Annotated in this window: 46 protein-coding genes and 2 pseudogenes; 23 read left to right on the forward strand and 25 right to left on the reverse strand. The window is 65.2% G+C overall.

Annotated features, from left to right (window positions below):
- On the forward strand, positions 1-498 hold a 498-nt coding region (locus AC1DKQ_RS19700), incomplete at its 5' end, for a MarR family winged helix-turn-helix transcriptional regulator (protein WP_476919914.1).
- Between the two features lie 116 nt (positions 499-614).
- Here the strand turns inward: AC1DKQ_RS19700 and AC1DKQ_RS19705 are convergent.
- Positions 615-1874 (reverse strand): phophatidylserine decarboxylase associated domain-containing protein, encoded by a 1260-nt coding sequence (locus AC1DKQ_RS19705; RefSeq protein WP_476919915.1) that lies wholly within the window; start codon positions 1872-1874, stop codon positions 615-617.
- 339 nt (positions 1875-2213) lie between these two features.
- Here AC1DKQ_RS19705 and AC1DKQ_RS19710 point away from each other — a divergent pair, with 339 nt between their 5' ends.
- On the forward strand, positions 2214-2381 hold the full coding sequence (locus AC1DKQ_RS19710; RefSeq protein ID WP_476919916.1) for an Lsr2 family DNA-binding protein: 168 nt from the start codon (positions 2214-2216) through the stop codon (positions 2379-2381).
- Between the two features lie 275 nt (positions 2382-2656).
- Here the strand turns inward: AC1DKQ_RS19710 and AC1DKQ_RS19715 are convergent, their stop codons facing one another.
- The 6 genes from AC1DKQ_RS19715 to AC1DKQ_RS19740 form a co-directional block, all read right to left on the reverse strand.
- On the reverse strand, positions 2657-3424 hold the full coding sequence (locus AC1DKQ_RS19715; protein WP_476919917.1) for an SCO1664 family protein: 768 nt from the start codon (positions 3422-3424) through the stop codon (positions 2657-2659).
- Positions 3424-3978, reverse strand: a complete 555-nt coding sequence (locus AC1DKQ_RS19720; protein WP_476919918.1) for a DUF3090 domain-containing protein — start codon at positions 3976-3978, stop codon at positions 3424-3426. Before AC1DKQ_RS19720 ends, AC1DKQ_RS19715 begins: the two co-directional genes overlap by 1 nt.
- Positions 3979-4002: 24 nt before the next feature.
- Positions 4003-4695: a histidine phosphatase family protein gene (locus tag AC1DKQ_RS19725; protein WP_476885557.1), complete on the reverse strand. Its 693-nt coding sequence runs from the start codon at positions 4693-4695 to the stop codon at positions 4003-4005.
- A gap of 363 nt (positions 4696-5058) precedes the next feature.
- The gene (locus AC1DKQ_RS19730) at positions 5059-6174 is read right to left on the reverse strand and encodes an ABC transporter substrate-binding protein (protein WP_476885556.1); all 1116 of its coding nucleotides are present in this window, start codon (positions 6172-6174) and stop codon (positions 5059-5061) included.
- A gap of 59 nt (positions 6175-6233) precedes the next feature.
- The gene (locus AC1DKQ_RS19735) at positions 6234-7109 is read right to left on the reverse strand and encodes an ABC transporter permease (RefSeq protein WP_476919919.1); all 876 of its coding nucleotides are present in this window, start codon (positions 7107-7109) and stop codon (positions 6234-6236) included.
- Positions 7106-7954, reverse strand: a complete 849-nt coding sequence (locus tag AC1DKQ_RS19740; protein ID WP_476885554.1) for an ABC transporter ATP-binding protein — start codon at positions 7952-7954, stop codon at positions 7106-7108. Before AC1DKQ_RS19740 ends, AC1DKQ_RS19735 begins: the two co-directional genes overlap by 4 nt.
- 257 nt (positions 7955-8211) lie before the next feature.
- Between AC1DKQ_RS19740 and AC1DKQ_RS19745 the strand changes: the two genes are divergently transcribed.
- The 4 genes from AC1DKQ_RS19745 (at position 8212) to AC1DKQ_RS19760 (ending at position 11766) form a co-directional block, all read left to right on the forward strand.
- Positions 8212-9825: an ATP-binding protein gene (locus AC1DKQ_RS19745; RefSeq protein WP_476885553.1), complete on the forward strand. Its 1614-nt coding sequence runs from the start codon at positions 8212-8214 to the stop codon at positions 9823-9825.
- Entirely contained in the window at positions 9822-10505 is a 684-nt protein-coding gene (locus AC1DKQ_RS19750) for a response regulator (protein WP_476919920.1), read from the forward strand. The genes AC1DKQ_RS19745 and AC1DKQ_RS19750 overlap by 4 nt, the downstream gene beginning before the upstream one ends.
- Positions 10506-10702: 197 nt before the next feature.
- The gene (locus AC1DKQ_RS19755) at positions 10703-10882 is read left to right on the forward strand and encodes a YciI family protein (protein WP_476919921.1); all 180 of its coding nucleotides are present in this window, start codon (positions 10703-10705) and stop codon (positions 10880-10882) included.
- Positions 10883-11223: 341 nt separating this feature from the next.
- On the forward strand, positions 11224-11766 hold the full coding sequence (locus AC1DKQ_RS19760; protein WP_476919922.1) for a DUF2127 domain-containing protein: 543 nt from the start codon (positions 11224-11226) through the stop codon (positions 11764-11766).
- Between the two features lie 448 nt (positions 11767-12214).
- Here the strand turns inward: AC1DKQ_RS19760 and AC1DKQ_RS19765 are convergent, their stop codons facing one another.
- The gene (locus tag AC1DKQ_RS19765) at positions 12215-12643 is read right to left on the reverse strand and encodes an Hsp20/alpha crystallin family protein (RefSeq protein ID WP_476919923.1); all 429 of its coding nucleotides are present in this window, start codon (positions 12641-12643) and stop codon (positions 12215-12217) included.
- Between the two features lie 180 nt (positions 12644-12823).
- Between AC1DKQ_RS19765 and AC1DKQ_RS19770 the strand changes: the two genes are divergently transcribed.
- Positions 12824-13165, forward strand: coding sequence for a MerR family transcriptional regulator (locus tag AC1DKQ_RS19770; RefSeq protein ID WP_476919924.1), 342 nt, complete (start codon positions 12824-12826; stop codon positions 13163-13165).
- A gap of 720 nt (positions 13166-13885) precedes the next feature.
- Here AC1DKQ_RS19770 and AC1DKQ_RS19775 read toward each other — a convergent pair.
- The 7 genes from AC1DKQ_RS19775 to AC1DKQ_RS19805 all read right to left on the reverse strand — a co-directional run bounded on the left by AC1DKQ_RS19775 (position 13886) and on the right by AC1DKQ_RS19805 (position 19625).
- Positions 13886-14116 (reverse strand): hypothetical protein, encoded by a 231-nt coding sequence (locus AC1DKQ_RS19775; protein WP_476919925.1) that lies wholly within the window; start codon positions 14114-14116, stop codon positions 13886-13888.
- A 293-nt stretch (positions 14117-14409) separates the two neighbouring features.
- The gene (locus AC1DKQ_RS19780; protein ID WP_476919926.1) at positions 14410-14841 is read right to left on the reverse strand and encodes a hypothetical protein; all 432 of its coding nucleotides are present in this window, start codon (positions 14839-14841) and stop codon (positions 14410-14412) included.
- A gap of 2 nt (positions 14842-14843) precedes the next feature.
- Positions 14844-15101, reverse strand: coding sequence for a hypothetical protein (locus tag AC1DKQ_RS19785; RefSeq protein WP_476919927.1), 258 nt, complete (start codon positions 15099-15101; stop codon positions 14844-14846).
- Between the two features lie 394 nt (positions 15102-15495).
- Positions 15496-16455 carry a carbohydrate kinase family protein gene (locus AC1DKQ_RS19790; protein WP_476919928.1) on the reverse strand — a complete coding sequence of 320 codons (960 nt, stop codon included), beginning with the start codon at positions 16453-16455 and terminating at the stop codon, positions 15496-15498.
- Positions 16456-16555: 100 nt separating this feature from the next.
- The gene (locus tag AC1DKQ_RS19795) at positions 16556-17350 is read right to left on the reverse strand and encodes an ATP-binding cassette domain-containing protein (RefSeq protein WP_476885543.1); all 795 of its coding nucleotides are present in this window, start codon (positions 17348-17350) and stop codon (positions 16556-16558) included.
- Positions 17347-18393 carry an ABC transporter permease gene (locus AC1DKQ_RS19800; protein ID WP_476919929.1) on the reverse strand — a complete coding sequence of 349 codons (1047 nt, stop codon included), beginning with the start codon at positions 18391-18393 and terminating at the stop codon, positions 17347-17349. Before AC1DKQ_RS19800 ends, AC1DKQ_RS19795 begins: the two co-directional genes overlap by 4 nt.
- A gap of 113 nt (positions 18394-18506) precedes the next feature.
- Positions 18507-19625 carry a substrate-binding domain-containing protein gene (locus AC1DKQ_RS19805; RefSeq protein ID WP_476885541.1) on the reverse strand — a complete coding sequence of 373 codons (1119 nt, stop codon included), beginning with the start codon at positions 19623-19625 and terminating at the stop codon, positions 18507-18509.
- Positions 19626-19790: 165 nt separating this feature from the next.
- Between AC1DKQ_RS19805 and AC1DKQ_RS19810 the strand changes: the two genes are divergently transcribed.
- From AC1DKQ_RS19810 to AC1DKQ_RS19820, 3 genes are all read left to right on the forward strand, one after another.
- The gene (locus AC1DKQ_RS19810; RefSeq protein WP_476919946.1) at positions 19791-20789 is read left to right on the forward strand and encodes a LacI family DNA-binding transcriptional regulator; all 999 of its coding nucleotides are present in this window, start codon (positions 19791-19793) and stop codon (positions 20787-20789) included.
- Between the two features lie 52 nt (positions 20790-20841).
- Positions 20842-21138: a putative quinol monooxygenase gene (locus AC1DKQ_RS19815; protein ID WP_476919930.1), complete on the forward strand. Its 297-nt coding sequence runs from the start codon at positions 20842-20844 to the stop codon at positions 21136-21138.
- A 275-nt stretch (positions 21139-21413) separates the two neighbouring features.
- Positions 21414-24038, forward strand: a complete 2625-nt coding sequence (locus tag AC1DKQ_RS19820; RefSeq protein ID WP_476919931.1) for a GH32 C-terminal domain-containing protein — start codon at positions 21414-21416, stop codon at positions 24036-24038.
- A gap of 157 nt (positions 24039-24195) precedes the next feature.
- Here the strand turns inward: AC1DKQ_RS19820 and AC1DKQ_RS19825 are convergent, their stop codons facing one another.
- From AC1DKQ_RS19825 to AC1DKQ_RS19835, 3 genes are all read right to left on the reverse strand, one after another.
- Positions 24196-26364, reverse strand: coding sequence for a transglycosylase domain-containing protein (locus AC1DKQ_RS19825; protein WP_476919932.1), 2169 nt, complete (start codon positions 26362-26364; stop codon positions 24196-24198).
- A 54-nt stretch (positions 26365-26418) separates the two neighbouring features.
- The gene (locus tag AC1DKQ_RS19830; RefSeq protein WP_476919933.1) at positions 26419-26586 is read right to left on the reverse strand and encodes a hypothetical protein; all 168 of its coding nucleotides are present in this window, start codon (positions 26584-26586) and stop codon (positions 26419-26421) included.
- A gap of 255 nt (positions 26587-26841) precedes the next feature.
- Positions 26842-27750: an SRPBCC family protein gene (locus AC1DKQ_RS19835; RefSeq protein WP_476919934.1), complete on the reverse strand. Its 909-nt coding sequence runs from the start codon at positions 27748-27750 to the stop codon at positions 26842-26844.
- A gap of 363 nt (positions 27751-28113) precedes the next feature.
- Here AC1DKQ_RS19835 and AC1DKQ_RS19840 point away from each other — a divergent pair, with 363 nt between their 5' ends.
- Complete coding sequence (locus AC1DKQ_RS19840) at positions 28114-28938, forward strand: sigma-70 family RNA polymerase sigma factor (protein WP_476885535.1); 825 nt, start codon at positions 28114-28116, stop codon at positions 28936-28938.
- On the opposite strand, the gene AC1DKQ_RS19845 is transcribed toward AC1DKQ_RS19840, so the two are convergent.
- On the reverse strand, positions 28896-29861 hold the full coding sequence (locus AC1DKQ_RS19845; RefSeq protein ID WP_476919935.1) for a glycosyltransferase family 9 protein: 966 nt from the start codon (positions 29859-29861) through the stop codon (positions 28896-28898). The two genes, AC1DKQ_RS19840 and AC1DKQ_RS19845, sit on opposite strands and share 43 nt — an antisense overlap.
- Positions 29862-29957: 96 nt before the next feature.
- On the opposite strand from AC1DKQ_RS19845, the gene AC1DKQ_RS19850 reads away from it, so the two are divergent.
- The 7 genes from AC1DKQ_RS19850 to AC1DKQ_RS19880 all read left to right on the forward strand — a co-directional run bounded on the left by AC1DKQ_RS19850 (position 29958) and on the right by AC1DKQ_RS19880 (position 36681).
- Positions 29958-30512 carry a D-glycero-alpha-D-manno-heptose-1,7-bisphosphate 7-phosphatase gene (locus AC1DKQ_RS19850; RefSeq protein WP_476885533.1) on the forward strand — a complete coding sequence of 185 codons (555 nt, stop codon included), beginning with the start codon at positions 29958-29960 and terminating at the stop codon, positions 30510-30512.
- On the forward strand, positions 30509-31582 hold the full coding sequence (locus AC1DKQ_RS19855; protein ID WP_476919936.1) for a glycosyltransferase family 9 protein: 1074 nt from the start codon (positions 30509-30511) through the stop codon (positions 31580-31582). The genes AC1DKQ_RS19850 and AC1DKQ_RS19855 overlap by 4 nt, the downstream gene beginning before the upstream one ends.
- Positions 31579-32595: a glycosyltransferase gene (locus AC1DKQ_RS19860; protein WP_476919937.1), complete on the forward strand. Its 1017-nt coding sequence runs from the start codon at positions 31579-31581 to the stop codon at positions 32593-32595. The genes AC1DKQ_RS19855 and AC1DKQ_RS19860 overlap by 4 nt, the downstream gene beginning before the upstream one ends.
- Positions 32592-33848, forward strand: coding sequence for a glycosyltransferase (locus tag AC1DKQ_RS19865; protein ID WP_476919938.1), 1257 nt, complete (start codon positions 32592-32594; stop codon positions 33846-33848). Before AC1DKQ_RS19860 ends, AC1DKQ_RS19865 begins: the two co-directional genes overlap by 4 nt.
- Positions 33849-33952: 104 nt before the next feature.
- Entirely contained in the window at positions 33953-34549 is a 597-nt protein-coding gene (locus AC1DKQ_RS19870; RefSeq protein ID WP_476885580.1) for a D-sedoheptulose-7-phosphate isomerase, read from the forward strand.
- The gene (locus tag AC1DKQ_RS19875; RefSeq protein ID WP_476919939.1) at positions 34546-35925 is read left to right on the forward strand and encodes a PfkB family carbohydrate kinase; all 1380 of its coding nucleotides are present in this window, start codon (positions 34546-34548) and stop codon (positions 35923-35925) included. The genes AC1DKQ_RS19870 and AC1DKQ_RS19875 overlap by 4 nt, the downstream gene beginning before the upstream one ends.
- A gap of 57 nt (positions 35926-35982) precedes the next feature.
- Positions 35983-36681 carry an SDR family oxidoreductase gene (locus AC1DKQ_RS19880; protein WP_476919940.1) on the forward strand — a complete coding sequence of 233 codons (699 nt, stop codon included), beginning with the start codon at positions 35983-35985 and terminating at the stop codon, positions 36679-36681.
- On the opposite strand, the gene AC1DKQ_RS19885 is transcribed toward AC1DKQ_RS19880, so the two are convergent.
- A complete protein-coding gene (locus tag AC1DKQ_RS19885; protein WP_476885527.1) occupies positions 36647-37792 on the reverse strand; it encodes a glycosyltransferase family 9 protein in 1146 nt (381 codons plus the stop codon). The genes AC1DKQ_RS19880 and AC1DKQ_RS19885 overlap by 35 nt on opposite strands.
- 435 nt (positions 37793-38227) lie before the next feature.
- On the opposite strand from AC1DKQ_RS19885, the gene rfaE2 reads away from it, so the two are divergent.
- A complete protein-coding gene (rfaE2, locus tag AC1DKQ_RS19890) occupies positions 38228-39769 on the forward strand; it encodes a D-glycero-beta-D-manno-heptose 1-phosphate adenylyltransferase (protein WP_476919941.1) in 1542 nt (513 codons plus the stop codon).
- Between the two features lie 472 nt (positions 39770-40241).
- Here the strand turns inward: rfaE2 and AC1DKQ_RS19895 are convergent, their stop codons facing one another.
- The 5 genes from AC1DKQ_RS19895 to AC1DKQ_RS19915 all read right to left on the reverse strand — a co-directional run bounded on the left by AC1DKQ_RS19895 (position 40242) and on the right by AC1DKQ_RS19915 (position 43325).
- Positions 40242-40586, reverse strand: a complete 345-nt coding sequence (locus AC1DKQ_RS19895) for a PRC-barrel domain-containing protein (RefSeq protein ID WP_476885525.1) — start codon at positions 40584-40586, stop codon at positions 40242-40244.
- The gene (locus AC1DKQ_RS19900) at positions 40573-40770 is read right to left on the reverse strand and encodes a hypothetical protein (protein WP_476885524.1); all 198 of its coding nucleotides are present in this window, start codon (positions 40768-40770) and stop codon (positions 40573-40575) included. The genes AC1DKQ_RS19895 and AC1DKQ_RS19900 overlap by 14 nt, the downstream gene beginning before the upstream one ends.
- A 205-nt stretch (positions 40771-40975) precedes the next feature.
- Entirely contained in the window at positions 40976-41143 is a 168-nt protein-coding gene (locus AC1DKQ_RS19905) for a hypothetical protein (protein WP_476885523.1), read from the reverse strand.
- Positions 41144-41213: 70 nt separating this feature from the next.
- Complete coding sequence (locus tag AC1DKQ_RS19910) at positions 41214-41957, reverse strand: GAF domain-containing protein (RefSeq protein ID WP_476919942.1); 744 nt, start codon at positions 41955-41957, stop codon at positions 41214-41216.
- A 576-nt stretch (positions 41958-42533) separates the two neighbouring features.
- Complete coding sequence (locus tag AC1DKQ_RS19915) at positions 42534-43325, reverse strand: YrzE family protein (protein WP_476919943.1); 792 nt, start codon at positions 43323-43325, stop codon at positions 42534-42536.
- Positions 43326-44545: 1220 nt separating this feature from the next.
- Here AC1DKQ_RS19915 and AC1DKQ_RS19920 point away from each other — a divergent pair.
- From AC1DKQ_RS19920 to AC1DKQ_RS19935, 4 genes and pseudogenes are all read left to right on the forward strand, one after another.
- Entirely contained in the window at positions 44546-45295 is a 750-nt protein-coding gene (locus AC1DKQ_RS19920; RefSeq protein WP_476919944.1) for a hypothetical protein, read from the forward strand.
- Positions 45292-45726 (forward strand): phage holin family protein, encoded by a 435-nt coding sequence (locus AC1DKQ_RS19925; protein ID WP_476919945.1) that lies wholly within the window; start codon positions 45292-45294, stop codon positions 45724-45726. The genes AC1DKQ_RS19920 and AC1DKQ_RS19925 overlap by 4 nt, the downstream gene beginning before the upstream one ends.
- Positions 45723-46319 (forward strand): annotated as a pseudogene (locus tag AC1DKQ_RS19930) (DUF3618 domain-containing protein); the annotation flags it as partial. The gene AC1DKQ_RS19925 and the pseudogene AC1DKQ_RS19930, both read left to right, overlap by 4 nt.
- 249 nt (positions 46320-46568) lie before the next feature.
- Positions 46569-46874: pseudogene (locus AC1DKQ_RS19935) on the forward strand (MarR family winged helix-turn-helix transcriptional regulator); the annotation flags it as partial.
- Positions 46875-47147 lie beyond the last annotated feature (273 nt).

A 47147-nucleotide genomic window follows, 5' to 3' on the forward strand; every position in this document is an offset into this window, starting at 1 on the left:
GCGGCTCCGGCGCACATGCGGCGCGGCGATCCAGCGCACGCCCGCGACACGACGCAAAGGAGCTCAAGTATGGCCGCCGCCGACGGAGGGGAGCCGCTTCCGTGGCCCACCTACCGGATCCTCGGCGTCACAGCGCGACTTGAGGAACTGAGGATCAACCGGCGACTGGCGCACCTGCACCTGACTCAGGGCTCGCTCGAGGCGCTGGAATCCCTCGCCGACCGCGAACCCGCCAAAATCTCCGACCTCGCGGCCCTTATGTCGGTCAGCAAACAAAGCCTCGGCAAAGTTCTCCGCCGACTCGAAAGCCTGGGCCTTCTGAGCAAAGAACGCGGCAGCGACGCCCGAAGCACCAGGATCAGGCTCACCCCGCACGGCCGCACAGTCCTGGCCACCGCGGAAAAACTGCTGGCCGCTATGGCCCAGCCCGGTGCCGGTGAAGAGGCGGCCCTACGGCGTAGTCTCCAACAGCACCTCAACGACCTCAGGAAGAACTAGGCAACCCCAAGCTTTCCCGGGCCGCGTCAGCTATGTCAGCGACGGGGCGGGGGGAAAGCTGGCCAGTCAGGGGTGTGTCGACCTTTCCGACAGACCCGGAAGCCGCACCGTGGTCCTCAGGACTTGGCGGTCGCAAGCTTTGACCGGACCCGCACGAGAGGTGCCTTCGGATCTTGGGGCTGGGGGATAGCGGTCAGGGCGAACTGGTCGATAACACCGGGCCGGAAGATGAGGCATTCCGTCGAGCCACCGAACTGGAAGTATCCCAGCTCGTCGCCCTTATTTACATGGTGGCCCGGGACGATCTCCGGATCGATGACGCAGGACGAGACTTCAATCATGCCCACGGGGATCACCGCCATGAGACCGATCACGGGGTCGTCGGCCTGGATCAGGATGATCGCCCGGGCTGCGACATGGGCCAGATATGACTGCGAGAGGGTCGGCTCGACGGCGTCGGCGCCCTCGGAGTCCGCCTCGGAGAAGTACGTGCCGTCCTTGAGGTACGCCCGCACGATCGTTCCGGCGACGGGAGCGTGCCAGCGGTGATAGTTCAGCGCGCTCAGGAACGCCTGGTACACCGTTCCGCCGACAAAGTGCTCCACGGCCTCGTCGCGGGCGAGCAGGTCATCGAGTGAGTAGGGCTGGTTCTTGACCCAGAACCGGCTCTGGCGTTGCACATCGGAGCTGATCTTGTAGGGGGTCGACTCGCAGGCACTGACGATGACCTTGTCATCTTCTGGTGCGGCGACGGGTCTGGAAGTCGCTGTGAGCCGGCGGGAGAAGAAATCGTTCCACGACGTGAAGCCCCAGTGCTCGGCGAGGGCATCGTGTTGGTAATCGTCCATCCCGACGGCCTGCCGCGCCTTCTCCGACATCCACCCGGACGGCGAGGTGTTCAAGACATACAGGGAGTCCGCGCTGGTCAGGAACACGCACCAGGCGTCCAGAATCTTGCGGAACATGGCGACGATCCGCGGGTCGCGGTGGGCCGCGAATCCGGCCTCGGTTCCCATGGTCCAATCGAGGATCGCCGTCAACGGCGTGGTGACCATGCCGCCTTCGCTGAATTCCGGGGCCATCGTCAGGACCTCGTTGATCAGCCGGAGCATCTGGTCAACGCTGGTGAGGTGCCGTTTGCGGTAGGGCTTCGACTTCGGAACCTGCTCGATCATCTCCGTCATGTAGAGGCGGACAACCGGATCGCTGGCAATCAATTCCTGGAACTCCACGATCACCGGATGCAGGGGAACATCTTCAACCCGCGCCTCCACCCGTTCCCGGTGGCCGGCGATCCAGTCCTCGAGGTCGTCCTGTTGCTCGGGCAGCCAGCCGCCTGGTCGTCGGACACGGTCGGATGAAGCGTTAATGGTCATAGTGCCGAGCCTACCCCTCTCCTTCTGACCGGAACCAGGGACATATGCTCTGCCTCACGGGGCCGGAGGCCGACTTCAAACCCAGCCTGAGAACGCCGCCCCGGCCGAGGGGCTCCCGGCACAYAGGRAAGCCCCTCGGGGGAGGGGCTTTCGCGGATGAAACAGTGGGTTGGTGTGTTGGTCAGCGGTGATGTGCGCCCCCTTTCCCGGACGTGGTGTCCGTTTGCCTGCATTCGATACCGCAAGACTTTAATAAATGATCCGCGGATCGTCCAGCCGCGGTGTGGCGTGTCGTGCCGCGCCCGGGTCCACCTTCCGTTGACTGCGAGGTGGGGCACAATGAATCCATGTGCAGGCAGTCTCACGACAGCGAATTGTGCGGGATTAAGAGAACCTGCGGCGGCTCAGAAGATCCGTAAATGGGCCGCTGAGAACGGATACAGCCCCAGCCCTCGTGGCCGCATCATTCAGGCCATAAAGCAGGCCTTCGACGCCGCCCAAGGCTAGCCAGAGCTCAGCGGGATCGATGTCTTGACCCGATATGGGCGATGTCGTCGGCTCCACGCATGCGCTGTTACCGGTGTTTGGGCCGCGATTTCCCGGTGACAGTTGATGTCTCTCGCATCGCCCATACCTTCGGAACAGAGTGGTTGCCTGCCGGGGCCCGGCTCTTTGGAAAATCGCCAGCCGGGCTCGCGCTCAGGCATGATGAGCTCCGTCGCTACCTTAAGATCCATGCCATCAACCTGACACAGCCGGCAAAGCCCGTAGCCGTAATTCCCTTAGAACAGCGGCCAGGGCACCGCCGGCATCTCACCGCTCGGAGCCGGAAACCGCCCTGCCAAGCGCAACCGCTCGCAGCGCGCGGCAAGCGAGGCGATTTCTTCGGCGCTGAGGAAGTCCGCCAGGTTTCGGCCCAGCCCACCGTTCAGTCCTTCGCTGACACGATCGATGCCGTCGCGTTCCTCGGCGGTCAGAGCGTCTCCCAGCCATCCCCACAGCACCGTGCGCAGCTTGTGGTCACGGTGAAAGGTGAGGCCATGGTCCACGCCGTGCCGGTGTCCGTCCGTCATGGCAAGAATGTGGTTGCCTTTGCGGTCGGCGTTGTTGATGACCAAGTCGAACACCGCCATACGTCTGAGCGCTGGCGAGTCTTCGTGAACGAGGGCGACTATCCGCCCGTTCTCATCTCGTCCCTCGAGAACGTGTTTCCAGCCCGTCTTCGGGACGTGGTCCGTGGCGACCAGGTTCACGGCGTTTTGGGCGGGGTCTGGTTCCTGCCAGAGCTGCACCATTCCTTCGCCCAACGGACCATCGCGCAGCCAGGTGTGCGGCACGATGTCCCAGCCGAAGACCTGCGAGACCAGGTAGGCGGCCACCTCGCGGTGAGCCAGAGTGCCGTGGGGAAAATCCCACAGCGGACTTTCGCCTGCTATCGGCTTATAGACGACCACCACGTCGCCGATGCTGCCCAGAAATGTAGCGTTTGAAGCCGTCGTGATGCGGCCGGTGAGCGTCAGCTCGGCGGTCAACAGGTCCGGCGCCGGCATCAGGCCTCGGGAAGGGTGCAGATGTGCCCGTCGGCGTCTATGGGGTAACCGCAGAGCGGGCACGTCGGACGCCCGGCGCCCACGATCTCACGGGTGCGCTGGGCGAATGCGCGGGCGGTGCCGACCGGCATTCGCACCAGCAGCATTTCGGGCTCGCTAGCGCCGTCCCCATCAAGCGATTCGTCGTTGTCATCAACATCGACATCGGTGATGGGGTGGGCCTCTATAACGACCTGGGCCGTGGTTGGGTCCCACCCTAAGCTCATGGCGCCGGTGCGAAACTGCTCCTGAACGGCCTCGAGCTGGTCATTGTCGACAAGCTCAATGGGAGTACCCGTGGGAACGCTGAAGGGGTTGCCCTCGACGGTGATGAGCTGGTCGAGAATTTCGTCGATCTTCTCCGCAAGCAGCGCCGACTGCTGCTTCTCCAGGGCAACACTCACGATCTGCGTCCCTGCGCGCACCTGCAGGTAGAACGTGCGCGCCCCCGGAAGGCCAATGGTGCCAACGACGATCCGATCAGGCCAGGCAAACTCGTGAACACGTGTAGGCATGTCAGTATTCTAGGCACATGAGGTTCATGGCGCCTTTTGCCCTGCACCGCCGCCCACCGGCGCCTCGCCAGAGTGGATGCCGTTCGAAAGCCACGACAGATCACCCGCGTCGGTGTTGGTCGCGTAGACGCTCGGCCGACTAGCGCCGTAGCGCACGATCGATACGGAGGCGGGGCCCACGTTAATACGCTGGAACAGGTCAAGGTGCATGCCGAGCGCGTCGGCGAGGATGGACTTGATGATGTCACCGTGACTCACCGCCACCCATACGGCCCCTGGCCCGTACTCGGCTTCGAAGGCTGCATCGTGGCGTCGAATCGCGGCCACCGACCGAGCCTGCATCCCGGCCATGGATTCACCGCCGGGAAAGACGACGGCGGACGGTTGCGACTGCACAACCGGCCACAAATCCTCGGTCGCGAGATCACTGAGCGTGCGGCCCTGCCACTGGCCGTAATCGCACTCGGTGAGATCGAGATCGACCGGCGCGTACGGCGTGCCAGCCTGGCGATCGAGGATGAGCTGGGCGGTCTGCTGACAACGTTCAAGAGGGCTCGACACCACCCCGACCAAGGGCACGGCAGCGAGCCGGTCTCCGGTCAGAGCCGCCTGGTCCCGCCCGATCTGGTCCAGGCTGACGCCGACGGCCCGACCGGCCAGCAGTCCAGTGGCATTGGCTGTGGTGCGGCCGTGCCGCACGAGAATAACTGTCGCCATCCACCCAGCCTAACCACCCGCGCGATGGCGGTGTGAACCGTACCGGGTCGCGCGTCGAACAGGCAGATAAAGCACCGGCGGAACCCTTCAAGCACGCCGACGCGCTCAAAGCCGCCAGACGGGCTCGGCACGCATTGACCAACTCATGGCCGACGCAGCAAAACCGGAAGAACCGGCACAGCCAGAACCCTCGGCCGAAGTCGCCCCCCGCATGGAGGACGTCCTGTACCCGCTCCGCGTCGGCCCCAGCGGTTCCCGCCCGCTCAGAGCGGAACGCCCCCTCGCACGATGGCGGGCCCGCACCTTCGCGCTGAAGGTGGGGCCCGTCGTCGATCCTTACTGCATAGTCGTCAGCCGGCGGCGTTATCCGTCGGAGCCGGCCAGCGTCGTGGTGGGCGTGTAGCCCTCGAGCTTGAGCGCGGCCTCCGCGTACTTGCTGGTGAACGTGCCGCCGAAGGTGACCTTGGATGTGTCCACGCCGTTCTCCTGCTCCATTGCAAAGATCGTCTTGGGGCCGCCGGCGGGCATGAGTCCGTCGGGCAGGAACTGCCCCTTGTCGGTGTCCAGCGCCTTGACGTACATCTCCTTGGAGATGGTGCTGTTCTGGACGAAAGAGGTGGGCAGCTTGTCCGCGATATCGGCCGCCGAGTGGGTGCTGATCCAGTGCATGGTGTCAACGAGGGCGTTCACAACCTTCTGGGCCTCATCCTCGTGAGACTTGACCCAGTCGGACTGGGCAAGGACGCTGGCCGCCGGCCAGGAGCCGCCGAGCGCGGCCTTGGTGCCGTCCGAGGTCGCGAGGTCGATCGCGGAGACGGCCAGGTTTTTGCTCTCGAGCGCGCCGACGGTGGGCTGAGTTGTCATGACGCAGTCAGCGGACCCGCGCTGGATTGCAGCGATGGCAGTGGAGCCAGCGCCCACGGCGATGGTGTGGTAGTCCTTCTTCGTGACTCCGGCCTTGGCAGCGATGAACTGGGTGAGCTCATCGGTTCCGGAGCCGAGGTCGGTCACACCGACGGTCTTGCCCCTGAGGTCCGCCGCCGAGTGGACGTTGGCTTTGGGGCTGCACATGATGCGCTCGCCCGGGGCGCTGGAGAGTTGCACGAGGTCGATGACATTCTTGCCCTTGGACTGGAAGTCGACGGTGTGGATGTACCACGCCCCGGCCATGTCCACCTGTCCGGACGCCATGGCTTCCTCTGCGCCGACGCCGCCGTGCTGCTCCGTGGAGAGCTCGACATTCACTCCGTACTTCTTGTAGTTGCCGAGGCTTTCCGCGAGCTGGTACGGAAGGTAGATCTGCTTGTCGATGCCGCCGACCATGAGCTTGACCGTGGGCATCGTCGAGGTGTCCGCAGACGCCGTGCTGCCGGAACCGCTTGCGGCGGTGGAGCTGGCCGAGGTGCTGCCGCCGCAGGCGGCCAGGCTGAGCGCAACGACTCCCAGGGCGGCGGTGGCGTAGATTCTGTGCTTCATCATTGGGGCACTTTCCTTATTCTCTTCGTGGATATTGCTTTGCTAGCGGGTGAAAAATTTCTTCAGATGGCCTGGGCTTCGGAACGGTTTGGCGGCCGCCACTTGAGGAGTGAGTGTTCCAGCAGGCCGATCAGGTATTCGGCCGCGAGCGTGATCACGGCAATGATCACCATGCACGCGAATACCGTGTTCGGATCGAAGGTGCCTTGGGCCTGGCTGATGATCAGGCCGATACCCTGCTGGGCACCGAGCACCTCCGCGACCAAGGCACCGATAATCGCGAACCCGAAGGCTGTATGGAGGCTTGCGATGATCCACGTCATCGCCGAGGGGATGGTCACGTGAACCGCGACTTGGACCGGGGATGCCCCGAGCACTCGGACGTTCGCGACGAGGTTCTGGTCCACCTCACGCACGCCCTGGAAGGCGTTGAAGAAGACGACGAAGAACACCAGCACCGCGGCGAGCAGGACCTTGGGGAACACGCCGAGGCCGAAGGCCACGATGAAAATCGAGCCGAGGACGATGCGGGGGATCGAGTTGACGATCCGGATATACGGGCCGACGACGGCTGAAAGGTACTTGTTCGAGCCCAGCAGGATCCCGAGCACCACGCCGACGAACGTGCCGAGCAAGAAACCGAGAACCGCTTCCTCCATGGTGACCCCGAGGTTCTCCCAGATTGTCCCGAACGCTGTTCCCTCCGTGAAGAGCATCACCAGGCTGTTCCAGATCTCGCTAGGCTGGCCGAAGAAGAACTTGTCCACCCAGCCTTCCTCGGTAAACCACTGCCACCCGCCCACCACAGCCACTGCGAGGGCGGCGCGGCCCACCCAGATGGCAGTCACGCGGCGCCGGTGCGACGCTTTTCCGGACTGCACGGCCGCTGCCTGCTGCTCCTGCGGGTTCACCTTTTCCCCTTGCACAAGAGTGGTCATGCTGCTGCACCTGCCGATCGGGCGTAGGCACGGGTGACCTCGTCTTTAAGCGATTCCCAGATCTTGCCCTGAAGCTCAAGAAAGCGTTCCTCGTGGCGGATTTCCTGGACGTTGCCGCGCGGCCGGGGCAGATCGATGTCGAAGACGTCCTTGACGGTGCCGGGGCTGCTGGTCATGATGACCACGCGGTCGGAGAGTGCTACGGCCTCGTCGAGGTCGTGCGTGATGAACAGGACCGAGGGCCGGAACTCCTCCCAGAGCTTCAGCAGTTCGTTCTGCATGATGGCCTTGGTCTGCACGTCGAGGGCACCGAACGGCTCGTCCATGAGCAGGATCCTCGGGTTGTTGATGAGCGCTGCGGCCATGGCAACGCGCTTGCGCATGCCGCCCGAGAGCTGATGCGGGTAGCGGTCCTCGAAACCCGCAAGCCCCACACGGCGCAGCCAGTCCCTGGCGAGCAGGATGGCCTCGCGTTTCGGGGTTCCGAGCAGGATCGGTCCCATCATCACGTTGCTGAGCACGCTCTTCCAGGGGAAGAGCGCATCCGCCTGGAACATGTAACTCACCCCGTCCGTGACACCCTCGACGGTGTTGCCGCCGACGCGCACGGAGCCCTCGCTGGGACGTTCCAGCCCGGAAACCTGGGCCAGGGTGGTCGACTTGCCGCAGCCCGTGGGGCCGACGATCGAGCAGAACTGCCCGGGCTCCACGGAAAGCGCAACGTCCCGGATCGCCGTAAAGGTTTCCCCCTTTGGCGTGAGGTAGCGCTTGGTCAGCCCCGTGATCTCAATGCCGGCATCGTCGCCGGCATCCCCTCGTGGGCGAATTCGATGGTTTACACCCATGGCGTAAAGCCTCTCTGTTGAGTCGACGCCGGCCGCCTCATTTGCGGCGACGCCATTGTCCGGTGGATCCTTTAGTCATGCCTCGCAAACTTCGTGCCGTGTGACATGAGTCATGATCAGTGCACCCACCCTAGAAACGACTGCCGTAGTACGGCCACGCTTGCGTGCCTTGTGAGGGTTATTAGCCTTCATTCATCTTTTGAACCTTTTGCTCGAAGTGCCGTCCGGGCCGCCCTGAACGCCGTCCGGGGCCAGCAGTGAGCAGCGCCCGGGCTTGGTGGGGTGCCCGGCCGCTCGCATCGCAGATTCTCGTGTGGACGCTGGTGCTGATCGTGGTCACAGTGGCCCTCGGCGGCCTGGTGACGAACCGCATCACCGGCCAGGTACTCGACGAGCAATTCCGCCTGCGTGCCCTGGGCGTCGCGGAATCGGTGGCACAGATGCCGGAGGTGGCCACGGGCGTGGCCCGCGGCGTTGCCGGCCACGAGATCCAGGCGGTGGCTGAACAGGTTCGCACCCGCGCCCAGACGGACTACGTGGTGGTCACCGACCGGTACGGGATTCGTTTCTCGCACCCCACCCCGTCGCTCATCGGGAAGCGCCTCGAGGAGCCTGTCGCGGTCCTCGACGGCCAGACCCACGTGGGTACCGACCGCGGCAGTCTCGGCGACTCGGCCAACGCCAAGGCACCGATCCTGGACGCATCGGGGGACGTCGTCGGACAGGTCTCGGTGGGCATCCTTGAGACCACCGTCAGCATGGAGCTCGAGCGGGACGCTGGCATCGTTGGAGGCTCCTCGGTGCTCATCCTCCTGATCGGCGGTGCAGGTTCGTTCCTGCTGGCACGGGCCATCAAGCGCGCCACGTTCGGTCTCGAGCCTGCGGAAATCGCCTCGCTCCTCCAGGAACGGGAGGCCCTCCTGCACGGCATCCGCGAGGGCATGGTGGGAATCGACGACGCCGGCCGGGTCACCGTGATTAACGGCGAGGCCCGGCGCCTCCTGGGCCTCGAAGATACTTTGCTCGACCGCCCGCTGGAGGAGCTCATCCCCGAGGGACGGCTCCGCGACGTCCTCACGGGTGAGGCGCCCGGCGCTGACCAGACGATCATCACTGACGATTCCCTTCTTGTGGCCAACCGCATGCCGGTAAGCGTTGGCGGCCGGAGCGTGGGCGCTGTCGTGACCCTTCGCGACCGCACCGAAGTGGAAGCGCTAGTGCGGGACCTGCGTGCACTGGAAGGGCTCATGGCTGCCCTGCGCGCGCAGGAGCACGAGTACGCCAACCGCATGCACACGGTGGGCGCCCTCCTCCATCTGGGCGATATCGGGCAGGCACGCACCTTCATCGCGGGCATCGCGGACACGTCGCGCTCCCTCGGCGAGGGACTGCGCGCACGGATCGAGCCGCCCGAGCTCGCGGCGCTCATCTATGCCAAGATCACGGTAGCGGCGGAGCAGGATGTGCGCGTGGCTGTGTCCGACGAATCGCTCCTCCGCGAACCGGGGCTCGGAACGCAGGACCTCCTGACAATCGTGGGGAACCTGCTGGACAACGCAATCGACGCCGTCTCCAGCCTCCCGGGGCCCCACGCAGTGACGCTTGCCTTGGATGATTCCTCGGGCGTTTTTGTGTCGGTGACGGACACCGGACCGGGCGTGCCCGCGGAGGCGGTAGACGACGTCGTACGCGACGGCTATACGACAAAAACAGAACGGGCGGGCCACGCCGGTGGCCCGGGCCTGCGGCGCGGCATTGGCCTGGCGCTCGTGGCGAGGATTGTGCGCCGCGCAGGTGGCACGATGGATGTGTTCGCCGGACCGGGCGGACGCTTCGAAGTGTGGATTCCGAAAATTGGGGTTGAAGAATGATCCGGGTGCTGGTTGTCGACGACGACTTCCGTGTGGCGCGGCTGCATGCCGCCCAGGTGGCTCATGTTCCGGGGTACGAGTGCGTCGGTGAGGCGCACACCGTCGCCGAGGCGCGTGCCGCGATCGCGCGGGAGCGCCCCGACCTCCTGCTCTTGGATGTCTACCTCCCGGACGAGGACGGCATCTCGCTCCTCCAGTCATTGCGCGAGGCAGGCGAGGACGTAGACGTCATCATTATCACCGCGGCGCGGGATGTAGGGACGGTGCGTGCGGCGATGCGCGGCGGAGCGGTGTACTACCTGGTGAAGCCGTTCGGGTTCGAGCAGCTCGCCGAGCAGTTGCAGGCGTATCAGAGGTGGCGCGCGGACGCGTTGTCACGGCGGATCACGGGGCAGACGGACATTGACGCGCTGTTTGCCTCACGGCGGGCTTCTGTGGCGCCCATCGCGGGTTCCAGCTCCGCGCGGCGCCTCCCGCCGACCATGCAAAAGGTTCTCGATGCCGTGGCCGCGGCCGGCCAGCCCCTGGGCGCGCAGGATGTCTCGGACCTCATCGGCATATCCCGGCCTACGGCGCAGCGATACCTGAGCGAGCTCGAACGCAAGGACCGCGTGACCCTGCACCTCGAGTACGGAACCACCGGCCGGCCAGTTAATACCTACCTGCCGGTCAATACGTAGGCGCCAGCCCTCCCTTGCTTCCCGCCGCTGCTCCTGCAGCCGTCAGGTTTTGAGACGGATAGGGTGCTCGTGCTTCGGAGCTCTGCTGAGGGCCGCAGCACGAGCACAAGGAAGCGGCTAGCCGTTGATGATTTGGGGTGTGCCGAAGGCTTTGCGGCGTTGGGCTCCGTCCTGTCGAGGACGCAACAACGGTAGTGGTGCGCGGGGGCGACGTGGTGGTTTCGGACGGGCCGTTCGCGGAGACGAAGGAATGGATCGCGGGCTATGACATCATCGCCTGTGCGGATCTTGATGAGGCTGTCGAGGTGGCGTCCAAGCACACCATGGCCAGGTTCGGCAAGATCGAGATCAGGCCTGTGCGGCCGCTCGGGGAGTAGTGATTCGCCCCGAGGACGGCGTTGGTCAAGGCGGGGGGACCTGGCGCCGGAACTGACGGACGTCCGGGCCGTCGTGGAGGCCGCGTCCGCCGGTGAGACGGCACGGATCACCGCAACCCTCATCCGCGTCACGGGCGACTGGGGCCTGGCCGAGGATTGTGTCCAGGATTTGCTTTCGCCAGGACATGTCCCGCGCCGTGGAAATCGCTGGCAAACTAGGAGAGGCCAAGCTTTGGCCGATCGAGATACGCCGGATCGACCCCTGACCTGCCTATCGGCCATGAATAGTTATGATCAGAGCTCCGCTGAGTACCGTGTTCGCGGGCGCTGGAGGAGTGAAAATGGCGGAGACAAGCACCGGCACGACCACGTTGGACCAAATATTCAAAATCAGCTTGGCTCTTAAGGGGCTGGACGGGGTGCTGGAACTGGTGGGAGGGGTTCTCCTGCTGCTGGTGTCGCCCGCCCAGATGGCCTCTGTGGTCCATTTTCTGACCCAGCATGAACTCTCCGAAGACCCGCACGACCTTGTTGCCACCACCCTGGTGCACTGGGCCGGGGCCATGACTGTGTCGGCGACGCTCTTCGGTGCGGTCTATCTGCTCTTGCACGGGTTGGTCAAGGTGGTCCTCGTCTGGGCGGTGCTGAGGGACAAATTGTGGGCCTACCCGTGGATGATCGCCTTTTTGCTGGCCTTCATTGCCTACCAGAGCTATCAGCTCCTGGTCGCCTTCACCTGGGGGATGGTCGTGTTGACCGCCTTCGACATCTTCATTGTCTGGCTCACCTGGCATGAATACCGGGTCCACCGTGCCCGCAATGCTGCTGACCAACCCAGCACTCGACCTGCCCCTAAACCGTCAGCAGCCGGGCCGCAGCCGTAGCGTCGTCCTCAGGACTTGGCGGTCGCAAGCTTCGAGCGAACCCGCACGAGAGGTGCGTTCGGATCAAGAACGCCTGGTCCACCGTTCCGCTGACAAAGTGATCCACCGACTCGTCCCGGGCGTGCACGGAGCATCTGGTCAACGCTGGTGAGATGCCCTTTGCGGTAGGGCTTCAACTTCGGAACCTGCTCGATCATCTCCGTCATGTAGAGCAGGACATCCGGATCTTTGGCAATCAGTTCCTGGAACTCCACGATCACCGGAGGCGGGGTGTGCGGGTGGTCCCCGGCTTGGAGACCGGGGACCACCGTGCGGGAGGCACTGTCGGGGGGCCGCTTTTCGCTGCGCAACTGGCGCGGTGGCGTGGCTGCTCTGCATCGCCCTTTACTAACTGGCGGCCGGTCGCAGTGCTCCCGGTCCGGCGGGCCTGACCTCCCCCCGGGGTGGATCAGGCGGCGTTGATTGCCTGTGGCTCGTTCTTCTCGGAGGTGATCTCGATGCGGCGCGGCTTGGCCTTCTCGGCCACGGGGATCCGCAGCGTCAGGACCCCGGCGTCGTAGCTGGCCTTCACCGCTTCGGTGTCCAGGGCGTCGCCGAGGATGAGCTGGCGGCTGAAGACACCGCGGGGACGTTCGGCGGCGATCAACTCGGTGTCTTCACCTTTCGGGTCCTTGCGCTCGGCCCTGACCGTGAGGACGTTGCGTTCGACGTCGATGTCCACCGAGTCCGCGGCGACTCCGGGCAGGTCGAAAGCGACGACGAATTCTTCGCCCTCCTGCCACGCGTCCATAGGCATGGCCGCGGGCCGGGCCGTGGTGCCGAGGACCTGCTGGGCGAGCCGGTCAAGCTCGCGGAACGGGTCGGTACGCATCAGCATGGTCTTCTCACTCCTTGCAGTCGATTTCTTCTCATTCCGTCCGGCCATTTATGTGTCGTGGCTGGTATAGATTTTTTATAGCACTGGTGCCAGACTGGTGCAAGACGTTTTTTTGGGTTTTATGAAGGGGCCGGGATGGAACGGAATCCGGGGAGAAGCGCGGCTGTTTATGCCATTTCCGTGGCAGCGGAGCTGGTCGGGACCGGGCAGCAGAACCTGCGGCTGTATGAGCGCCGGGGACTGCTGGAACCGGGCCGGACGGTCGGTGGAACCCGCCGGTACAGCGAGCAGGACCTGGAGATCCTGCGCAGGATCGGCGCCCTGCTCGATGACGGCCTGAACCTGGCCGGCATCCGCCTCGTCCTTGAACTTGAAGCGGCCAACAGGCGCCTCGAAGGAGAGCTCGCGGCGGCCAGGACAAGGGAGCAGCGGGCGAAGAGCACTTCGGCCAGTGCCGCCAGCCCGGGGACTGCGGGAACGAACGGCGGTGCAGGCCGCCGCGGACGAGGGGTCCGCGTCTAGGCCCGGACGATAGAGACTTTCCCGTGTTTCGGGCGGTTCCTGAGCGGGTACCGGGACACGGAATTCCAGGATGCCCTCACTGTAGGAAGCCCTAACCTCACATGAGGGGCGCGGTGACAGGGCTTTGAGGGCGGTGACTGCGGCCGGGTCAGGCGCAGCGGGGCGAGTGCGTCGTCAAAGCTGCGCTGAACCCGGCGGCCCGCTGGGCCAGAAGCAGACAGCCGCCCGGGACGTGGGCCGGGGTCGAGGGGCATCGAGGACTGCCTCCCCTCCGCGGAACAAAGGTCAATCACGAAGGGCGGCCCAGGGCCAGCATGAGCCGTGATCATGGCCGGCGTTCGCGGTTAGCGTTTCGGACCGGCGTTCATCGAAGCCGCTGACTGCGTAACGGCCCGACAAAGCGCCGATCGAACGAACTGACCGGCGCTGAGTTGCACGTATCGGGGGCCTTGGCTCGACCAGCCTTTCGCTTCACTCCTGACCAGCATGGGCGCCCCTGCTGCAAATAGCCAGCCGGGCCGCTATGGCAACGTGGATTCGATGCACGGGACGGAGCCGAACCGCCGATGTGCTGCCGCTGACCCCGCACGAACCGTTAGGATCCTTGCTTCAATGAGCCGACCCCAATCGGGAAAACGGAGCACGCCCGAGCAGGAGGGGTCCGAGTCCGGAGACAGTGTGCCCATCTTCGGATCCTCCGACGCTGGCGGAGCAGCAGCCCTACTGCTGTATCGGAGCCGCTACCTCGCACAGGCTGACGCGCGCCCCCGGAACGCCAATCAGGGTGGAGAGCGACCCGTCGTCTGCCTCCAGATCGAGGTGGATGAGGCGGTGCCGGCGGTGTTTGGCCACGACGGCGAAGCTGGTGTCGGCCAGCCGCAGGCTTTGTCCTTCGATGACTTCACGGAGTTTGTGCTTCGCGAAGATAGGGGAGATGGCCGGTTCGGTCATGGTGTTCATCCCTTTCATAAGTGTTGATTTCCGTTACGGTCGCTTCGTTCAGCCTCGTACCGCTGAGGCATGGTTTTGAGGTCTTCGAGGTCCCGGAGCAGAAGCATCCGACGGTGTTGTGCGCGCAGGCTCCGTGGAGGTGGGCTCCGGTCCCTCCTTTTCTGCGCGCACCCTGGAACACCGCCGCCGCCACTGCGGCTCGGCGCCTGATATCTCAAGAGCTTCCCCGTCCCGCCCCGCGCGGATCCTCGAAAGGGCCTGGTACGGGCCGGATGCCGGCTGCAGTGAGCCGGTCATTCAGGCAGTTCCATCTGGAAGCCGCAGACGCATCTGAGGACCCGCATGGAGAGGTATACCTCCAGGTTGTCCTCGGCCGGGCTTTCGGTGGACCGGGGTGCGGTCAGCCGGCACGGTTCGGAGCCGGCCTTTTTCATGGGCTGTCCGCAGTGCATGTAGTGGCCGCCGAGTATCAGCACGTCGCCTGTTTGTTCCATCCGGCCCAGGACCATGGACAGGCCAGCGACCCAGGCAGGATGTTCACTGAAGCGCAGGCACCGGCTACACGTGTGGATAACCATCACGATATCGGACGGTTGGTCGGGGAGGTGGGTAACGGATCTGATGGCGAGATGGCGGTCTGTGCCGCAGTTGCCGCACATCACCGGCAGCACGCCGGGCGGCCGCCCGGTGCCGTGGGGGAGGAAGCCGGGAACTCCGAGGGACATGATCAGCCGGCGTACGGGTAGCTGGCGAGGATGTAATCCGCTGCGGCGCGCCCTTTCATCCTCAACCGGCCCTTGTGGACATTGACCCGGCACAGGCGCATCCCTGCCCGGAAGGCCGCGGCGGGCCTGGGTGTTCTGCCCTGGAGCAGGCACCAGCTTGTGTACAGCCCATAAAGACAGTCCGGACCCAGGGGGCTGTCGGTGTCGGGGGCAGGGAAAGTTGCGTCGTGAAGGAACTGCTGGAAATGCGAGGTGGCCATGGTCAGGCTCTTTCCTCAGGGTGCATGTTGGGCCGCCATGTGGCTACAGCGGCGTCACTTCCAGGCCGTGCACAAGGCCGGAAGGCGGGTCCCACGGGAAGAAACCGGCACACAGGGTCCTGCCTTGAACCTACCCCGCGTGGCAGCGGTTGTATATAACCCTCCCGGCGGTCAGTTTGGAAGGGGCATTCGTCCCCTCCGCGTCCCGGGAAGGTAGTCCGTTGGCTCAGCAGACATCAATACAACCCTGAACGGGGAAGTAGTCAGCAGCATCACCAACACCGTCAGGGCCCAAGGCGCCTGACGGGGAGTGTGCGTTCAACCGTGGATCCACCATTAGAAGGACACTCCCGTGAATGGTCGTATGCGACAACCACTCATTTGATGATGTGCTTCAAGAGCCCGCGTATTGGGCCACGGGGAAGGCCCCGATTGCAGCGTTGAGTTCCTCCAGGGTCGGGGGGTTCGCTCCCGGGCGCTGCACGGTAATGGCAGCTGCTGCAGCCGCGGTGTGTCCGAGCTGTTCCAGGACGGCCGGGGCGAAGCCTTCGGTTCCTTGGGTGAGAAAGCCCAGGATTAGCGCGGACATGTAGGCGTCCCCGGCGCCGATGGTGTCGGCAACGTTGGACTTCACGGCCGGAATGCTGATGTTGGCGGCGGAGGTGGTGAATTGTGAGCCTTCGGCGCCCCTGGTGATGACGGTGAGTTCCGCGCCCAAACCGAGGATGTGGGCTGCGGTTTCGTCCAGGCTTTTTTGGGGGTAAAGCCACTGGGCGTCCTCGTCGCTGAGTTTGACGACGTCGGCTAAGGGCACGAGCTCCTCGAAGGTGGCTTTCGCTTCCCCGTGGCTGCCGAGCAGGGCCGGTCTGATATTCGGGTCATAAGTGATCATGCAGTGTCTGTGGGCCTGTTCGAGCAGCGATTTCACGGCGCCGGCACCGGGGCTAAGGAAAGTGGCGATGGATCCGGTGTGCAGTATTTTCGGGAAGTAGGCGGGGGCTGTCGGGGCAAGGTCCCAGGAGATGTCGAAGTCGTACCGGGCGGAGCCGTCCGGTGCAAGGGTTGCTGTCGCCGAGGCGGTCCGAGTGAGGGATTTCGATCCGGGCAGAAGTATGACTCCCGCGCTGCGGAGATGGTTTTCGATGGAGATTCCCCGTGTGTCCTGGGCAATGGCGGTGAGCAGACCTGTGGCTACGCCGAGGCGGCCAAGTCCGTAGGCGACGTTGGCCGGCGAGCCGCCTGGGTGCTCCACTTTGTCGTCTGACGTGGTGACCACGTCGATCAGCGCTTCGCCTACGACCATGACGTCGAGCGTCTGGTGAGCGTCGTGCCGGGCTGTTGTGAGGTAATCCATGGTCTGTCTCTCGTGGAAGCTTATGGCGGGGCCTATCCGAGCCATATCAGTCCGCGGACGGGTAACCCGGTCCGCGGACTGGCATGGCGGCAGCAGTTGCTTAGGCGGTGGCTGCACCGGTCATGATCGCAACCGCATCGGTCATGGTGTGTGATTGCGGGGTGATGGTGGCGGCACACTTGCCGAGGCGCTGGATGTGGATCCTGTCCGCGACGTCAAACACGTGGGGCATGTTGTGGCTGATCAGGATCACTGGCAGGCCGCGGTCCCGGAGGTCCCGGACCAGCTGCAGGACCTGGTTGGATTCACGGACGCCAAGTGCCGCCGTCGGTTCGTCCAGCACGACCACCTTGGAACCGAACGCCGCGGCGCGAGCCACCGCGACAGCCTGCCGCTGGCCGCCGGAGAGGTTCTCCACCGGCACGGTGACGTCCTGGAGGGTGGAGATGCCCAGCCGGGTCAGCTCCTGCTTGGCTTTCGTGCGCATGCCTTTGGTGTCAAGCATCCGGAACACGCTCCCGAGGAGTCCTGCACGCCGTTCTTCCCGGCCGAGGAAGAGGTTGGAGGCGACGTCCAGGGCCGGCGAGACGGCAAGGTTCTGGTACACCGTTTCGATGCCATGGACCCTCGCGTCCTGGGGCCGCTTGAAGTGGACCGGCTGCCCGGACACCATCAGTTCGCCCGTATCGGGAATCTCTGCACCGGTGAGGCACTTGATGAGGGTGGATTTGCCTGCACCGTTGTCGCCGATGATCGCCAGGACTTCGCCCGGATACAGGTCCAGGCTGACGCCGTCCAGGCCCACGACGCGGCCGAAGGTCTTGACGAGGTTCCTGGCCTGCAGGATGGGCTCACGGGTGGCGACGTGGGGGGTGGTAATTTCTGTCGTGGTCATGACTTGACCTTTCGGATCCACTGGTCGACGGAGACGGCGACGATGATCAGGACGCCTACGGCGAGGGTCTGGTAGAGCACGTCCAGCCCGGCGAGGGAGAGGCCGTTGCGGAAGACGCCGACGATCAGGGCACCGAGGAGGGTTCCCCAGACGGAGCCGCGGCCGCCGAAGAGGCTGGTTCCGCCGATGACGACGGCGGTGATGGAGTCCAGGTTCAGGTCCACGCCGGCGTTGGGGCTGGCTGCGTTGGTCCGGCCGATCTGGATCCAGGCGCCGACGGCCAGGACGGCGCCGGCAGCGAGGTAGACGCTCATGAGGACCTTGTTCACCGCGATGCCGGCCAGGCGGGCGGCTTCCTTGTCATCGCCCACGGCGTAGACGTGCCGGCCCCAGGCGGTTTTGCCGAGGATGAACGCGATGGCGATATAGAGCAGGAGCATCACGACGACGCCGGTGGAGATCCTGACCGGGCCCACCGGGAAGGTGGTTCCGGTCCAGGTCAGCAGGGCCGGCATGGCCGAGCCGCGCACTGTCGCTCCGTTGGAGTAGAGCAGGGTCAGGGCGACGAAGATATTCAGTGTGCCGAGGGTGACGATGAACGGCGGGAGCCGGAACCTGGTGACCAGGAACCCGTTCAGGGCTCCGGCGGCGAGTCCGACAACCAGGCCCGCGAGCAGCGCGAGAGGCGCGGGCACTCCGTTGTTGACGGCGAGCTGGGCCATGACCATGGACGAAAGGATCATGACTGCCCCGACGGAAAGGTCGATGCCCGCGGTGAGAATGATGAGGGTCTGGGCAATGGCAAGGGTGCCGACGACGGAGACCTGCTGGGTAATCAGGGAGAGGTTTTCAACCCGCAGGAACCTGTCATTGAGGAGGCCGAACACGACCACCGCGATGAGAAGTACGAGGGCGGGGCTGGCAGCGGGGTAGCGGTGGAGGAAATTGCGGATCCGGCTGAGCGGTGTCTGGCGGTCGAGGAATTCCTCCGCCAGATCGGCATGCCCGGCGCTGGGCGGGCCGGCGGTCTGTTGCTGGGTCACGATTGGTCCTGATCTTCCGTGATGGTTGCTAGAGCGGAGCTAGCTCGGTAGATGCGGGGCGGGGAGGCCGATAGCTGGCTCCGGCCTCCCGCCCCGTAGTGAAGCTGGGTGTGTTATTTTCCCCAGCAGATGTTGGAGGCCTCGGTGGTGGTGATGCTCTTGACGCCGTCGGCCGGCTTGTCGGTGACGAGCTCGACGCCGGTGTTGTAGAAGTCCAGCCCCGGGGAGTTGGCCGGCTTCTGGCCGGACTTGGCGAGGTCGACGATGGCCTTCACGCCCAGTTCGGCCATCTTGACTGGGTACTGCTGGGCCGTGGCGCCGATGACGCCGGCCTTGACATTGTTAACGCCCGTGCAGCCGCCGTCCACCGAAACCACCAGCACGTCCTTTTCCTTACCGGCGGCCTTCAGTGCCTCGAAAGCACCCGCTGCTGCAGGTTCGTTGATGGTGTAGACGACGTTGATGTTCGGGTTCTTGGCGAGGAGGGTTTCCATGGCGGTGCGTCCGCCGTCCTCGGCACCCTGGGAGGCCTGGCTGCCGACGATCTCGTAGTCGCCGCCCTTGCCGCCGGTGTACTTGCCGGTCTTGGCTTCGTCGCCGTTCTTCTTCTTGTCCGCGGTGTCGATACCAAGGCCGGTCAGGAAGCCCTGGTCCCGGTTGTAATCAACCGATACGACCTTGTCGTCAAAGAGATCGACGAGCGCAATGGTCGCCTTTTTTCCGTCCAGCTGGGCTGCGGTCCATTTGCCGATCAGCTCGCCGGCGGCGAAGTTGTCCGTGGCGAAGGTGATGTCGGCGGCGTCGGCGGGATCCGGCGGGGTGTCCAGGGCGATGACGAAGAGCCCGGCGTCCTTGGCCTTCTTCAGGGCGTCCACTACGGACGGGCCGTTGGGGGTGATCAGGATGCCCTTGTCGCCCTTGGAGATGGCGTTCTCGATGGCCTGGATCTGGGTGTCCTCGTCGCCGTCAGCCTTGCCGGCTGCGAGCTTCAGGTCCACGCCGCCGGCTTCGGCGGCCTTCTTTGCCCCGTCCTGCATGGAGACGAAGAACGGGTTGGTCGTGGTCTTAACGATCAGGGAGACGCCGACCTTTTCAGCGGACCCGCTTTGGGTTGATGAGGTGGAGGGGGAACTCCCGCCACAGGCAGAAAGACTAAGCGCTCCCAGGGTCAGTACTGCTCCGGCAGCGAACAGGCGGGTGGCCGTTGAACGGGGTGCTTTGGAACTCAACATTGAATCTCCTGGTGTTTGAGGCCCTCACTGGCCTCGACAACGATGTCATGTACGATGTAAGCAGCATCACACTAGAGAGTCAATAGATGCAACTTAGAAGGAGCGATTTTCTTGACAACGATGTCCGATCGTAGCCAGCCGGCCCTTTCCGCCAGCCGCCCGACGATGCGCCACGTGGCCGCACTCGCCGGCGTCGGGATTAAGACCGTCTCCCGGGTCATCAATGACGAACCTGGAGTGTCGAACGCCACCCGTGAGAAGGTACTCAGCGCTTCCCGGCAACTGAACTACCAGCTGGACATGGCGGCCGGCAGCCTGCGGCGCGCGGGCAGAAGGACGCTCTCCATTGGGCTCCTGCTGCCGAGTGTCTCCAACCCCTTCAGCGGTGAGATCAACCGGGCAATAGAAGATGCGCTGGGGGCCAGGGGGATCGCGGTTTTTGCCGCCAGCCTCGATGATGACCCCCGGCGGGAGCAGGCCATTGTTACGGCATTTCTTGGCCGGCGCGTCGACGGGCTCATCCTCACGCCGATCGCCCGAAGCCAGGCGTACGCGATCCCGGAGCACTCCCGTGATCTGCCCCTGGTCTTCATCGACCGTGAACCGGTAGGGATCGAAGCAGACGCCGTCGTGACCGACAACGCCGCAGGCGCCGCCAAAGCGGCCGCACACCTGATCAGCCGGGGCCACACCAAACTCGCCTACCTGGGGGACCGCACAGACATCCAGACCGCACGGGAACGCCGGCGGGGGTTCATGGAGGAAATCGGCCGGCAGGGCATTCCCACCTCGACGATTCCCGTCCGTGAAAACCTTCACGACGAGGAATCGGCGAGGCTGGCCGCGCTGGAGCTCCTCACTGCCGGGGAACCACCGACCGCGATCTTCTCCAGCCAGAACCTCATCACCTTCGGCGCCATGCGCGCTCTGAGAGAGCTCGGGCTAAGCAAACGCGTGGCCTTAGTAGGGTTCGATGACTTCACGCTTGCCGACATGATGGATCCCGGGGTGACAGTCATCGCCCAGCACCCCGAGCGGATCGGGAAGCTGGCAGCGGAGCGGCTGCTGGCCAGGATTGACGGCGACCAGCAGGCTCCGCAAACCTATGTTGTCCCGTCTGAGCTGATACAAAGGGGCTCCGGGGAACTCCGTCCTCCGGCCTGACGCCGGGGAACCTCCCGAACACTCCGCCGAAGACCTTGACCTGAAAGGGATCATGATGACCAAAACCCTCTACGCCGAGTTCACCGTCAAACCCGGCAGTGAAGTCCGTGTCGCCGAGATGATGCTCGAACTGACCCGGCACGTCCGTCAGGAACAGGGCAACGAACTGTTCCTTCCCTACACGCGGGAAGAAAATCCCCGGGAGTACTTTGTCTTCGAGGTCTACAGCGACGAAGCCGCATTCCAGGAACACATCCGCGCCGATTACGGCGCCAGGTTCAACGAGGAGCTGGCCCGCCACATCGAAGGCGACACCTCGGAGCTGACCTGGCTCCTGCCCGTGGAATAGCCCGCAGCCACGTCTCCGTCATTTCCAGCCTTGCGGTAATACCGCAAGCAGGCTCCCTAAGAGGGCTGAAGGAAATCGACGGCTAAAAACATCCTCCCCAAGCCGTCCGTTGGTGGGGAGCGTTGTGCTGCCCGCCCAACGCCTCGCCCGCCTCAGCAGAGGGATGGCGCCCCGGCCAGGAACCGTTGACTTGTCCGCTGGACATCACTTAGCGTCCTTCGCACTGACAACGTTGTCTATTGCAGACACGCGCAACGAAGGGCGAAAACAAGCAGATGAAGAGAACGACCACCCGCAGGACGCATGCCGTTTCTGCACTGACACTCGCGGGACTGACGCTGGCCGCGGCACTGGCAGGTTCCCTGCCGGCGTCGGCCGCGACGGGCCCCGGGGACGAACCCTACCGGCCGGCCATTCACTACACGCCCGCAAAAAACTGGATGAACGACCCCAACGGACTCGTTTTCTACAAGGGCGTCTACCACATGTACTACCAGCACAACCCCTCCGGCAACACCTGGGGGAACATGTCCTGGGGCCACGCCACGTCCACGGATCTGGTCCACTGGAAGGAGCAGCCCCTGGCGATCTCCACCGATGCAGAGCAGGACATCTTCTCCGGCAGCATCGTCGTCGACAAGGACAACACGTCCGGTTTCGGAACGAAAAAAGATCCTCCACTGATCGCGATCTTCACCAGCGCCTACAAGGAAGCCTCTGCGCACCGCGGCCTGCAGGCCCAGTCCCTGGCCTACAGCCTCGACGACGGCCAGACCTGGACCAAGTACTCCGGCAATCCTGTCCTGAACCGGAACTCCGCCAACTTCCGCGACCCGAAGGTCTTCTGGTACGACAAGCCCGGCGGCGGAGGCTACTGGGTCATGACCGCAGTGGAAGCCACCGAGCACAAGGTCGTCCTGTACAAGTCCGCCAACCTCAAGGACTGGACCGCGTTGAGCGAATTCGGGCCCGCCAACGCCACCGGCGGGCAGTGGGAATGCCCTGACCTGTTCCCCCTGGCCGTGGACGGCGACAAGAAAAACATCAAATGGGTCATGGTGGTCAACATCAACCCTGGCGGCGTGGCCGGCGGCTCCGCCGGCCAGTACTTCGTAGGTAATTTCGACGGCACCACCTTCACCTCCGAAACGACCAAACCCGTAGCTGCGCTTCCTCCTGGAACAGTCCTGGCCGGTTTCAACGACGGAAACTACAACGGTTGGACCGTAAACAACGAACCTGGCAACTGGAAAAACGGCCCTTTCGGTGACGCCCCCGCCTCCGGCGCTCTTCCCGGCCAGAGCCCGGTGACCGGATTCGGCGCCACCGGCCTGATTAATTCCTTCAACGACGGCGACTGGCCGCTTGGGTCCGTGCAGTCACCAACCTTCACGGTCACCGACGACTACTTGAACTTCCTCGTGGCCGGCGGCAAACACCCGCGAGTCTCCGACAAGCTGGACAACACCCCACCCGAGGGGGAGCTCAAGTTCAACGGCTTCGAGGTTCCCCCCGGGACAACACTGGCCGACGCCGGCTGGTCCGGGTCCGGCGACCTCACCCCCAATTTCCAGCCCTCCACCAGCGGCGGGGACTTCTATATCGGGGCCAAACGGATTAACACCTTCGAGACCGGCACCACGCCGAGCGATGACCGGCAGGGCACCCTGACATCACCGGAATTCCCCATCACCAAGAATTTCATGAGCATGCTGGTCGGCGGCGGCAACCGCTCCGCTGACTCCGGACAGACCCTGGCGGCCCAGTTGCTCATCAACGGCAAGGTGGTCCGCTCTCTTGCGGGAGACAATTCCGGAGTCCTGAACTGGAAAGGCTGGGACGTCTCCGAATTCGCGGGACAGAATGCACAGTTGCGTGTTGTTGACCAGGCCACCGGCGGGTGGGGACACCTGACCCTTGATCACGTCATGCTCACCGACACCGCCGCTGTTCCCAGGTCCGATGAAGAATCCGTGAACCTGGTAGTCAACGGACAGGTGGTGCGCACGGCCACAGGAAACGACAGTGAAACGCTCGACCGGGCATCATGGAACGTTAAGGAATTCGTCGGCCAACAGGCGCAAATCAAAGTCGTCGACAACAACCGATTCGGCTGGGGCCACATCCTCGCGGACGAATTCGAGCTCTCCTCCCAACCGGCAATATCGGCCCTCGAGACCTACGACTGGCTGGACTTCGGCCGCGACTACTACGCCAGCGTGTCCTTCGGCAACATGCCCGATAACAAGCGGGTCATGCTGGGCTGGATGAACAACTGGGACTATGCCAACGACATCCCCACCAGCCCCTGGCGCAGCGCCATGGCACTTCCCCGAGAGGTCAACCTGACCCAGACCCCCGATGGTCCCCGCCTCACCCAAAGCGCCGCCAAGCAAGTGGACAAACTGGACGGCAAAGTCTCCTACAACGACAAGAAGGGCGGCTCGATCCCCGCAGGGGTTCACCAGCTGCCGGCGGCCGCGTCCGGCCAGGTCCAGCGGGTGGACATCACCTTCGCACCCGGCACGGCGAAAAAATCCGGCATCACGGTGCTCGGCGACGGAAACTCTTCCACCGTCATCGGTTACGACGCCACGGCCGGGAAGATGTTCGTTGACCGCACAAATTCCGGCAACACCGCCTTCCACCCGGCGTTCGCCTCCATTGAGGACGCCCCCGTCACCTTGGACAAGAAGGGCAACATCACGATGCGGATCTACCTCGACCGCTCTTCCGTCGAGGTATTCGCCCAGGACGGTCTGCGGACCATCACCGACCAGGTATTCCCCAACGCCGGAGCCGACAAGATGGCCCTCTTCGCAGAAGGCGGGACCGCCGAGCTCAGATCACTCAGCGTGACACCGCTGGAAAAGGCCATGTTCCTCCCCGAAAAGAAGTAACCCGAGTCTGGCACCTGACCTGCTCCGTGAGCGTTGGTGCTGAAGGATTTGCGCCCGGTATTGCACCGGGCGCAAATCTTTCAGCCGGCACAAAGTGAGCAAACGTCAGACCCCTTTAATCGGAACCCTCGATCCCCGACGGGTGCGTCTGGGGGCGTCATTGCTGGGGGCCGGGCGGCGGCGGGTTGGTCATGGACTTGGGCGGCGCGGGGAAGGCCGCGGCCGGGTAGAGTCCGGCGACCTGAACCATGTAGTTGGCCCATTGCGGGCCGGCGAGCATGTACCCGTCAATGGCCTTGTAGAACTTGCCGTTGACGGTGATGTTCCGGCCGGGCCGCTTCTGGCCTTCCAGAGTGTCGCCGAAGAAGGAAGCCGTGGCGAGGCCGGAGGTATAGCCGGCGACCCAGGTGGCGCCGTTGGTGTTCGACGTGCCGGTCTTTGCTGCCACCGGGACCTTGTCCTGGACCTTGGGGGCGATGTAGACGCCGGAGCCCTTCTTCAGCACGTCCTGGAGGACAAGGTTCACGCCCCTGGCAACCTCGGGTTTGACGGCGTCGCGGCAGTTGCTCGTCTCGGCCGGCAGCTTCGCTCCCGCCGCGTCGGTTACTGCCGTGATCGCAATGGGGGTGCAGTACTTGCCGTCGTTGGCGAAGGTGGCAAAGGCATTGGCCAGATGGAGCGGGGCCACGCCGATGGCACCGAGCAGGTTGCCGAGCTGGTGCATGTTCACCTGGGCGTTGTCCACGCCGCTGTGGAGCCCCACGGCGTCCACCATCTTTTGGATGCCGCAGAAATCCAGCTGGGCGGCCTCGGCGAAGGTCGCGGTGTTGATGGAGTTGTAGAGGCCGTAGTTGACGGGCATCTTGCGGTAGTAGCCTTCATCGTTGTTCTGCAGGTCATCCGCGGCGCCGAGGGCTTTCTGCGCCGTATTGTAGGCGCCGAGGACCTTGCCGCAGCTGGACTTCCAGGGGAAGTCCAGCGGATAGGTCCGCCGGGACGCATCCACCTCCGCGACGAGGGATTTGCCCTCGTTGAGCCATTCGGCGAAGGTGAACGGTTTCATGGTGGACCCGGGCTGGAAGCCGCCGGCGCCGTTGAGGTCGTTGCCGTTCGCGTCCTTGGAGTCGACGTTGAAGTTCAGCTGGGTATCGAATTTCCCGGCTTTGGGAAGAAAGACGGTATTTTGCGCCATTGCCAGGATTTTGCCCGTGCCGGGTTGGATGGAAACGAGCGCGGCACCCCACTTGTCCGGATTAGGCCCGGCCGTGGCGTCCACCTGGGCCTGCGCGGGACCCTGCAGCCTGCTGTTCAGGGTCGTGGTGATGGTCAGGCCGCCGCGGAACAGTTTCCTCTCACGCTCGGCAACATCCACGCCGTAGGCAGGGTTGTTGAGGATGAGGTGGGAAACGTAGTCACAGAAGTACGGCGCCATTTCCGCTGCGGCGCAGCCCTGCTTCGCGGGAGCGATCTTCAGCCCGACGTCGGCGGCGACCGCGGCGTCGTGGTCAGACTGAGTGATTTTGCCCTGCTTGAGCATCGCCTCCAGGACCTGGTTGCGCCGCTTGACGGAGTTGTCCGGATGGACGGACGGATCATAGAAGGTGGGGCTGTTGACCAGCCCCGCAAGGAGTGCGGCCTGAGGCAGGGTGAGGTCCTTGGCCGTGGTGCTGAAGAAATGCCGTGCCGCGGCTTCGATGCCGTAGGCGTCCCGGTTAAAGAACACGATGTTGAGATAGCCCTCAAGGATCTGGTCCTTGGTGTAGTTCTTCTCCAGTTCGAGGGCGAGCTTCATCTCGCGCACCTTGTCGCCGATACTCTTCTGCCCGCTGAGGACGACCTGGTCGCCCCTGCCCTCCGACATCAGGGTTTCATTGACCACGTTCGTGACATACTGCTGGGTCAGTGTGGATGCGCCCTGCCGGCCGCCGCTGGCCACGTTGGAGGTCAGCGCCCGGAGGATCCCCTGCGGGTCGATGCCGGCGTGCTCGTAGAAGCGGCTGTCCTCGATGGCGACGATGGCGTCCTTGATGTACGGGGACATCCGGTCCAACCCGACCTTCACACGGTTCTCCGCGAAGAAGGTTGCGATCGTTTTCCCATCCGCGCTCAGCACTTTGGTTGACTGCGAGGGCGGAACAACCACCAGCTCAGACGGGAGGCCATTGAAGAAGGTGATCGAAGTCCTGACCGCAATACCGGCAGCAGCGACACCCGGTACCACCAGGCTGGCGACCAATAGGCCGCAGACCGCGCTCACAGTCAAGAACCCGAGGACCCTCCAGAGGGCCGCGGCCAGACGGAACCTTGTTCGGTTCTTCGGCGCCATTTTCTGTCCAGCCTTCGCGCACGAAACGTGTGTTCAGAATACGCGCGAACCCCCTCAGGGGCCAGTGCGCGGAAGGGGATCGATCAACTTGGTGCCGTCCATTCCGAGCGCGGTGAGGGCCGCAAGGCGCTTGTCCAGCCGCATGGGAACGGAAAATTGGCTGTCGGGGAGCAGGACCGACTCGACGCCGGCCAGGTACGGAATGCCAACCCCGACACCCAAAAACTGTTCATCGAACCTGGGCAGCCCGGAAAGATCCTCCGTAGTTCATGCGTGCAGACAGGAGGATTCTCGCGAACGGCGGCCCTGCCGGTGCCCGATTCGACGTGTCCTGGAAATCCTTCGTTTTTGAGAACGACACGACGCCGGCGTACGGTGACGGTGCTCTGGCCTAGGTCCTCAAGGGCCACCTGATGAAGCAGCGCGACCGGCGTCGGCAGCAGGACGGCCCGGGAACCCATCCTGCTGGGTCCGCGGTCAGTGCTGTCCCAGGCTTCCTCCGGTGGGCGGGACAGGGCCTGGCCCGCGTTCCGTACCCGCCGCCCGGTCGGCCGCGCTGGAGGAGTCGCCCACGGCTGTCCCATCCGAATCACCGTCGGTGTCGATGAGGCCATTGGTCTGGTCGAAAGGCTTCGCTTCGGGCCGGCCAGCAGCTCCGTCCCCGGCACGAGTCGCGTCCCGGGGCAACTCCTCACCGGGAAACACGCTGCCCGCGGTGCCGGTGGGCGGAACTGCTTCAACCTCTGGGTATGGCGTGGCCTGAGCCGGCGCGTCTGGGCCGGTGGCCTTGTTGCCTGCCGCTGCAGCGACGCCCGCCGCGGCAGCGGCGGCGAGCCCAACTCCGGCAATGACCGTGCCCGAGACCCCGGCTTTGCCACTGTCCCCCCGCGACCCCGCGGCCTCATCAATGCCGGGCGTGCCTCCGGAGGCGCCCTCGCTGACGGATCCTCGCCAGGCGCCGGTCGCGTAGCCCTCGTCTTCAATGAAGGCTTTGAACCGGTTGAGGTCACTCTCGGCTTGCCTCTCTACTATGTTCAGCTTGTCGCCGACCTTTTCCACGATCCCTTCGGGCTCATATTCCAAGGACAGCTGTACCGATGTCTGCCCGCCGCCGAGGTCTTCGAACGTCACGGAGCCTGCGTTCGTTGCGCCCTCTGTGGCGGCCCATGCGACTTTTCGGTCGGGTACCTGCTCGAGGATTCTGGCCTGCCACTGCCTGCGCACCCCGCCGATTTCCGCAACCCACTCGAGCTGGTCGTCACTGAGCTGTTTGACGCTCTTCACCCCGCCCATAAAGTGCGGAAATTCTTCGAACTGGGTCCATTGGTTGTAGGCCACACTTACGGGAACGTTGACCAGAACTCGCTTTTCAACCTTGGTGCTCACGGTGTCTCCTTTGACGGGACTAGGGGAAGCCGACGAGAGCTCAATCAATCATCAGCATGCTTACTATAACTTCTTCGGCGCGTCCCGGCCAGAGAGCAGTGGCTCCGCGGCCCCGGCGGGCTCGGAGACACCGCTTCCGGCGGGCAGAGCGTGGTTCTTCGGCGCCGACGCGACCCCGCCGGCGTGATCCTAAGAGAATCCAGCAGAGGCCGGCCCGGCGATTCATACTCAATTGCCCCGTTCGGGCCCGGAGGGCCCGGCCCGAAACGGGGCGGCCATTGTTTAATAAGCAGGCTTATGGTTTTCTACTGCAAAGTCTTGCCGCAGGCTTTGAACGACTCTGGTTCAGAGGAATGAAGGACTATGGCAGAACCCCAGCGCCCGCCATCATGGACGTCGTCTGTCCCGGCCGAGTCCGGACAGACGCCAGCGACGAGGCGGGCTTCAACGGGTCAGATCCGGGAGGCCTTTGAGGCCCGGCTGATCCTTGACCATCTGGAACTGGCGGAAGCCTTGGCCTTTCGCTTCACAGGGCGTGGTCGGGAACAGGAGGATCTGAACCAGGTGGCGTATCTGGGACTGGTCAAAGCCGCGCGGCGTTTTGACGCGGCCAAGGGAGAAAGCTTCGCTGCCTACGCTGCCCCTACGGTGACGGGAGAGCTTAAACGCTATCTGCGCGACCGTTGCTGGGTGGTCAGACCGCCGCGGAGGATTCAGGACCTGCGAACGGAAATTCTGCGGTCCGAACCGGAGCTGACCCAGGCCCTAGGGCATCGGCCAAGTCCCGCTCAACTGGCTCAGCAACTAGGGGTCCCTGTCTCAGCCGTTCGCGAGGCGTTGGCGGCGGTGTCGAGCATGCGTCCGGATTCACTCGACGTCGCTGACGATCACGATGGCAGTCCGCGCAGGGCGGACGCACTCGCCTCGCGGGAGCTGCCGCTGGAACGACTGGAGGAACTCCTGTGCCTTAACCAGGCCATCGGCGAGTTGTCCGGGCAGGAACGCGAACTGCTGTACCGCCGCTACTTTTGTGAAGAAAGCCAAACCGAACTCGGAAGGCGGTTCGGCGTCTCGCAAATGCAGGTTTCACGACGGCTGTCCAAGGTGCTGGTGCGACTGCAGCAACTGCTCGCCGAAGCCGACTCTCAGAGCAATCCCAGAACCCGGACGGCGTCCAAAACCTCTTGAGCCTGGACACCTAGCAGGGCTGGATCCGGGTCCCCGGCAAACGTGTCGCCGCGGCGCAATTCCGCCTTGGTCAACACTATGTGCTGCCCCGGTGGAGGGTCCCAGTGCTCGGGTCGGGCCGGTCCGAAGAGCACCACGGAAGGGCGTCCGTAGGCCGTGGCCAGGTGCGCCGCCCCGGTATCGGCCGAGACCACCAGTCGGGCGCCCGCCACGAGGGTAATTAAGACGCTCAGGGAGAGCCTGCCGGCTAGAACAGATTCCTCGGGCAGGCCCGCCTGTGCGGCCACGGCCAGGGAGCGTGCCCGTTCAGCGCCGCTGCCGGTCACGACGACACGGTGCCCGGATCGGGCCAGGCGGTCTGCCACCTCCGCGAACCGGGTCTCTGGCCAGTGCCTGCTGGCAAAGGCTGCGCCCACATGGACGACGGTGGCGTCCGGCCACTGTGTGCGGACGGGGGGTGGCAACAGCTGGACGTCGTCGGGATCGGCGGCGATTCCGTGCCATTGGAGCAGGCGTGTCCAGCGCCGACGCTCGTGAATGTCCTCGACCCAATCCGGACCGTCCCGATGCTCCGAGCCATGCGAGATCACCTGCCGGGCGCCGACTGCCTCAATCAGCAACTGACTCTCCGGACCCCGGCCGTGCAGGTTGACCGCAACATCCACACTGCCTGGTTCCACTGCCAGCGGTTCTGACAGGCCTGCGGCCGGCAGGAGGCCGTACCCGCCCACGAGTGCGACGGCATCCCGCAGCCAGGCCGGGCCCGCGTACAGAAGGTGATGATCCGGATAGCTTCGCCGCAACGCGTGCAACGCGGGCACAGCGACGAGCAGATCGCCGAGCTGGAGCGCACGCAACACCAGCAGCAACGGCCTCCCGTCACGCCTGGACAACGACGGCACCGTGCCTTGGTTTCCGACCATCGATTGACCTCCTTTTCGAGGAGTGTAGCCCCGGGCACGGTCGGTCCGGGAAGGGGCGGGCGTTTAGCCCGGGTCCGAACGGGGAACAGGGTGGGTATGGGAACTTCTGGCACAGCGCCGCTGCGGGCCGTCTTCTTTGACCGGGACGGAACCCTGATTCATGACGTCCCATACAACGCGGATCCCTCCCGGGTCCTGCCGATGCCCCACGCACGTGAGTCGCTGCAGCGGCTGCGCAGCCGCGGAATCCTGATAGGGGTGCTCAGCAACCAGTCGGGGATAGGCCGGGGGATCCTCACCGCTGCTGAGGTGGGCGCCGTCAACGCCCGGATCGATCAGCTGTTGGGCCCCCTCGACCTCTGGAGCATCTGCCCGCACGCTCCCGCGGACCGCTGCCCGTGCCGGAAACCTGCGCCGGGCATGGTCCTGAAAGCCTGCACCACTCTGGGGGTTGCTCCGTCGGAGACCGCACTCATCGGCGACATCGGAAGTGACATGGAAGCGGCGCGAGTCTCGGGCGCCAGGGGCATTCTGGTACCCACCCCGGTGACCCGGGCGGCAGAAGTGAAAGCGGCCCTTGAAGTGGCAGCGGACCTGGGAGCTGCTGTGGATCTGCTTTTGAAGGCAGCAGCCGGGAGGACGGAGCCATGACGCGGGTCCTGGTGGCCCGGCTGGACAGCGTCGGTGACGTTCTGCTGGCGGGTCCGGCCATCCGGGCTGTTGCCCATGGGAGCCGGTCTGACGGAGGGGATCCCAATAACGTCGTCGTGCTGTGCGGGCCCCAGGGTGAGCCGGCCGCGTCACTCCTCCCGGGGGTCTCCGAAGCCTATAGCTGGAGTTGTCCCTGGATCGCGAACCCGGCCCCGCGGGTGGAAAAGAATCAAGTGGACGCATTGAAAGCGTTCGTCACCGATTCGCGGATCACTGAGGCGGTCATCCTGACGTCGTTCCACCAGTCACCGTTGCCCCTCGCTTTACTGCTGCGGCTGGCCGGGGTCGGCCGCATTGCCGGCGCGTCCACAGACTATGCGGGCAGCCTCCTGGACGTCCGCCTGCGGCCTGGCGAGGACTTTCCTGAAGACCAGCCGGAATCCGAACGAGCCCTCGGGATCGTACGGGCGGCCGGCTTCACCCTTCCTGCCGGGGACGACGGCAGGCTCCGCGTTGAAGGGTATCCGGACGTGCGGGACCTGGTGGGGGAGGAGCCTTACGTCGTGGTCCATCCCGGGGCCTCCGCGCCCGCCCGCGCGTGGCCCGCGCTGCATCATGCGGCGGCGGTGGAATTACTTGAGGGCGCGGGGTACCGGGTTGTGGTGACCGGCGGCCCCGCCGAAACGAAGCTCACGGCCACGGTCGCGGGGCCTTCCGCCCTGGATTTGGGCGGCCTGACCGATCTGAAGACCCTGGCTGGTGTCCTTGCCCATGCCGGCGTGCTGGTCACGGGCAACACCGGCCCGGCACATCTGGCGGCGGCGCTCGGCACTCCGGTAGCGTGCCTGTTCTCTCCGGTAGTGCCTGCCATCCGCTGGGCCCCCTACGGCGTGCCGCTGGAGATCCTGGGCGACCAGGACGCGCCGTGCAAGTCAAGCCGCGCCACCGTGTGCCCGGTCCCGGGCCATCCTTGTCTGGCCTCCGTTGGACCTGAGCAGCTCCTGGAAGCCGTGGAACGGCTACTCGGGGGAGTGTCGTCATTGGCTTCGCGGAGGGTGCGGCACACATGAGAATCCTTCTCTGGCATGTGCATGGGGGCTGGACGGATGCGTTCGTGCGCGGGCCTCATGAGTATCTGCTGCCGGTGCTTCCGGAGCGCGGGGCGTGGGGGCTGGGCCGTGGAGGCCGGGATTGGCCCGCATCCGTCCGGGAGGTTGCCCTCGATGCCCTCGATCCGGGCAGCGTGGACGCCGTTATCCTGCAACGGGCGCAGGAGCTAGTAGAAGTCGAACGTGTGTTGGGCCGGATCCCCGGTAAGGACCTGCCCGCGGTGTTCCTGGAGCACAACACCCCTAAGGGCGATGTTCCCCACTCGGTGCACCCGTTCGCAGACCAACACCTCATCCCGCTGGTGCACGTCACCTACTTCAACCAGCTGATCTGGGACAACGGCTCCGCCCCGACGGTCGTCATCGAGCACGGTATCCCCGATCCGGGGCATCTCTACAGCGGTGAAGTCCCTGAGCTCGGCGCCGTGGTCAATGAGACCGTTCGGCGGGGCCGGGTCACTGGCACTGACTTGCTGCCCCGGTTCGCCGCTGCGGCGCCGCTGCGGGTCTTCGGTATGGGCGGAGCAGGGCTGCCGCAGGCTACCGGGCTGCCGGCGAGGAAGTTGACGGTCGGCGGAGACCTGCAGACCGCGCGCCTGCACCGGGAACTTGCACGCTGCAGGGTCTATCTACACCCGGTTCGGTGGACGTCCCTTGGCCTGGCGCTGCTGGAGGCGATGCACCTTGGGATGCCCGTTGTGGTGCTGGGAACCACTGAAGCGGCACGCGCCGTTCCAGCCGGGGCGGGAGCAATCTCCACGAATGTCGATGAACTCGTGCGCGCGGCCGCCCAGCTGGTCCGGGACCCCGCGGAAGCCCGGCTGCGGGGAAACGTCGCCCGCGAAGCGGTGCTGGACCGCTACGGCCTCGAGGCCTTCCTCCGCTCCTGGAATGAGCTGCTCGTCGACCTGACCTCGCCGCGCTTCCGGCGGGGGCGGATTCTGATTCCAACGCACGAAGGGAAGGGCCAGTGAAAATCTCCATGGTTTCGGAACATGCCAGTCCGCTGGCAGCACTGGGCGGGGTGGATGCCGGCGGCCAAAATGTGCATGTGGCCGCGCTGTCGGAGGCCCTGGCCCGCCGCGGGCACCACGTCACGGTGTATACCCGGCGGGACTCGGCCGAACTGCCCGAGCGGGTCCGGATCCTGCCCGATTTGGAGGTCGTCCACGTCGACGCCGGGCCCGCTCGCCGCCTGCCCAAAGACGATCTCCTGCCATTCATGGGCAAGCTCGCCGACGGTATTTCCAGCGACTGGGGCAGGCACCCCCCGGACGTGGTCCACGGACATTTCTGGATGTCCGGCCTGGCCGCGCTCGACGCGGCGCGGCGCGGATCCGTCCGCTTACACGTCCCGGTAGTGCAGACCTTCCACGCGCTGGGCCCCGTCAAACGCCGGCATCAGGGTGCCCAGGACACCAGTCCGCTCGAAAGGCAATGGCTTGAGCCATCTGTGGCACGGTCCGTGGACCGCATTATTGCCACTTGCTCCGATGAGGTCTTCGAACTCAAGGCCATGGGAATCGACACCGCCAGAATCTCCATCGCGCCGTGCGGCGTGGATGTTCACCTGTTCGCAGGCGACGGGGCCGTCGAGCCCCGCAACAGCGCCCACCGTATCCTCTCCGTCGGGCGGCTGGTTCCCCGCAAAGGTGTCGATTTAGCCATCAGGGCCTTGCCCCTGCTTCGGAATGCAGGCTTCGCCGACGTGGAACTCCTCATAGTCGGCGGCGGTGACGCTGCCGCACGTGGGGACGACGCCGAAGCACGCAGGCTCTCCGCCGTCGCTACGGAACTCGGGGTCAGGGACCAGGTCACGTTCCGCGGGCAGGTGCCCCGCGGTGCCATGCCCGGCATCTTCCGCAGCGCCGACGCGGTGGTGTGCACACCCTGGTACGAACCCTTTGGGATCGTGCCGCTGGAGGCAATGGGGTGCGGAATCCCGGTAGTGGCCGCAGCCGTCGGCGGTCTGCGGGACACCGTGGTGGATCACGGCACGGGACTGCACGTGCCTCCGAAGGACCCGGCCGCCTTAGCCGCGGCCCTCGCCAGATTGCTGGGTGACGCCAGGCTGCGCCGAGAACTGGGGCGCGCCGGGCAGGAGCGTGTGCGGGTCCGCTATTCGTGGGACCGCGTAGCCGCCGAAACTGAAAGTGCATATCTGCATACGCTGGCCGCCTGTGCTGACTCACCGCGGCTGGATCCCGTGGAAGGAGCGGCGCTGTGAGCGCGGAGTGGTCTCTGAGCCGGCCGAATCGTCCCCTTCTGCTGGTGCCCGAAGATGGCGACCGCACGAGCCGCCCCGGCTCTCCGTTCGCCCGGCCCGGGTCGGTGGCAGCCGTCCGATCGCACCTGGACAACGTCCTCCCGGCGCTCGAGTCACTGCGGAGCCAGTCGTTCCGGTTGGCGGTGTGGGGGGAGGAACTGGCGCGCCGGTTGGCGTGCGGAGCGAGGCTGCTCGCGGCCGGCAACGGGGGGTCTGCCGCGGAGGCCCAGCATCTGACGGCGGAGTTGGTGGGACGGTTCGACGGCGAAAGGGTGCCGTTCTCGGCAATCTCGCTGCACGCCGAGACCTCAGCCGTGACCGCCATCGCCAATGACTACGGGTTCGAGGAGCTGTTCGCCCGCCAGGTGCGGGCGCACGCGCGCACCGGTGACGTCCTGCTGTTGCTCTCCACCAGCGGGAGGAGCGTGAACCTGCTCCGGGCGGTGGAAACCGCAAAAGGACTGGGCGTCACCACCTGGGCGCTGACCGGAACCGGCCCGAACCCGCTGGCACTGAACTGCGATGAAGCTGTCACGATCGACAGTCCCGCGGCCAGTGCCCAAGAGTGTCATTTAATTGCCCTGCATGCCATCTGCCGCGCCTTCGACGCCGAGATCCTGCGGCAAGGCCCCTTGGAATCCTCGCCCGGGGCCGGGTCATGAACATCGTTGTGGTGGGCGATGTCCTGCTTGACGTTGACGTTGACGGGGTGGCCACGCGGCTGTGCCCGGATGCACCCGTGCCGGTGGTTGACGTATCCGGCGCCCGTTACCGTGCCGGCGGGGCCGGCCTCGTCGCCACAATGCTGGTTGAGGACGGGCACCACGTGGTTCTGGTGACCGTCCTCGGATCGGACGAGGCGGCTACGCGGCTCGGGGGGCAACTGGCCCGCGTCACCGTTGTCGCTGGTCCATCAGGCGTCCCCACCCCGGTCAAAACCAGGGTTCGCGCCGACGGCCACCCGATTGTGCGGTTCGATGAAGGCTGTCAACGCGCACCTGTCCCCGCCGTGACGCCGGCAATGCTGCGGGCAATGGACGGAGCGGCCGCCATTGTGGTGGCCGATTACGGCAGAGGCTTGACGAGCAACCTGTCCCTTCGAGCGGTGCTGGCCCGACTAGCAGGTCGCATTCCCATCATCTGGGATCCGCATCCCGCCGGGGCCGCGCCAGTCGAAAGCGTCGCCGTTGTGACGCCCAATTGGGCCGAGGCCCGTGCAGCTGCGGCACTCCTGTCCCCTGCACCATGCGCAGACGGCCCGGGAGAGCTGGCCCGGACACTGATGAGTCTCTGGCGCAGCAACGCCGTGCTAGTGACCCAGGGCGAGTACGGGGCAACCCTGGCGCGTTCCACAGGCCCGACCCCACTGCACATTGCGCCGCCGGAAACCCGAGTCGTCGATCCCTGCGGCGCGGGCGACAGGCTGGCAGCCAGCCTCGCTGCCCAGCTCGCGGCTGGCAATGACCTCACGGAATCGGCACGCGTGGCAGTCCGTGAAGCGGCATTGTTCCTGGCCGGCGGCGGCGTGGGGGCGCTGAATGACGCACCCCGGCCGGTTTCGTTGAACAACACCAGCCGGAGGGGCAATGACGCGGTGGCGCTGGCCCGACGGGTGCGACGCGCCGGCGGAACCGTGGTGGCGACCGGAGGTTGCTTCGATCTGCTCCATGCCGGTCACACGCGGTCGCTCGCAGCTGCCAGGGCCCTCGGCGATTGCCTGATCGTGTGCCTGAACTCGGACTCGTCCATCCGGCGGATCAAGGGGGCAACCCGTCCCATCATCAATCAGCTGGACAGGGTAGAACTGTTGCTGGCCCTTGGGTGCGTCGACGCCGTGCTCGTCTTCGACGAAGACACCCCGGAAAAATGCCTGACCATGCTGCGACCGGACATCTGGGTGAAGGGAGGAGACTACGACGTCCGGCAATTGCCCGAAACCCCACTGGTGGAGAGCTGGGGCGGCCGCTGCCTCACCGTTCCCTACCATCCGGCGCGCTCCACGACTCACCTCGCCGATGCCTTGGCCCGCGTCGGCTGACTAACCTCCCGTCCCGGGCCGGCGCCCCTCGACCGGCCGCACAGCGAAAGGAATATCATGACCTACGAGATGCAACAAGGCAGGGTGCTGGTCACCGGAGGAGCCTCCGGACTCGGTGCCGCCGTCGTCGACGCCGTGCTGCAGGCAGGCGGAACGCCCATAGTGTTGGACCGCGACATCCACGCAGTGTCCGCGGTGAAGGCTATCGAGGTGGACGTCGCGGACCGGACCGCCGTCAGTGAGGCGGTCAACCAGGCCGCCAACACCCTGGGGGGCCTGGACGCTGTGGTCACCGCCGCAGGCATTGATCGTTGCGGAAAACTGGAGAACGTTCCGGCCGAAGACTGGGAGCAGGTCATCTTCGTCAACCTCCTGGGCACAGTGTCCGTGGTCCGTGCAGCGCTGCCCTACTTGAAGGCATCACGGGGGCGGGTGGTCACGGTTGCGTCGACCCTGGGGAAGAGGGCGCTGCCGGAGGCCTCCGCGTACTGCGCCTCAAAGTTCGGCGTGGTGGGCTTCAGCCACGCCCTAGCGGCGGAAACCAGCGGAGAAATCGGGGTGACCACGCTGATTCCAGGCGGGATGAAGACCAGGTTCTTCGACGACCGGCCCGAGAAGTACAGGCCAGAGGATGATTCCAAACTCAATGATCCCGCCAATGTGGCCCAGGCTGTCCTGTTTGTGCTCTCCCAGCCTCCGGGATGCGTGGTCCGCGAGTTGCTTATCTGCCCCGCGGAAGAGGGGTCGTGGCCGTGAACATCCGCACGTCCTGATAGACGGCGGCAGCACTGATGCCGGCCACGAGCGGGCTCTCATGTGGGCAACGCGGAGCCGTCCAGCCAACCTGGGTGACGTCGGCGCCGCACTCGGGGCAGTGAGTCAGCCATGACACGTGTACCCGGTGCTGACTGCGGCCCAGCGGGCCCGCGTTGATGACGTTCCCGGCCCAGTACAAGCCTACTGTCGGGGTACCCAGCGCCTGTGCCAGGTGTCGCGGACCGCTGTCGTTGCCCACCAGGACCGTTGCCGCGGCCAGTAGCGACGCCAGAGCCCCTAGCGCGAGTTCACCGGCCAGCGAAGTGACCTGCGCCGAGGCGGACGCCGCCACTACCGCTGCGGCCAGGTCTTCCTCGTCCCGGGTGCCCACTACGAGCACCCGGGCACCGTCCGCCGCGCAGGCCGCCGCTACCTCGCCGAAGCTTCGCGCCGGCCAGCGTCGACGCGGGTCCGTCGCGCCCGGGTGGATAACCACGACGGCGGACTCGCCTCCCAGGAAAGGTTGCAGCCCTGCCGCGTAGCGGTCCAAGGGCCGTAGCCGAGCCTCCAAGCCGGCCGGGGGAGCGCCGGCAAGTCCGGCAACTTCCAGGGCTCGGAGCGGTTCGTGCTGATAGTAGGCATAGGGAAGGTTGCGCTCCAGCCGGGCGGCATCAGGGGTCCGGGCGCCTACCGTATGCCTAGCGCCCAGGCGCAGCAGAAACGGATTAGAGAAGCGCCCTCCGCCATGCAGCTGTACGGCGAGGTCGAGCGGTTCCCCGTTCATCTGGGCGAAAAAGGCCTCCACATCCGTGCGGCCCTCGGGGCCGGGCCGGATGCCTTCCGCGAAGGGTAGGACCCGGACGTCGTAGGCTGGCCCCGCGGTGCTGGCCGCCAGTTCCTGGTGGACGGGGGTTCCCAGGACAGTGACCGAGGCGTCAGGGTAGGCCGCCCGGAGGGCAGCGACGGCAGGCAGCGCAAACAGGAGATCGCCCAGCCCGCCCCCGCGCAGCACTGCTATTCGCCTGACGCGTTCGAACTTCTCGAAGATCGGTCCGACGCCCCAGCCGACAACGTCGGCGTCGCCGGAAACTTCCGGTCCGAACCCCTTCATCGAGTCCTCCCCGTCTGTACCTGGCCCGGCGTCCGTATGGAGGGCCGTCGGTGTAGCGGCCCTCGGCCGACCGTGCCGCAACCATAGTTCCCCTCGGGGGCCGCTGGCTACACCGCCCGCCGTTGATCATCCCGGAGCATCGGGAACACTTCGGCCCCCGGCCAAGGGTGTAAACCTGCCCCTAACGGGGTAAGCGACTGGTCATAGGAGGTCCCGCGAAAAGCCCATGAGCATACCGGCAGCTGCTCAGGACCTCCCCAGGAGCTAGGGAAGGATTCCCGTGTTTGTGACCGTCAACTGCGCACGCAACAGATCCAGGGAGCGGATCTCCATCCGCGATCCGCAAACGGCGAAACCCGCTGGCAGTCTCCCGGAAGCTCCGCCGAAGACCCCTGAAATCATGGGACGCACCGCACCCGGCGGAAGACGGCAACCGTGACAACGCTGTCGGCCGGGAAGAACACTCCCGACGGCGGAGATCTGGCGGGGCAGCGTGGTCTGGAAGAGTGGCTTCCCCGACGGTTGGCCGCGATTGGTCCAGCGGTAACGGTCGTCGGCGACGCAATGCTGGACGGCTGGTGGAGCGGCACCATCGAAAGACTCTGCCGGGAAGCGCCGGCCCCGGTAGTCGACGTCGGCAAACGCAGTTTCGCCCCCGGCGGCGCCGCGAACACCGCCGTGAACCTGGCTGCGCTCGGCGCCAAGGTGCGACTCGTCGGGGTCGTGGGCTGCGACGGGGCAGGTGCGGAATTGCTGCGACAGCTGGAGGAAGCCGGAGTGGACACCGCGAATATCTGCCGGGTCCCGGGCCTGACCACCACGACGAAGACGCGGATCAGCAGCGGTGGCCAGCTGCTGCTGCGCTTCGATGAGTCCGCCGCCAAAGTTCCGGCGGCCGCCCTCGCCGCCTCGGCCATGTGCCTGCCGGAAGTACTCCAGAACCAGGACGCCGTCGTCGTCTGCGACTATGGTGCCGGATTCCTTAGCGGGCCGGTGAAAGGTACCCTCCTCGCAGCGCTCGCGGGGCGCCCCGAGTCCGTGCTGGTGGTCGTTGACGCCCACGACCCCCGGCCCTGGGCTGCTCTCAGGCCGGATCTGGCCACGCCGAATGCACAGGAGGCCGCCGAAGTCCTCGGTCTCAAGTTGTCGGCCAGCTCCAGACGACCCGCCGTCGTCGTCGAGCACCGCCAAGAGCTGCTGCGCGCAACCGGGGCAGCTGCCGTGGTGGTGACGCTGGACCGTGAAGGGGCTATCCTGATGCCCACTTCCGGCGACGTCCACCGAACTTGGGCCAAGCCCGTCACGGAGAAACAGGCCTCCGGGGCCGGGGATACCTTCGTGGCTGCGCTGACACTGGCACGGGCCGCCTCGTTGCCGCTGGCGACGAGCGTGGACCTCGCCCAGGCGGCAGCCGACATTGTGGTCCGCCGGACTGGAACGTCGGTGTGCAGCACGGATGACCTTTGCCAGCACCTGGCCAGCTTCGCCGATACCGCTCTCGACGCCGGGGAGCTCGCGCGGCAGATTAGCCGCCACCGGGCCGCCGGGCAGAGGATCGTGTTGACCAACGGCTGTTTCGATGTCCTGCACCGAGGACACACCCGGTATCTCAACCAAGCCAAGCAGCTGGGCGACATCCTGGTGGTGGCCCTAAACAGCGATGACTCCGTCCGCGCGCTCAAAGGGCCCGATCGGCCGATCAACACCGCCGCGGACCGAGCCGCCGTTGTCGCGTCGCTGAGCTGCGTGGACTATGTCACCGTGTTCGACACGCCCACCCCGGCGCCGCTGATCGAGGAGCTCCGGCCCGAAATCTACGCCAAGGGAGGTGACTACACTCCGGAAATGCTCACGGAAGCCCGGGCCGTGGAACGGTACGGCGGGACGGTGGCAATTCTGGACTACGTGGCTGATGTGTCCACGACAGCCGTCGTAAAGCGCATCCGCCACGGCAGGGGCACCGTCCCGGCCGAATGAGCGTGAGCATCGGGTCCGTTATTCCCAGGGCAATGAGACCTGTCCCGGCCAGCCAAGGCCTCCTCTTGTCCGGCAGGCGAGGGTACAAGGCCGCCGACATCTGGATAACGGGGAAGTGGACAGGGATGGATGCGGCTGCCCGACGCGTCCAAAGGCCTAAATGAGTAAGCCCTCCGCGGGAATCCCAGGACTCAAGCGCGGAGGTTGCCGACTCGCCAGAGTGGGCGAGCTGTTCGTCCGCGAACTGGACATAGCGCGGTCCCGGACGGATGAGTGGTCCGGAAGTACGAAAATTGGAGCCGGGCGGCCCATCCGGCAACTGAGGGGACGCCCCGTTGCGGGTGCTGAGACCGGCGGCGGACTGGGCTATGCAGCCGAGCCTGGAGGGCGACCGCCGCCGGCCCGATCATTGTCCCTGTGCGACCTTGGAAAAAACGGGAGCGAATCTTAATCCGGTGGGCATGGCCACAGGTTAGGCGCCGTCCGCGCGCTTCGGGAGTGCGGGGTCGTAGCGGGTGAAGTCTCGCCTCAGGGCCACGGAGTCCGGGCCGATCCTGGCGATGTTTTCCCACTGGACGGGGAAGGATCCGCGGTGGCGCCAGCGAAGGGCCAGGGGCCAGGGCTGGGTCAGGCCGGTTCTTTCGTAGCCGAGGAAGGACGCTGCGCTGTGCGGGCTGACCACGAGCACGAAGAGGCGGGCCGCGGCCATGAGCTGGCCCGGGGCGCCGTCGACGACGAACCGGGCGTCGGCCACCTTGCCCAGGCGGTTGCCGTCGCCGTCGTGCACGGGGGTCCCGAGGATGTCACCGAGGATCATGGCGGCCTCCGGGTATGCGCGCGATGATCTTGTCCCGGACCCAGCGTTCCACCCAGTCGGCATCCAAGCTGCCGCCCCGTACGCCGAGGCTGATGACAATACCGACGTCTGCGACGTCCTTCCACGGGACCCGGATCAGGCGGGACGACGGCGGCCGGCCGCCGAAGACTCTGGTCCCGAGCACCGGGCCGGTATCTGGTTGTTCGTCCCCAGTCGTCAGTGCTGGGCAGCCGGCGGTCTTTGGCGTCCGATATTTCGCGAATCTACAAGCCAAACACGGATCACCTCGAACGAACCTTAGCCGCGCGTTCCGGTCACGAAAACCGGTCAATCGGCCGCTTCGCTCACCGATTCCTCGCTCCGGGTTGAGGGGCCGTCCGGGGCGAGCCTTAGCCGCCTGATTCCTCAGGGTCGGTGCTTGCCCCGTTCTCCTCCGCTGTGGCGGATTCGGGCACCAGGTCCGGGTCGACAACTGGGGAGAAGGCATCGGCGGGAACTTCGTTCCCTTGAGGGACGTCGTCGGGATCAGGAGGACTGCTCTTGGGCATCTCACTCAACTGCACACCGTAGGCCCGCGGGCCTGCCCTGTCCGCGGACCGGTCTCTTCATGCGGTTTGAAAACCGTCCCTAAGCGTCGAAGTGCGTCCGGACTCTCGGGTCCTGCGATAGTGACGCGACCACCGAGGCGGCGATGTCCCGGAGTTTGACGTTCCGGGTGCTGGAAGCGATTGTGAGGATCTTGATGGCCGTCTGCTGACTGCACCGGTTTTGCGCCATGATGGCGCCGGTCGCCAGGTCGATGGTGGTCCGGGATTCCATAGCAGCCGTGAGGTGGGCTTTCGCCTCGGCCAGCTGGCTGATCCGCACGGCCAGGCGAAGTGCTTTTGACGCATGATAGGAATACGTTTCGACCATGCTGACGTCTTCACCGCTGAAGCCGTGGGACCGGGTGGAGTACAAGTTGAGGCCAGCTTCTGCTTCCCCCTCAAGAACCAGCGGGACGGAGAGGCTGGATCCTACTCCTGCCTGAAGCGCGGCCGCGGTGTAGGCGGGCCAGCGGTGTTCGGTTGTCAGATTGGGTACATGCACGACGACCTGCTGGCGGATCGCTGACAGGCAGGGCCCATCGCCGCTACTGTATTGGGTTTCATCGAGCCGGAGGGCGCGCTCTTCGCTGGATGCCACGGTCACTGGTTTCTTCCGCTGGATCAGTGTGATGCTGCAGAAGGCGAAGGCGGGGTCGGCCAGGGTGACGGCGGAGAACTCGGCGAGTTCGTCCAGCAGCTCCTTCACGCCCTCGGTTTTTAGGACAAGATCCTGCAAGTGGTCGACGAGGAGCTCCGGGAACAGCAGGCGTGGTTCGGGGGCCATGACTGGCCTCATTCCTCATTGGGCCCTGACAACAACCCTTGACGGGGGCACCGGAGGACGACGAAGCAGCACGTGCTGCTGTCCCTCGAGTATGCTCCGCCTCTCCTGCAAGAACCAGCAGGTCCCGTTACAACAGCCCGGAATCATGGGAACCGTACCGCTGGCGGCCCAGGTGCTGACTCGATAAACAACACTTTTATAAGACGGACGAGCAGGCCCAGGTCGGGGAGGCATCTCCAATACGAGCCATTGGCGAATGGTCATCAAAGCAGCTGAAACCCGCAGTGCCAGGAGAGCTGGCCGGCTCCGCCGCTTCGAATTCCCCCACCAGCTTCGGAATGTCCGCCAAATCCGGCGCTTACGAATTGCACTTCGTGCTGCAGGGTCGTGCGGCACCGAACTGCCGGTGGCGAACTGGTCCGGTGCCGTCGTCGCCCCGGTGCAAGTCAGTTGCAATGGGAACATCTTCAAAACGACAGCACAGCTGGAAGCAGGCACTGACAGACTAGATTGCACGATGAAGCCCGGCAATGGCGCGGAGACCCGATACGCTTTCATGAGAACCCGGGTGTGCTTCTAGGGCTGGTAGTACTCCTCCGCCGGAGTAAAGCCCGCTCGGTCCACTTTCCGGTGGTAGTGAACTCCGGTGAGGCCGCCCAGTACGGCGCCTATCAGGGCTGTGGCGGCCACGGCGATGGCCGCAATGATGCCGCCTAGACTCAGCTGCCCCTCGACCAGTGGAAGGCGAAGGAAACTGTTGAGCGTGGTAAGGGCATTGTGTTGCCCAGTAATCGCGAGCAGTGCCATCGCTGCGGCTCCGATGACGCCCCACAGCCACACCATGAGCCCCTGGCCGACGCCGTTGAAACGCGCCATCCGCCCTGCCACGTAGCCACCCGAAAAATAGGCGAGGAGCTGGAGCGACAGGAGCACGATCACACCGGTCATGCCACCGGTTGATTCCTGGCCAGCTCCGGGGAGAGGGTCCATGCCGGGCAGAAAGCCGGCGCTGCCGGCCGCCGCAACCAGAGCGCCCAGCAAGACAGTCATGGCGGTCGAGACCAACCAGCCGAAGAAACCCGAGCCGATCTTGATGCCGCCGAAGCGCTCCTCTTCCCGGGCGACCACGGTTTCACGGGTAGCGGCGGCGGCCGGGTCTCCTGGCAAAATACCGTCGACCGGGGCGCCTGTGTCATCGAAGTACCCGTCGTTCTCGCCATAGGGGAGAACACCGTCAGTCTCTTCGTAGAAGCGGTCGTCAACACTGTGCTCAGAAGCGCGGGTTTCCGTTTGGTTCAGGGGTTCCGGAGTGTCGGCCCAGTCTGCGTCGAGTCGTCCCGCATCATCAGGACCGTTTGCGCTGCCCATCACGCAGCCTCCCATTCAAGGATCTACCGGGGCTCATTTCCGCGGTGGCCCGGGCCCGGACATTACTAAAACTAGGCCCAGTCAGCCCGGTTCACGAGGGGCTTTGGGCCCGACTTTGACCTAGTGTTCAGTGGCCGCGCCGAGCCGTGTGTGAAGGCCGCCGGATCGGGCGCTTAGGCCGAAAAACGCAAGACGATTGGGAAGCTTCAGAAGCATCCCGCCTGCTCGTAGAACGCCTTCCGCGCCGACACATCGATCAGCTGCGGCCAACTTGTGCAGGCAGCCTCGGACATTCTGTGCAGAGGACTCCGAGAGCCCACAGGATTCTTTGTGGCCGGAAGACAGTCAAATGCGTCGCGGTGAGGGACAGCGCATAGGACATGAGCCTGTGGATCCACTTCGATTCTCAAAACCCGAGTCGCGGATCTTGAGCGCCAGTACGGTCTCGAGAACCGATATCGAGGTGCCTTTCCCTCAGGGCGCGCGGGCGTTGAGTTCTCGATTGTGACCGTCCTCGAAATCCTTAGTTTTTGAGGACCGCAGGGGGAGCGGGAAGGCTTGACGGGACGTACATTGCAGGTGCCTGCGAGGCCTAGGATCAGGTGAGGTGCCGGCAAGAAAGGGCGAATGCCCCTCCATGACTATCCGATCCGGCGGCTGGCAGAGGATCCAGACAACGTTCTGGACCGCCGACACTGGCCCGCGTCCCTGCCGCCCGTCGCCCAGGGGACCGTGCCCCGTCCCCCGTCGGATCGTGCTACAGGCCGGACTGGTCGCGCGATGTGGATTCTCCGATGGGACGCTGGGCGGGGGAATCGTCGGTGCCCGTGTTCGTCCGGCCTGGTTCTTGCCCTCTTCCCTGATGACGTCCTCGCCTCTGCGCGTGTCGCTGACACCGGTGCCTGCCGGCGGCAGGTCTGCTGCGCTTCCAGGAGCCGATGTTGTTCGGTGAGTGCCCCGTCAGCCCTGAGATCTCGAAGAATCGCATTTCAGGGACGGTTGGCCGGGCTGGGCCCAGGGCTCTGAATTGGGCCCGATCTACGCCTGGAGGAGTGGACAAAGAATTAGCAAGGGTACTTACTATTTGTCGGTAATCCGGCCTACTATTACCGCGTGTGCTGGTTCATCAACAGCAGCCGACCCCTTGTAGGAAGAGAGCAATGATGACCGAGAACCCATGGCCGCAGACATCTGACCCGTACGCTGCGGAGGGCTTTGACATGACCGGAACGACTACCCCTTCTGCGGCTGAAGGCGACGCTTCAGCCAAGGCCAGGGCCGCGAAGGACGAGGCAGCGACCGTCGCCGGCGAGACAGCCGGCGCCGTCCAGGGCGTGGCAGAAACGGCGAAGGCCGAGGTCGCCAATGTTGCCTCCGAAGCGAAGACCAACGCCAAGGATCTTTTGCACCAGGCCAAGTCCGACCTCACGGCCCAGGCCGAAACGCAGCAGCAGAAGGCCGCCGAGGGGATCCGTAAGATCTCCGAAGAGTTGCACACGATGGCCGGGGCGCCGGAGGAGCAGGGTGTCGCCGCGGACATCGTCCGTCAGGCCGCGGACCGCTCCGCCTCCGTTGCGTCATGGTTGGAGAACCGGGATCCGGGGTCAGTCCTGGAGGAAGTTAAGTCGTTCGCCCGGCAGCGGCCAGGGACCTTTCTCCTCCTCGCGGCCGGGGCCGGGATGGTGGCCGGACGTCTGGGCAGAAGCCTTCAGGCCGGTGCCCCGACGGCGGCTCCGGCAACGGGCACGGGCCTTCCCCCGCAGCCCGACCACTTCCCGGCTACGGACAGCGGCATCGCCTATGGGGCGGGCGCGCCCGTTTACGGGGAGAGTACCCCTGCCGTTCCGGTCTACGGTGAAACCGTGTATGGCGAGCCAGCGCGGCCAGGGTTTGACGGTCCCGGTCCGGCTGGGGCTCCGCTGCGTGATCCTAACGATCCCTTTGTCCAGGGCGAAGGTCGCCAGCTGTGAGCAGCCAAATACCGGAGCCGCCTCCCACCCCCGCACACGCCAAGGCCGACGCGACTTCCCTGGGCGATCTGCTCGGAGATGTCACCCGTGACCTGACCACGCTGATGCATCAGGAAGTGGAGCTTGCGAAGATCGAGGCGAAGCAGTCGGCTAAGCGGGCCGGTAAAGGCGGCGGTCTGCTTGCCGGAGCCGGCGTCGCCGGACACTTCGTGCTCCTCTTCCTCTCGCTCGCCCTTTGGTACGGCATCGGCGAGGAATGGACCGGCTACGGCTGGTCCGCGGTCATCGTCGCCGTCCTGTGGGGCATCATTGCCGCCATCCTCGCCGCCAGGGGCCGCAAGGAACTCAAAACGATCAAGGGCATGCCCCAGACCGCAGCAACCCTCCAGGAAATCCCACCTACCCTGAAACCGAACGAGGACCACCGATGAGTGAAAATCCTGACGCCATCCGCGCCGACATCGAGGCAACCCGCGCCCGCCTCGGCACCAACGTGGACGCGGTCGCGGACAAAGTGACCCCGTCCAACATCGTCCACCGCCAGACCGACAAGGTCAAAGACGCCGTCTTCGGCGTGAAGGACAAAATCATGGGAACAGCCGAGGATGTCGTGGACAGCGTGGGCTCCGCGGTCGGAGACGCCGGCTCCGCCGTCGGATCCACCCTTGGGGACGCCGGCTCCGCAATCGGCGATGCACCCCACAAGATGGCAGTGAAAGCCCAGGGCAGCCCGCTTGCCGCGGGACTGATTGCCTTCGGCGCTGGCCTGCTCCTCTCCTCCCTCATACCGGCCAGCGCCAAGGAAAGGGAAGCGGCACAGGCGCTCAAGAGCGCGGCCGAACCGGTCACGACCCAGCTGGGCCAAGCCGTTAAGGACGTCGCCCAGGGCCTGCAGGAACCGGCCCGGGACGCGATGGAAAACGTCAAGAGCACCGCGGCCGACGCTGCCGAAAACGTCAAGGAGGAAGGACACACCGCCGTCTCCGACGTCAAAGACACTGYSGCGGACGCCAAGGACCACATCSAGCAGGCCTGRGCAGTCAGTGGTAATYCGGAGCCGCCCCTCGGACTGACCYGTGGGGCGGCTCCGGCGCACATGCGGCGCGGCGATCCAGCGCACGCCCGCGACACGACGCAAAGGAGCTCAAGTATGGCCGCCGCCGACGGAGGGGAGCCGCTTCCGTGGCCCACCTACCGGATCCTCGGCGTCACAGCSCGACYTGAGGAACTGAGGATCAACCGGCGACTGGCGCACCTGCACCTGACTCAGGGCTCGCTCGAGGCGCTGGAATCCCTCGCCGACCTCGAACCCGCCAAAATCTCCGACCTCGCGGCCCTTATGTCGGTCAGCAAACAAAGCCTCGGCAAAGTTCTCCGGCGACTCGAAAGCCTGGGCCTTCTGAGCAAAGAACGCGGCAGCGACGCCCGAAGCACCAGCATCAGGCTCACCCCGCACGGCCGCACAGTCCTGGCCACCGCGGAAAAACTGCTGGCCGCTATGGCCCAGCCCGGTGCGGGTGAAGAGGCGGCCCTACGGCGTAGTCTCCAACAGCACCTCAACGAACTCAGGAAGAACTAGGCAACTCAGATGTCACCGGAGCATGGCCCGGCATTGCATTCTTCTCCGGCGAGCCCCGTCGACGGCCGGCTTCAGGTGGCGGGACCGGGGTGGTTGTTCCCGATTCTGGTATCTCAACCGATACGGACTTCCTGGACTGCCAGGCAATCTGACATGCAGGTTAAGTCAGCATGATGACCAGCGCGGCGTTGTGGGAGCCGAATCCAAATGAACGGGGATTGCCCATGAGCGTCCGTCACGGCCGCCGTGCGGGGTGCCGTTGAAATGCGTCTC

It is taken from the genome of Arthrobacter sp. 05L421, assembly GCF_056397785.1.

Coding starts and splice junctions, on each gene's coding strand:
- AC1DKQ_RS19705 (WP_476919915.1), bottom strand. CDS start 1,874: ATGACCATTAACGCTTCATCCGACCGTGTCCGACGACCAGGCGGCTGG.
- AC1DKQ_RS19710 (WP_476919916.1), top strand. CDS start 2,214: ATGAATCCATGTGCAGGCAGTCTCACGACAGCGAATTGTGCGGGATTA.
- AC1DKQ_RS19715 (WP_476919917.1), bottom strand. CDS start 3,424: ATGCCGGCGCCGGACCTGTTGACCGCCGAGCTGACGCTCACCGGCCGC.
- AC1DKQ_RS19720 (WP_476919918.1), bottom strand. CDS start 3,978: ATGCCTACACGTGTTCACGAGTTTGCCTGGCCTGATCGGATCGTCGTT.
- AC1DKQ_RS19725 (WP_476885557.1), bottom strand. CDS start 4,695: ATGGCGACAGTTATTCTCGTGCGGCACGGCCGCACCACAGCCAATGCC.
- AC1DKQ_RS19730 (WP_476885556.1), bottom strand. CDS start 6,174: ATGATGAAGCACAGAATCTACGCCACCGCCGCCCTGGGAGTCGTTGCG.
- AC1DKQ_RS19735 (WP_476919919.1), bottom strand. CDS start 7,109: ATGACCACTCTTGTGCAAGGGGAAAAGGTGAACCCGCAGGAGCAGCAG.
- AC1DKQ_RS19740 (WP_476885554.1), bottom strand. CDS start 7,954: ATGGGTGTAAACCATCGAATTCGCCCACGAGGGGATGCCGGCGACGAT.
- AC1DKQ_RS19750 (WP_476919920.1), top strand. CDS start 9,822: ATGATCCGGGTGCTGGTTGTCGACGACGACTTCCGTGTGGCGCGGCTG.
- AC1DKQ_RS19760 (WP_476919922.1), top strand. CDS start 11,224: ATGGCGGAGACAAGCACCGGCACGACCACGTTGGACCAAATATTCAAA.
- AC1DKQ_RS19765 (WP_476919923.1), bottom strand. CDS start 12,643: ATGCTGATGCGTACCGACCCGTTCCGCGAGCTTGACCGGCTCGCCCAG.
- AC1DKQ_RS19775 (WP_476919925.1), bottom strand. CDS start 14,116: ATGACCGAACCGGCCATCTCCCCTATCTTCGCGAAGCACAAACTCCGT.
- AC1DKQ_RS19780 (WP_476919926.1), bottom strand. CDS start 14,841: ATGTCCCTCGGAGTTCCCGGCTTCCTCCCCCACGGCACCGGGCGGCCG.
- AC1DKQ_RS19785 (WP_476919927.1), bottom strand. CDS start 15,101: ATGGCCACCTCGCATTTCCAGCAGTTCCTTCACGACGCAACTTTCCCT.
- AC1DKQ_RS19790 (WP_476919928.1), bottom strand. CDS start 16,455: ATGGATTACCTCACAACAGCCCGGCACGACGCTCACCAGACGCTCGAC.
- AC1DKQ_RS19795 (WP_476885543.1), bottom strand. CDS start 17,350: ATGACCACGACAGAAATTACCACCCCCCACGTCGCCACCCGTGAGCCC.
- AC1DKQ_RS19805 (WP_476885541.1), bottom strand. CDS start 19,625: ATGTTGAGTTCCAAAGCACCCCGTTCAACGGCCACCCGCCTGTTCGCT.
- AC1DKQ_RS19810 (WP_476919946.1), top strand. CDS start 19,791: ATGCGCCACGTGGCCGCACTCGCCGGCGTCGGGATTAAGACCGTCTCC.
- AC1DKQ_RS19815 (WP_476919930.1), top strand. CDS start 20,842: ATGATGACCAAAACCCTCTACGCCGAGTTCACCGTCAAACCCGGCAGT.
- AC1DKQ_RS19820 (WP_476919931.1), top strand. CDS start 21,414: ATGAAGAGAACGACCACCCGCAGGACGCATGCCGTTTCTGCACTGACA.
- AC1DKQ_RS19825 (WP_476919932.1), bottom strand. CDS start 26,364: ATGGCGCCGAAGAACCGAACAAGGTTCCGTCTGGCCGCGGCCCTCTGG.
- AC1DKQ_RS19840 (WP_476885535.1), top strand. CDS start 28,114: ATGGCAGAACCCCAGCGCCCGCCATCATGGACGTCGTCTGTCCCGGCC.
- AC1DKQ_RS19845 (WP_476919935.1), bottom strand. CDS start 29,861: ATGGTCGGAAACCAAGGCACGGTGCCGTCGTTGTCCAGGCGTGACGGG.
- AC1DKQ_RS19850 (WP_476885533.1), top strand. CDS start 29,958: ATGGGAACTTCTGGCACAGCGCCGCTGCGGGCCGTCTTCTTTGACCGG.
- AC1DKQ_RS19855 (WP_476919936.1), top strand. CDS start 30,509: ATGACGCGGGTCCTGGTGGCCCGGCTGGACAGCGTCGGTGACGTTCTG.
- AC1DKQ_RS19860 (WP_476919937.1), top strand. CDS start 31,579: ATGAGAATCCTTCTCTGGCATGTGCATGGGGGCTGGACGGATGCGTTC.
- AC1DKQ_RS19875 (WP_476919939.1), top strand. CDS start 34,546: ATGAACATCGTTGTGGTGGGCGATGTCCTGCTTGACGTTGACGTTGAC.
- AC1DKQ_RS19880 (WP_476919940.1), top strand. CDS start 35,983: ATGACCTACGAGATGCAACAAGGCAGGGTGCTGGTCACCGGAGGAGCC.
- AC1DKQ_RS19885 (WP_476885527.1), bottom strand. CDS start 37,792: ATGAAGGGGTTCGGACCGGAAGTTTCCGGCGACGCCGACGTTGTCGGC.
- AC1DKQ_RS19895 (WP_476885525.1), bottom strand. CDS start 40,586: ATGATCCTCGGTGACATCCTCGGGACCCCCGTGCACGACGGCGACGGC.
- AC1DKQ_RS19910 (WP_476919942.1), bottom strand. CDS start 41,957: ATGGCCCCCGAACCACGCCTGCTGTTCCCGGAGCTCCTCGTCGACCAC.
- AC1DKQ_RS19915 (WP_476919943.1), bottom strand. CDS start 43,325: ATGGGCAGCGCAAACGGTCCTGATGATGCGGGACGACTCGACGCAGAC.
- AC1DKQ_RS19920 (WP_476919944.1), top strand. CDS start 44,546: ATGACCGGAACGACTACCCCTTCTGCGGCTGAAGGCGACGCTTCAGCC.